The 56,491-nt window shown below is 56.9% G+C and carries 54 protein-coding genes (2 of these 54 only partly in view); 32 read left to right on the forward strand and 22 right to left on the reverse strand.

All coding sequences use genetic code 11. From position 1 onward, the window contains the following. From ACT3RQ_RS05650 to ACT3RQ_RS05665, 4 genes are all read right to left on the reverse strand, one after another. Window positions 1-414, reverse strand: partial view of a TRAP transporter large permease gene (locus ACT3RQ_RS05650; RefSeq protein WP_444680111.1) — the start only. The gene continues 903 nt to the left of window position 1, outside the view; the window shows 414 of its 1,317 coding nt (coding positions 1-414); the start codon lies at window positions 412-414; the stop codon falls past the left edge of the window. Next, window positions 414-920, reverse strand: coding sequence for a TRAP transporter small permease (locus ACT3RQ_RS05655; RefSeq protein ID WP_193056938.1), 507 nt, complete (start codon window positions 918-920; stop codon window positions 414-416). Before ACT3RQ_RS05655 ends, ACT3RQ_RS05650 begins: the two co-directional genes overlap by 1 nt. A 49-nt stretch (window positions 921-969) precedes the next feature. After that, the gene (locus tag ACT3RQ_RS05660; protein ID WP_444680112.1) at window positions 970-2,043 is read right to left on the reverse strand and encodes a TRAP transporter substrate-binding protein; all 1,074 of its coding nucleotides are present in this window, start codon (window positions 2,041-2,043) and stop codon (window positions 970-972) included. A gap of 105 nt (window positions 2,044-2,148) precedes the next feature. Next, entirely contained in the window at window positions 2,149-4,455 is a 2,307-nt protein-coding gene (locus tag ACT3RQ_RS05665; protein ID WP_444680113.1) for a cytochrome P450, read from the reverse strand. Here ACT3RQ_RS05665 and ACT3RQ_RS05670 point away from each other — a divergent pair. Beyond that, on the forward strand, window positions 4,421-4,930 hold the full coding sequence (locus tag ACT3RQ_RS05670) for a hypothetical protein (protein ID WP_444680114.1): 510 nt from the start codon (window positions 4,421-4,423) through the stop codon (window positions 4,928-4,930). The genes ACT3RQ_RS05665 and ACT3RQ_RS05670 overlap by 35 nt on opposite strands. A gap of 422 nt (window positions 4,931-5,352) precedes the next feature. Here the strand turns inward: ACT3RQ_RS05670 and ACT3RQ_RS05675 are convergent, their stop codons facing one another. Next, on the reverse strand, window positions 5,353-7,230 hold the full coding sequence (locus ACT3RQ_RS05675) for an FAD-binding monooxygenase (RefSeq protein WP_444680115.1): 1,878 nt from the start codon (window positions 7,228-7,230) through the stop codon (window positions 5,353-5,355). A 399-nt stretch (window positions 7,231-7,629) separates the two neighbouring features. Here ACT3RQ_RS05675 and ACT3RQ_RS05680 point away from each other — a divergent pair, with 399 nt between their 5' ends. From ACT3RQ_RS05680 to hpaH, 5 genes are all read left to right on the forward strand, one after another. Next, window positions 7,630-8,016: a 5-carboxymethyl-2-hydroxymuconate Delta-isomerase gene (locus tag ACT3RQ_RS05680; RefSeq protein ID WP_444680116.1), complete on the forward strand. Its 387-nt coding sequence runs from the start codon at window positions 7,630-7,632 to the stop codon at window positions 8,014-8,016. A gap of 28 nt (window positions 8,017-8,044) precedes the next feature. Further along, window positions 8,045-9,553, forward strand: a complete 1,509-nt coding sequence (gene hpaE, locus ACT3RQ_RS05685) for a 5-carboxymethyl-2-hydroxymuconate semialdehyde dehydrogenase (protein ID WP_444680117.1) — start codon at window positions 8,045-8,047, stop codon at window positions 9,551-9,553. A 56-nt stretch (window positions 9,554-9,609) separates the two neighbouring features. Next, complete coding sequence (gene hpaD / locus ACT3RQ_RS05690; protein WP_444680118.1) at window positions 9,610-10,590, forward strand: 3,4-dihydroxyphenylacetate 2,3-dioxygenase; 981 nt, start codon at window positions 9,610-9,612, stop codon at window positions 10,588-10,590. Between the two features lie 68 nt (window positions 10,591-10,658). After that, window positions 10,659-11,549, forward strand: coding sequence for a fumarylacetoacetate hydrolase family protein (locus ACT3RQ_RS05695; RefSeq protein ID WP_444680119.1), 891 nt, complete (start codon window positions 10,659-10,661; stop codon window positions 11,547-11,549). Next, on the forward strand, window positions 11,536-12,336 hold the full coding sequence (hpaH, locus tag ACT3RQ_RS05700; RefSeq protein ID WP_444680120.1) for a 2-oxo-hept-4-ene-1,7-dioate hydratase: 801 nt from the start codon (window positions 11,536-11,538) through the stop codon (window positions 12,334-12,336). Before ACT3RQ_RS05695 ends, hpaH begins: the two co-directional genes overlap by 14 nt. Window positions 12,337-12,346: 10 nt before the next feature. Here the strand turns inward: hpaH and hpaA are convergent, their stop codons facing one another. Next, a complete protein-coding gene (gene hpaA, locus ACT3RQ_RS05705; RefSeq protein WP_444680121.1) occupies window positions 12,347-13,246 on the reverse strand; it encodes a 4-hydroxyphenylacetate catabolism regulatory protein HpaA in 900 nt (299 codons plus the stop codon). Between the two features lie 139 nt (window positions 13,247-13,385). Here hpaA and hpaD (ACT3RQ_RS05710) point away from each other — a divergent pair, with 139 nt between their 5' ends. The 5 genes from hpaD (ACT3RQ_RS05710) (at window position 13,386) to ACT3RQ_RS05730 (ending at window position 17,686) form a co-directional block, all read left to right on the forward strand. Beyond that, entirely contained in the window at window positions 13,386-14,240 is an 855-nt protein-coding gene (gene hpaD, locus ACT3RQ_RS05710) for a 3,4-dihydroxyphenylacetate 2,3-dioxygenase (RefSeq protein WP_441677665.1), read from the forward strand. 30 nt (window positions 14,241-14,270) lie between these two features. After that, complete coding sequence (gene hpaI, locus ACT3RQ_RS05715; protein ID WP_193056948.1) at window positions 14,271-15,074, forward strand: 4-hydroxy-2-oxoheptanedioate aldolase; 804 nt, start codon at window positions 14,271-14,273, stop codon at window positions 15,072-15,074. A 72-nt stretch (window positions 15,075-15,146) separates the two neighbouring features. Beyond that, window positions 15,147-16,598: an NADP-dependent succinate-semialdehyde dehydrogenase gene (gene gabD, locus ACT3RQ_RS05720; protein ID WP_444680122.1), complete on the forward strand. Its 1,452-nt coding sequence runs from the start codon at window positions 15,147-15,149 to the stop codon at window positions 16,596-16,598. Between the two features lie 264 nt (window positions 16,599-16,862). Continuing rightward, window positions 16,863-17,297, forward strand: coding sequence for a homoprotocatechuate degradation operon regulator HpaR (gene hpaR, locus ACT3RQ_RS05725; protein WP_441677669.1), 435 nt, complete (start codon window positions 16,863-16,865; stop codon window positions 17,295-17,297). Between the two features lie 98 nt (window positions 17,298-17,395). Continuing rightward, a complete protein-coding gene (locus tag ACT3RQ_RS05730; RefSeq protein ID WP_441677737.1) occupies window positions 17,396-17,686 on the forward strand; it encodes a GMC oxidoreductase in 291 nt (96 codons plus the stop codon). Window positions 17,687-17,767: 81 nt separating this feature from the next. Here the strand turns inward: ACT3RQ_RS05730 and ACT3RQ_RS05735 are convergent, their stop codons facing one another. Together ACT3RQ_RS05735 and ACT3RQ_RS05740 are read right to left on the reverse strand one after the other, a co-directional pair. Then, the gene (locus tag ACT3RQ_RS05735; protein WP_441677671.1) at window positions 17,768-19,114 is read right to left on the reverse strand and encodes a pyridoxal phosphate-dependent decarboxylase family protein; all 1,347 of its coding nucleotides are present in this window, start codon (window positions 19,112-19,114) and stop codon (window positions 17,768-17,770) included. Window positions 19,115-19,160: 46 nt separating this feature from the next. Then, window positions 19,161-20,546, reverse strand: coding sequence for a sodium-dependent transporter (locus tag ACT3RQ_RS05740; protein WP_441677673.1), 1,386 nt, complete (start codon window positions 20,544-20,546; stop codon window positions 19,161-19,163). A gap of 605 nt (window positions 20,547-21,151) precedes the next feature. Here ACT3RQ_RS05740 and ACT3RQ_RS05745 point away from each other — a divergent pair. Next, entirely contained in the window at window positions 21,152-22,075 is a 924-nt protein-coding gene (locus ACT3RQ_RS05745; RefSeq protein ID WP_441677675.1) for a LysR family transcriptional regulator, read from the forward strand. A gap of 406 nt (window positions 22,076-22,481) precedes the next feature. Next, a complete protein-coding gene (locus ACT3RQ_RS05750) occupies window positions 22,482-24,107 on the forward strand; it encodes a GMC family oxidoreductase (RefSeq protein WP_441677677.1) in 1,626 nt (541 codons plus the stop codon). Between the two features lie 155 nt (window positions 24,108-24,262). Here the strand turns inward: ACT3RQ_RS05750 and ACT3RQ_RS05755 are convergent, their stop codons facing one another. Both ACT3RQ_RS05755 and ACT3RQ_RS05760 read right to left on the reverse strand, forming a co-directional pair. Further along, complete coding sequence (locus ACT3RQ_RS05755) at window positions 24,263-25,372, reverse strand: class II histone deacetylase (RefSeq protein WP_444680123.1); 1,110 nt, start codon at window positions 25,370-25,372, stop codon at window positions 24,263-24,265. A gap of 77 nt (window positions 25,373-25,449) precedes the next feature. After that, window positions 25,450-26,841, reverse strand: coding sequence for an APC family permease (locus tag ACT3RQ_RS05760; RefSeq protein WP_444680124.1), 1,392 nt, complete (start codon window positions 26,839-26,841; stop codon window positions 25,450-25,452). A gap of 250 nt (window positions 26,842-27,091) precedes the next feature. Between ACT3RQ_RS05760 and ACT3RQ_RS05765 the strand changes: the two genes are divergently transcribed. The 4 genes from ACT3RQ_RS05765 to ACT3RQ_RS05780 all read left to right on the forward strand — a co-directional run bounded on the left by ACT3RQ_RS05765 (window position 27,092) and on the right by ACT3RQ_RS05780 (window position 30,293). Further along, window positions 27,092-27,910: a MoaF C-terminal domain-containing protein gene (locus tag ACT3RQ_RS05765; RefSeq protein WP_444680125.1), complete on the forward strand. Its 819-nt coding sequence runs from the start codon at window positions 27,092-27,094 to the stop codon at window positions 27,908-27,910. Beyond that, window positions 27,900-28,688: an SDR family NAD(P)-dependent oxidoreductase gene (locus ACT3RQ_RS05770; RefSeq protein WP_444680126.1), complete on the forward strand. Its 789-nt coding sequence runs from the start codon at window positions 27,900-27,902 to the stop codon at window positions 28,686-28,688. The genes ACT3RQ_RS05765 and ACT3RQ_RS05770 overlap by 11 nt, the downstream gene beginning before the upstream one ends. A 66-nt stretch (window positions 28,689-28,754) precedes the next feature. Beyond that, the gene (locus ACT3RQ_RS05775) at window positions 28,755-29,525 is read left to right on the forward strand and encodes an SDR family oxidoreductase (RefSeq protein WP_444680127.1); all 771 of its coding nucleotides are present in this window, start codon (window positions 28,755-28,757) and stop codon (window positions 29,523-29,525) included. A gap of 93 nt (window positions 29,526-29,618) precedes the next feature. Further along, the gene (locus ACT3RQ_RS05780; protein WP_444680128.1) at window positions 29,619-30,293 is read left to right on the forward strand and encodes a response regulator transcription factor; all 675 of its coding nucleotides are present in this window, start codon (window positions 29,619-29,621) and stop codon (window positions 30,291-30,293) included. 81 nt (window positions 30,294-30,374) lie between these two features. Here ACT3RQ_RS05780 and ACT3RQ_RS05785 read toward each other — a convergent pair whose 3' ends face one another. Further along, on the reverse strand, window positions 30,375-31,400 hold the full coding sequence (locus tag ACT3RQ_RS05785; RefSeq protein ID WP_444680129.1) for a PDDEXK nuclease domain-containing protein: 1,026 nt from the start codon (window positions 31,398-31,400) through the stop codon (window positions 30,375-30,377). Window positions 31,401-31,597: 197 nt separating this feature from the next. Between ACT3RQ_RS05785 and ACT3RQ_RS05790 the strand changes: the two genes are divergently transcribed. Beyond that, window positions 31,598-32,473 carry a pirin family protein gene (locus tag ACT3RQ_RS05790; RefSeq protein WP_444680130.1) on the forward strand — a complete coding sequence of 292 codons (876 nt, stop codon included), beginning with the start codon at window positions 31,598-31,600 and terminating at the stop codon, window positions 32,471-32,473. Window positions 32,474-32,484: 11 nt separating this feature from the next. On the opposite strand, the gene ACT3RQ_RS05795 is transcribed toward ACT3RQ_RS05790, so the two are convergent. Continuing rightward, window positions 32,485-33,096 (reverse strand): DNA-3-methyladenine glycosylase family protein, encoded by a 612-nt coding sequence (locus tag ACT3RQ_RS05795; protein WP_444639578.1) that lies wholly within the window; start codon window positions 33,094-33,096, stop codon window positions 32,485-32,487. 207 nt (window positions 33,097-33,303) lie between these two features. Between ACT3RQ_RS05795 and ACT3RQ_RS05800 the strand changes: the two genes are divergently transcribed. Next, complete coding sequence (locus tag ACT3RQ_RS05800; protein ID WP_444639577.1) at window positions 33,304-34,500, forward strand: MFS transporter; 1,197 nt, start codon at window positions 33,304-33,306, stop codon at window positions 34,498-34,500. A gap of 61 nt (window positions 34,501-34,561) precedes the next feature. Then, window positions 34,562-34,819: a hypothetical protein gene (locus ACT3RQ_RS05805; protein ID WP_441677696.1), complete on the forward strand. Its 258-nt coding sequence runs from the start codon at window positions 34,562-34,564 to the stop codon at window positions 34,817-34,819. Window positions 34,820-34,906: 87 nt separating this feature from the next. Here the strand turns inward: ACT3RQ_RS05805 and ACT3RQ_RS05810 are convergent, their stop codons facing one another. Further along, window positions 34,907-35,602: an extensin-like domain-containing protein gene (locus tag ACT3RQ_RS05810; RefSeq protein WP_444627322.1), complete on the reverse strand. Its 696-nt coding sequence runs from the start codon at window positions 35,600-35,602 to the stop codon at window positions 34,907-34,909. 170 nt (window positions 35,603-35,772) lie between these two features. Here ACT3RQ_RS05810 and gmk point away from each other — a divergent pair, with 170 nt between their 5' ends. From gmk to ACT3RQ_RS05830, 4 genes are all read left to right on the forward strand, one after another. After that, entirely contained in the window at window positions 35,773-36,405 is a 633-nt protein-coding gene (gene gmk / locus ACT3RQ_RS05815; RefSeq protein WP_444621743.1) for a guanylate kinase, read from the forward strand. A gap of 89 nt (window positions 36,406-36,494) precedes the next feature. Beyond that, complete coding sequence (gene rpoZ / locus ACT3RQ_RS05820; RefSeq protein ID WP_087110274.1) at window positions 36,495-36,755, forward strand: DNA-directed RNA polymerase subunit omega; 261 nt, start codon at window positions 36,495-36,497, stop codon at window positions 36,753-36,755. A 26-nt stretch (window positions 36,756-36,781) separates the two neighbouring features. Then, on the forward strand, window positions 36,782-38,917 hold the full coding sequence (locus tag ACT3RQ_RS05825; RefSeq protein ID WP_172116787.1) for a RelA/SpoT family protein: 2,136 nt from the start codon (window positions 36,782-36,784) through the stop codon (window positions 38,915-38,917). Between the two features lie 193 nt (window positions 38,918-39,110). Continuing rightward, window positions 39,111-39,500: a RidA family protein gene (locus tag ACT3RQ_RS05830; protein ID WP_087110278.1), complete on the forward strand. Its 390-nt coding sequence runs from the start codon at window positions 39,111-39,113 to the stop codon at window positions 39,498-39,500. Window positions 39,501-39,638: 138 nt separating this feature from the next. Here ACT3RQ_RS05830 and ACT3RQ_RS05835 read toward each other — a convergent pair whose 3' ends face one another. Next, window positions 39,639-40,520, reverse strand: a complete 882-nt coding sequence (locus tag ACT3RQ_RS05835) for an SDR family oxidoreductase (protein WP_444621744.1) — start codon at window positions 40,518-40,520, stop codon at window positions 39,639-39,641. Between the two features lie 152 nt (window positions 40,521-40,672). Between ACT3RQ_RS05835 and ACT3RQ_RS05840 the strand changes: the two genes are divergently transcribed. Next, window positions 40,673-41,602, forward strand: a complete 930-nt coding sequence (locus ACT3RQ_RS05840; protein WP_444621745.1) for a LysR substrate-binding domain-containing protein — start codon at window positions 40,673-40,675, stop codon at window positions 41,600-41,602. Beyond that, window positions 41,599-43,677, forward strand: a complete 2,079-nt coding sequence (recG, locus tag ACT3RQ_RS05845; protein ID WP_444621746.1) for an ATP-dependent DNA helicase RecG — start codon at window positions 41,599-41,601, stop codon at window positions 43,675-43,677. Before ACT3RQ_RS05840 ends, recG begins: the two co-directional genes overlap by 4 nt. An 18-nt stretch (window positions 43,678-43,695) precedes the next feature. On the opposite strand, the gene yccS is transcribed toward recG, so the two are convergent. From yccS to ACT3RQ_RS05870, 5 genes are all read right to left on the reverse strand, one after another. Beyond that, on the reverse strand, window positions 43,696-45,912 hold the full coding sequence (gene yccS / locus ACT3RQ_RS05850) for a YccS family putative transporter (RefSeq protein WP_444621747.1): 2,217 nt from the start codon (window positions 45,910-45,912) through the stop codon (window positions 43,696-43,698). A 108-nt stretch (window positions 45,913-46,020) separates the two neighbouring features. Beyond that, a complete protein-coding gene (locus ACT3RQ_RS05855) occupies window positions 46,021-47,025 on the reverse strand; it encodes a zinc-binding dehydrogenase (protein WP_444621748.1) in 1,005 nt (334 codons plus the stop codon). Window positions 47,026-47,184: 159 nt separating this feature from the next. Then, window positions 47,185-47,541, reverse strand: coding sequence for a hypothetical protein (locus ACT3RQ_RS05860; RefSeq protein ID WP_444621749.1), 357 nt, complete (start codon window positions 47,539-47,541; stop codon window positions 47,185-47,187). After that, window positions 47,541-47,813, reverse strand: coding sequence for an HU family DNA-binding protein (locus ACT3RQ_RS05865; protein WP_009098191.1), 273 nt, complete (start codon window positions 47,811-47,813; stop codon window positions 47,541-47,543). Before ACT3RQ_RS05865 ends, ACT3RQ_RS05860 begins: the two co-directional genes overlap by 1 nt. 105 nt (window positions 47,814-47,918) lie before the next feature. After that, window positions 47,919-49,112 (reverse strand): NAD(P)/FAD-dependent oxidoreductase, encoded by a 1,194-nt coding sequence (locus ACT3RQ_RS05870; RefSeq protein WP_444621750.1) that lies wholly within the window; start codon window positions 49,110-49,112, stop codon window positions 47,919-47,921. Between the two features lie 85 nt (window positions 49,113-49,197). On the opposite strand from ACT3RQ_RS05870, the gene ACT3RQ_RS05875 reads away from it, so the two are divergent. The 6 genes from ACT3RQ_RS05875 to ACT3RQ_RS05900 all read left to right on the forward strand — a co-directional run bounded on the left by ACT3RQ_RS05875 (window position 49,198) and on the right by ACT3RQ_RS05900 (window position 54,496). After that, window positions 49,198-49,761 (forward strand): chorismate--pyruvate lyase family protein, encoded by a 564-nt coding sequence (locus ACT3RQ_RS05875; protein WP_192526813.1) that lies wholly within the window; start codon window positions 49,198-49,200, stop codon window positions 49,759-49,761. A 35-nt stretch (window positions 49,762-49,796) separates the two neighbouring features. After that, a complete protein-coding gene (gene ubiA, locus ACT3RQ_RS05880) occupies window positions 49,797-50,693 on the forward strand; it encodes a 4-hydroxybenzoate octaprenyltransferase (RefSeq protein WP_192526814.1) in 897 nt (298 codons plus the stop codon). A gap of 129 nt (window positions 50,694-50,822) precedes the next feature. Then, the gene (gene phoB / locus ACT3RQ_RS05885) at window positions 50,823-51,512 is read left to right on the forward strand and encodes a phosphate regulon transcriptional regulator PhoB (protein ID WP_087110299.1); all 690 of its coding nucleotides are present in this window, start codon (window positions 50,823-50,825) and stop codon (window positions 51,510-51,512) included. A 2-nt stretch (window positions 51,513-51,514) separates the two neighbouring features. Further along, entirely contained in the window at window positions 51,515-52,810 is a 1,296-nt protein-coding gene (phoR, locus tag ACT3RQ_RS05890; protein WP_192526815.1) for a phosphate regulon sensor histidine kinase PhoR, read from the forward strand. Between the two features lie 305 nt (window positions 52,811-53,115). Further along, entirely contained in the window at window positions 53,116-53,496 is a 381-nt protein-coding gene (locus ACT3RQ_RS05895; protein WP_441676529.1) for a hypothetical protein, read from the forward strand. A 667-nt stretch (window positions 53,497-54,163) separates the two neighbouring features. Further along, window positions 54,164-54,496 carry a hypothetical protein gene (locus tag ACT3RQ_RS05900; protein WP_444621751.1) on the forward strand — a complete coding sequence of 111 codons (333 nt, stop codon included), beginning with the start codon at window positions 54,164-54,166 and terminating at the stop codon, window positions 54,494-54,496. Window positions 54,497-54,578: 82 nt separating this feature from the next. Here ACT3RQ_RS05900 and cysZ read toward each other — a convergent pair whose 3' ends face one another. The 3 genes from cysZ to pstB form a co-directional block, all read right to left on the reverse strand. After that, window positions 54,579-55,319 carry a sulfate transporter CysZ gene (gene cysZ, locus ACT3RQ_RS05905; protein WP_172116799.1) on the reverse strand — a complete coding sequence of 247 codons (741 nt, stop codon included), beginning with the start codon at window positions 55,317-55,319 and terminating at the stop codon, window positions 54,579-54,581. A 76-nt stretch (window positions 55,320-55,395) separates the two neighbouring features. Continuing rightward, entirely contained in the window at window positions 55,396-56,121 is a 726-nt protein-coding gene (gene phoU, locus ACT3RQ_RS05910) for a phosphate signaling complex protein PhoU (RefSeq protein WP_442352895.1), read from the reverse strand. Window positions 56,122-56,165: 44 nt separating this feature from the next. Next, a protein-coding gene (gene pstB, locus ACT3RQ_RS05915) for a phosphate ABC transporter ATP-binding protein PstB (RefSeq protein WP_192526819.1) crosses the window boundary here: on the reverse strand, window positions 56,166-56,491 show its 3' portion. It continues 490 nt past the right edge of the window; 326 of the gene's 816 nt are visible here — the last part of the coding sequence; its start codon lies beyond the right edge, outside the window; it ends in the stop codon at window positions 56,166-56,168.

Genomic DNA, 56,491 nt, shown 5'->3' on the forward strand with positions numbered 1-56,491 from the left:
GCCGTGACGCTCCAGCTCGGGTAGCGCCACCTGACTCATGGTGGTGGCGGTGGCCAGTGAAGAGCCGCAGATGGCGCCGAAACCAGCACAGGCGCCAGCGGCCGACATAGCAAGCCCCCCTCGCCAGTGGCCGATCCACTTGGCACTAACCCGAAAGAGCGTCGCTGACAGGCCACCGTGGATCGCAAACTGCCCCATCAGCACAAAAATGGGAATCACAGCCAAGTCATAGCTCGAAAAACGGGCATACACCAGGTTGTTGAGGGTATACAGCAGCGCGTTGGTATCGCCGTCGTACACCAACCAATAGCACAGCGCGCCAGCCAGCAGCATCGCCACGCCTACATGCAGCCGACACCCCAACAGTACAAGCATTCCCCCGAGCGCTACCGCCCCCATCGTTAGTCCTTCCATCACACTCCTTCCTCCTCAATCATGGCGGGCGCTTCATCATGGGTAAGGTGATGAATGCTCTGATACAGGGCACACACGCCCATCAATGCAAGGCCCGGTAGCATCGCCGCCTGAAAGGCCCACTCGGGCAAACCAAGCTGAACGCTTTGTGCGTTATAGATGAAGCTGTCTTGGGTCATTAGCGCCGTTCGCCACAACAGCAAGGCGCTGACGCCCGCCAGCACAAAGTGTGAGATGGCTAGCAGGGCGCGATTGATGCCTGCCGGCAGAAGCGTTGCGACGATGTCCACACGGATATGTCGATCATTAATTTCACACAGCGGCATAAAGCAAGCCACCGCCACGGCCATCGTCATCTGCAGGAGTTCCATGTCACCGGTGACCGGGGTGGCCAGAAGTCGGCGTCCCAGCATCGAGGTGAGCGAGAGTGTGATGGCAGCCAGCAGCAGCAGGCCACCTACCAAGGCAAGCGCGGTGGCGAGCCGCTTGAGTAGAGGTTTGATCATGTAGGTCTCCCGGAGTAAACGCGTTCCAAACGGTGCGCGTGTCCCGCGCTTATTCGGGCGGTAAGGTGTGTGATTTGGCGATTGATTCAAGCGACCTCACCAGCGCCGCGCGGTCGATGCCACCGTCGTTTGATGCCATCCACGCCTCGGTTACGCTGCGAGAGGCGTCGCGCATGGCCTCATAGGTGTTGTCATCGAGGGCAATGACCGTCTGCTCGGGGTCGTTTTGCAAACGCGTTCTGACCGGCTCGATAGCGTCATCCCAGGCCTGGCCGAAGCGGCGCGACAGGACTTCGCCGCTGAGCTCATCCAACGCCTCGCGCGCTTTCTCGGGGAGCTGGTCATAGCTCTCCTTGTTCATCAGAAAGGCCAGCACGGTCACGGTCGGGGTGGCTTGGTGCGGCGCGGATTCGGTGTGGTTGTGGGTAACCTCAGCGAGCTTGGTCGGTGGCACGACCTCCCAGCCGGCCGACGCCCCGTCGATGACACCCTTGGCGAGCGTGTCGGTGATCTGAGCCGGTGGCATGCTCACCGCCGAGGCGCCGAGTGAGTCGATGAGCCGTGAGGCCATACGGGTCGGCGCACGCAGCTTCAGTCCTTCCATATCCTCAATACCGCGAATGGCTCGGGGCCGCGAATGAAAGACGGCACCGCCGTCGCTGTGCACAGCCAGCACGTGATAGTCGCTAAAGTCCTCGCTTGCCGGGCCTTGGGTGAACTCCCAGGCGATGCGGCTACCGGCGACGCCGCCGGCCGGCAGCATGAACGGCAGCTCCAGCGCCTCGCTTCGGGGAAAGCGCCCTGCGGAGTAGCCAAGCGCCGTCCAGACGATGTCGACTACACCATTGCGCACCATGTCGGGTAGTTGGGAAGGAATCCCCCCGAGCTGCATCGAGGGGTAGATCTGGCAACGGATCTCGTGATCGGAGCGCTCTTCCAGGTCGTCGCACCATGGGGCGAGCACGCCGCGCTGCACGCTGGCCACCGAAGGCAAAAAGTGGGTGATACGCAGCGTCGTCTCCGCCAAGACCGGAGCGCTCGAAAGCCCGCCGGCCAGGGCGACTGCGCCGGCCATCATCAGCCGTTGAAGCCGGCCGGGGGCGTGCCTTGTTGTTGTGTTCATGGTGGTCCTGCTCCTCTCGCAGTTCCTTGGGCTTGGGTCGTGCCCTCGGGCGATGAATGAAAAAACGAATGACTCAGCGAGTAGCGATCCAGCGCTGGGTGCGGCTTAGGACGGCGCCGGTTCTTCGCTCGCCACCAGGTTCAGCACGCCCTCGACCCAGTCCAGCGCGACATCCGAGGCCGAAAGCGATCCGCTGGCGTCGTGACGACCGAACTCCCCGATACGGGTCGCGCCGCAGGCCATCATCGCCTCGGTGAGCAGCTCGCCGCCGCGGGAGTAGCTGCTGTCGCCCAGCCCCAGGCTTGCAAAGCGAATGCTGGAAAGATCCGGGGCGTCGTCGCGCAGCGACTGGTAAAAGTCGTTAGCCCCACCCGGCACCTCACCGTCACCGTAGGTCGAGCAGATGATGAAGTAGAGCCGGTTAGGGTCGAGCGACTCGGGATCGATATCGCCCAAATCAGCTACATCCACCGCGCAACGTCCGTTGAGGGCCTGCTCGAGCTCTTCTGCCACCAGTTCCGCATTACCGGACTCGGTGCCGAATAGAATACTGACCGACAAATCGCCCAAGCTCTCGCCGTCACCGGCCGTGTCCTGGGGGCGCTGCTCGAGCACGATTGATTCGTTGCGCGCCGATTCGAGCAGCGCCTCGAGCGTGGTCAGCTTGGTACGCACACGATCCGGAGCGGTTTGATTGCGCTCCTGATGATCGATGCGCCGCCAGCCGTCGATATCGGTTGCATCCACAGGCGGCGTGAGCCCTTCGCGGGTGCATGTCACTGCACCGGTGGCGATGTCACCGCCGATCACGCCGGCCAGCGCCCGGGCATCGGTGCGCTGATCGGGAATCGTGCCCCGGGCGTCGCGGCGCAGCCAGCCGGCTAGATAGAGCCCCGCCTCCACGCGTCCGGTGTCGGAGGCGCTGGGAAGCTCGGCCAGCGCTTTGGAGATAGCGTCTTCCTGATCGGGCACGAAGCCGATCGCGGTAATCACCGAGTCCACCGACAGCGAGACCGTCTCGCCGCCGTAGCGCAGGGAGATTCCTTCGACCTTGTCCTGTCCGTCGATCTGCTCGGGGGTCGCCTCGAACCACCACTCGACTGTCATGGAGGGCGTACCCTCGGCCTCAACCTGACACGCGCCCGGAAGCACACGCAGTGCGTCCAGCCGCGCATCCTTGCCTTCCGGCACGCGGTCGAGATCAACGCCGTGAAGACAGTGCGTGATGCCCGAAAAACGGCCCAGTTCGCGGATCATCACCGGGTCAAAGCGGGCCTTCTCCGCGCTTGAGCGCCCGATGATATGAAGGGTGTCGATCTCGCGAGTCAGCGTACCGTGCACGGCGTCGTCGATGTCGCTGCCTTCGAGCTCTTCTGATCGAATCGACAGCAGCCGCAGCACGTCGATGGCCACGTTGCCTTGACCGGTGATCGCCACGCAGCGACCCAGCGTCGGGGTGGTGGTCTCGTGCGGGTGGCCGTTGAGTCGTCGAGTGATGCAGCCCGCGCCGAACACGCCGCTCAGGTCTTCGCCGGGAATCTCGAGCCGGCGATCCGCGCGCAGCGCCTCGAAGGAGATCTGATCGCCGACGGTGGTATTGCCGATGAAGCGCACTTTGGGTGAGTCGAACAGCCGGTCGAACTGGCCTGATACCGCCTTGGTCCCCTGGTGGTCGCCCGCTACGCCGTAGCGAAGCAGACCGTAGGGCACGGGCAGGCGATCGATCAGATCGATATGCGCGCGGGGCATACGCCGTTGGATCTCTTTCGCTGTGAAACAGCCCGCCGGGCCGGAGCCGACGATGGCGACATGGGGCGTCGCCTCTGCCTCGCAGGTAGCGGCGGAGGCGGCTGCGTCCGCGCTGTTTTCATCGAGGGAAACGACGCTATCCCAAGTGACCGGCAGCGAGAGCATGCCGCGGAACACCCAGCCGCCAACGGTGGGCTCGCGATCAGGATGCACCCGGAGCCCTTTCAAGTGGTTGAACAGTAGTGGCAGGGCCACGTCGGCGATCTGGGCCCGTGCCGCCCGCGCGCCCAGGCACACATGGGTGCCCTTGCTGAAGGCCAGGTGGGGTTTGACCTCGCGGTGGATATCGAACTCGTCCGCACGCTCCCATACCGATTCGTCGCGGTTGGCCGACAGAATACAGATCCCCAAGCGGGCACCCTTGGGCAGCTCGACGCCGGCCAGCACAGTTTTTTGGGTCGTCTGGCGCGAGTACAGGCCAATCGGCGCGATCCAGCGGATGGATTCGTCGAACACCGTCGACCAGAGGCTCGGGTCGCGCTCGGCGGCCCGGCGCTGCTCGGGGTGGGTTAGCATCGCCCAGGCCGCCACGCCCAGCGCATCGCGCGGTTCGTTGAGCCCGCCGCCAATGCTCATCTTGATGTTGGCACGAATCTTCTCCATCGGCATCTGGTCCTCGGGCGAGGAGAGCAGTGACGAGATCAGTGAGTGGTCGGTTATGTCGGTGCCACTCGAGCATTTCATCAAGCGCGATGTCCACCTCGTCGAACGAGCGCTTGCCGGCGGCCCAGACGTCCGGGTCGTCGGCGTAGTTGCCGGTGGCATCGATCAGCGTCTGCGACCAGCGCTGCATATCCTCCGACGAAGCGTTGTGGAGTCCGAGCAGCTCCTTCAAGCATTCCGCCGCGAAAGGTGCCGCGAAATCCCAGATCAGATCCGCGCCCGGCCCTTTTTCAATCAAGTGCGCCAGTTGCTCGCGGCCCTTCTCGTGGAAGGTTTGCGTCCAGACGTTTTTCACCACATTGGGTTTGAACACGCTCTGCAACTGGCGGCGCTCGCGGTAGTGCTCCGGGTCGTCGCGGCGCAGCATCGAATGCCCCATGGCACGGATCTGAAGCGAGTCCTTCTCGTTGGCTGAGAAGGTTTCCTGGTCGTGTTCGGTGGTGATCACGGCGTCGTAGCTGGTGATCAGATAGCGGTTGACGCTGGGCACCCAGTGAACGCCCCCTTCACGGCGCAGGCGTTCATAAATCGGATAGGGGGTCGTGATAGAGCGTATTGATATCAACCCAGTCCGCGACGGGGCGGGGCGAGGAGTGTTGGTGTTGTTCATACGACCTCCGAAGGGGATAGCAATAAAATGAGGCGCATCGATCGGACGGCTAGCGCGTGGTTGGTGATCACGCTATTCATTTATTAATAAGTTAACAATTAGACTTTATGTACAGAAAAAGCTTTTTTCCCAGCGCTTTCATCGACCCGCCTGCGCGGGTCGATTTCCGAGGAGTTGCATTTTTCATAAAACGGTGTGGGGCTGGCGTTGGCCCGGAAGGAGCGGGGTCATGCCTGTAGGCGCTTGAACAGCTCGCCAAGGCGGTGGGTATCGGAAAGTGCCAACACGTCGGCCACGTACTGATCCGGGCGGACCACCACGATCGCACCGTCGCGATTGATACCGCGGGCATCGAAGATGTCCTCGTCGGGGGCGATGCCAAACACGCTCTCAAGATTCACCAGTTCAAACGGGCCGACCTCTGGTTTGAACACGCTCGGCACCTGATTAATCGACACATCCTCGTGGTGCTGCTGGTAGATCACTTTGATATCGAACCAGTCGACCCAGGCGCCGCCCGGTAGTGCCACGTTGAGCGGAGAATCGCTCGAGCGCTCCAGCCATTCGGCTAGACGCTGTGTGGCAGAATCCTCGCCAGCAAGGGCGGCATCGGCAAACACATAGAGGCGCCACCGCCCATCGGCTCTGGCCTGGTGCCCCAGCTGCAGCGGATTACCGTCACATACCCGCGACACCATTGCCGACTTAAAACGCTTGCCTACCGGAAAGCCGGTGGCAAGTGTCTGATGCTTGGCATCGTTGATAATCATCGAGGGCGCGTATTCGGTCATAAAACCTGCTGGGAACTCGATGGTACGAGCGTAGAACGCCTCCAGCTCGCCCGGGTCTTCGAACTCTTCCGGGCGTTTGGCCATCATCGTCGACCACTTCTTGTCGAAATCGATCAGGTTCTTGGCCACCACCTGACGCTCGGCAGAGTAGGTCGACAGCAGCGTGGCAGGACTGCGGCCGGAGAGTACGTAGCCGAGCTTCCAGCCCAGGTTGAAACCATCCTGCATCGAGACGTTCATGCCCTGGCCCGCCTTGGCGCTGTGGGTGTGGCAGGCATCTCCGGTGATGAACACCCGCGGCAGGCGCTCGGAGCTCGGGTCCTTGACGTCGTCAAATCGGTCGGTGAGACGGTGGCCTACCTCGTAGACGCTGTGCCAGGCGACATTACGCACATCGAGAGTATAGGGCGTGAGGATGTCATTGGCCTTTTCAATGATTTGCTCAATCGGCGTGTTACGTACGTCGTTGCTGCCATCGGCTGGCACTTCGCCCAGGTCGACGTACATGCGAAACAGATGCCCTCCCTCGCGAGGGATCAGCAAAATACTGCCACCGGCATTGGACTGGATGGCGCATTTGGTGCGGATATCGGGGAAGTCGGTCTTCGCAAGCACGTCCATCACCCCCCAGGCGTGATTGGCCTGATCGCCGGCCAGTTTGCAGCCAATGGCGCTGCGCACGCCGCTTCGCGCGCCGTCGCAGCCCACCACATAGCGGGCGCGCACGGTGCGCTCACGCTCCTCGTCCGTGTCTGCATTCATGCGTAACGAGACGTTGACCGGGTAGTCATCGTCGTCATTGATCGTGAGGCCGTTGAACGCGACGCCGAAGTCAGGACGAATGCGCGCTGGGCCATTGAGGGCGGCTTCGGCCAGATAGTCGAGCACCCGAGCCTGGTTGACGATCAAGTGGGGAAACTCGCTGATGTCTTCCGGATCATCCGGGGTGCGAGCGGTGCGGATGATGTGCTCAGGCCGGTTCGGGTCGGGCTTCCAGAAGGCCATCTCGGTGATGCGGTAGGCCTCGGCGGTGATGCGATCGGCAAAGCCGAAGGCCTGGAAGGTTTCGACGCTGCGCGCCTGGATACCGTCGGCGTGCCCGATCTCGAGCCGGCCCGGGCGGCGTTCGATGATACGGGTACGGATACCTGGAAACTGGGCAAGCTGCGCGGCCATGATCATGCCAGCTGGTCCGGTACCCACGATCAAAACGTCCACTTCGTCGGGCAACTGCTCGGGCCGGTCTACACCTGTACCCGCGGCGGGCTGCCGGCGTGGATCGCCGGATACATAACCGTAATGATGAAATTGCATGATGGCTCCTCTTGATGGGTGACATCCGGGTCCTCGTCGAATCACGGGGCAAGCCCGATTGCGTTTGGATGTCGAGACCTTTTCATGCTGAACACCTCGAGGGCCAATGGGGATGTGTTTTACGTCCTCTAGATTGTACTTTTCATAAATATGCCCCCTACCTTAGTCGGCCTGCCAATCTGGTGCCTCGATTTTTCGTTAATCTATAAACGATTAGTTGGGCGCGATATCACGACTGCCCGGGCCAGCAGTGTCCGAAAAGGGCGAAACAAGGTTTTGCGTACATCTAAATGATGAGGCGTCTCTGCTTGACACGGTGCCTTCCTTTGATCATTAATATATTAACAAACTGAGCGTGGATCCGTTCATTACCCTTTTTACAGGCTTCAGGAGAACGACGTGCCCCATCTGCATATCGAGTATTCACCCAGCCTCGAGCAGCGCGTTGACGTGCGCGAGGTGTGCCGGGCCGCCCATCGGGTGATGGCGGCGTCCGAGCTCTTTCCGCTGGCCGGTATCCGCGTTCGTGCCTTTGCTGCCGATCACTGCATCGTGGCCGATGACCATCCGGACAACGATTTTCTGGCCATGACCCTGAGCGTCGGTAGCGGGCGCGCCCAAAGTGATCTCAAGGCCGCTGGCGAGCAGCTGTTTGCCGCCGTACAAGGCGTACTGGCCGAACCGCTTGCCACCCCGCATTTCGCCCTGTCACTGGAAATCCGCGAAATCGATGCCGCGCTGAGCTGGAAAGACACCCCGATCCATACCCGGCTGTCCAAACAGTAAGCCCTATGCCCCTTCTGGAGGATTCTTGATGAGCCAAGTGAACGACAACATTGCCCGCGCGCAGGACTACATGAAGCGTTTTCGCGACCAGGGCGTCTTGAACCATATCAACGGTGAGTCGGTGCCAGCGGATTCTGGCAAGACGTTCGAGACCCTTTCGCCGGTTGATCTCGCTCCGCTTGCCAACGTCGCCCACGGCGGCGCCAGTGACATCGATCGCGCCGTACAGGCCGCCGAAAAAGCGTTCAAGACCTGGAGCAAGACGCCAGGCAAGGAGCGCCGCGAGATTCTGATCAAGGTCGCCGAGGCTATCGAAGCCCGCGCCGAAGAGATCGCCTTCACCGAGTGCATGGATACCGGGCAGTCGCTGCGCTTCATGTCCAAGGCGGCCATTCGCGGCGCGGCCAACTTCCGTTACTATGCCGATCAGGCGCCTCAGGCCGAGGATGGTCAGGCGCTGCGCAATGACACCCAGATGAACGTGACCTCCAAGCGCCCGCTGGGCCCGATCGCCGTCATCACGCCGTGGAACACGCCGTTCATGCTCTCGACCTGGAAAATCGCCCCGGCCTTGGCCTCGGGCTGCACCGTGGTCCACAAGCCGGCGGAATTCTCGCCGATGACCGCTAAGCTGCTGGTCGAAATCGCCGAGGAAGCTGGCCTGCCCAAGGGCGTCTTGAACCTCGTTAACGGTATGGGCGAAGACGCGGGCAAGGCCCTGACCGAACACCCCGGCATCAAGGCGATCGCTTTCGTCGGTGAAAGCCGCACCGGCCAGCTGATCATGGCCCAGGCCGCGCCGACACTGAAGCGCTTCCACTTCGAGCTGGGCGGCAAGAACCCGGTTATCGTATTCGAGGACGCCGACCTCGAGCGCGCCGTTAACGCCGCCACCTTCATGATCTACTCGCTCAACGGCGAGCGCTGCACCTCCTCCTCGCGCCTTCTGGTGCACGAAAACATCTACGAGGAATTCACCCGCCGCGTGGCGGAAGTCGCCAACGGCGTGAAGGTCGGTCATCCGCTCGACCCGGACACCGTGGTCGGCCCGTTGATCCACCCGGAGCACGAACAGAAAGTGCTGTCGTACTTCGATAAGGCGCGTGAAGAGGGGGCCACTATCGCCGCCGGCGGCGAAAAGGTCGGTGAAGAAGGCTGCTTCGTACGCCCGACGCTGTTCACCAACGCCACCAACGACATGAAAATCGCTCAGGAAGAGATCTTTGGACCGGTGCTGACCGCCATTCCGTTCAAGGATGAAGAAGAGGCGCTGCGCCTGGCCAACGATACCCAGTACGGCTTGGCCGCTTACCTCTGGACCAGCGACCTTGACCGCGCCATGCGCCTGACCGACGAGCTGGAAGCGGGCATGATTTGGGTCAACTCCGAAAACGTGCGTCATCTGCCTTCGCCGTTCGGCGGTGTCAAGGCCTCCGGCATCGGCCGCGACGGCGGTGACTGGTCATTCGATTTCTATATGGAGACGGTCAATATCTCCTTCCCGCGCAAGCCCCATAAGGTGCCGAAACTCGGGTGACGTCATTTTTTGCAGGGCGATATATCGCCCTGCCTGTCGAACAAAGGAGACATGCCATGCCTATTCCAACGCCCAATCTCTATCCTCCGTTCAATATTATTCGACTGAGCCACGTCGTGTTCGGCGTCTCCAATCTGGAAAAGAGTCGCCACTTCTACGTCGATACTCTAGGCCTTCAGGTCACCGATGAAGATGACAAGCGCATCTATCTGCGTGCGATGGAAGAGCGCGGCCACCACTGCATCGTGCTGGAAAAAAGCGACAGCGCGACCGTGAAATCCCTGTCGCTCAAGGTGTTCGATGAACAGGAACTCGATAAGGCCCACGACTGGTTCAAGCAACAGGGACATCCGGTGGAGTGGGTCGAGCGCCCTTACCAGGGCCGCACACTGCGCACTACCGATTGCTTTGATGTGCCCATCGAGCTGTACTTCAAGATGGACCGGCTGTCCCCTATTCATCAGCAGTACGCGCTTTACAAGGGGGTCAAGCCGCTGCGCATCGACCACTTCAACCTGTTCTCGCCCAATGTGGACAAGTCCGTCGACTTTTATAACCAACTGGGCTTTCGCGTCACCGAATACACCGAGGACGAGGAGAGCGGCAAGCTGTGGGCGGCCTGGACGCATCGCAAGGGTGGCGTGCATGACATGGCCTTCACCAATGGCCGTGGTCCGCGCCTGCACCACACCGCGTTCTGGGTGCCTACACCGCTGAACATCATCGATCTGTGCGATCTGATGGCCACCACCGGCTACGTTGCCAACATCGAGCGCGGCCCGGGCCGTCACGGCATTTCCAATGCCTTCTTCCTGTACATCCTCGACCCGGACGGCCACCGCATCGAGATCTATTGCTCGGACTACCAGACCGTTGATCCGGACCTTGAGGCGATCAAGTGGGATCTGAAGGATCCGCAGCGCCAGACGCTATGGGGTGCCCCGGCACCGCGCTCCTGGTTCGAACACGGTTCCGAGTTCGAGAATCTCGATCCGGTGGATTCCCAACTCAACGCAACGCCGATCGTCGCGCCCTGAGCCGGGGCCTTACGTCGCACCATTGACTCAAAGGGCCCGGGACCGCTCGGGCCGTCAGGAGACTGTTCATGAGTAACGCCCTTCCGCCTCGCCTCGCTTCCTTCCGTGCCAATGGTGCCGACCGCTACGGTGTCGTCACCGACAGCGGCATCGTCGACCTGACACCGGAGTTCAGTGCCCGCTTCAAGGGACTCAAGGAAGTGATCGAGGCCGGCGCCATCGACGAGCTGTTGCATGCTGCCGACGGCCGCAGCCCGAGCTACCGCGAAGAAGACGTCACCTACCTGATTCCGATCGTCAACCCAGAGAAGCTGATTTGCGTCGGCGTTAACTTCCCCTCGCGCAACGAGGAGTACAAGGACGGCCAGGCCGCGCCGAGCAAGCCGTCGCTGTTCATCCGCTTCCCGCGCAGCTTTGTTGGCCACAACGAAAATCTCGTGCGTCCGCCGGAGAGCGAGCAGCTCGACTACGAAGGCGAAGTCACCATCGTGATCGGCAAGGGCGGTCGCCGTATTTCCCGCGAAAAGGCCTATGAGCATATCGCCGCACTGACGCTGTGCAACGAAGGCACCATTCGCGACTGGGTGCGCCACGCCAAGTTCAACGTCACCCAGGGCAAGAACTTCGACGCCACCGGCGCCATTGGCCCGTGGCTTGTACCGTTCCGCGATGCCTCGCAGCTCGATGACATCGAACTGACCACCCGGGTCAACGGCGAAGTTCGCCAGAACGATCGCACCTCGCGCATGATGTTTGATTTCCGCTACATCGTGAACTACGTCTCGACCTTCACCACCCTGGTACCGGGCGATGTCATCGTCTGTGGCACGCCCACCGGCGCCGGCGCCCGTTTCGAGCCGCCGATCTGGCTCAAGCCCGGCGACGTTGTCGAGGTGGAAGCCGAGGGTATCGGCAAATTGATCAACGGCGTGGAGGATGAACGTCATGGCGCTCACTGAGACGCAAATCAACGACGCGGCAAAGGCGCTGCTCGAGGCGGAGAAAAGTCGCGAGCAGATCGGGCTGCTGTCAAAAGCCTATCCGGACATGACGCTGGATGATGCCTACGCGATCCAGACCGCCCAGATGGAGCGAAAGAAGGGTGAGCACGACATCATCGGCTGGAAAATCGGCCTGACGTCCAAGGTGATGCAGGATGCGCTCGGTATCGACACGCCGGACAGCGGCGTGCTCTATGACTACATGCGCTTCGACAGCGGCGCCGTGATTCCGAAGGGCCACTTCATCCAACCGCGCATCGAGGCCGAGATTGCCTTTGTCATGAAGGCATCGCTGGAAGGTGAGGTCACGCGCGAGGACGTGCTGGCCGCCACCGACTACGTGACACCGGCCATCGAAATTCTCGATACCCGCATCGTCAGAAAGGACGCAGAGACCGGCCAAGCGCGGGTGATCTTTGACACCGTCTCCGATAATGCCGCCAACGCTGGCATCGTGCTGGGTGCCGAACGCCACGACCCACGGGCGCTGGATTTACGCTGGGTCGGCTCGATTGTTAAGCATAACAACGACGTGGTGGCCACCGGCCTCGGCGCCGGCGTGCTGGACGATCCGGTCACCGGGCTCGTCTGGCTGGCACGGCGCATGGCGACTTACGGTCAGCGCATCGAGGCCGGCCAGGTCATCCTGTCGGGCTCGTTCATCGGCCCGGTCGAATGCCCGTCCGGCAGCCGGATCGAAGCCGACTACGGCCCGTTCGGGTTCGTGTCATTGACATTCGACTAGACGACACCCGCTATTCACGAACGGGCGGATCGCAACGGTAACCCGAGGGGGTAGTACCCGAATGACGCGCAAAGAATCGACAGAAGTAGGCGGGGTCCTTGAACCCGAGCTGGTAGGCGATCTCGTTGACGCTCATGCGGGTGAAGATCAGAAGGCGCCGGGCCTCCTGCATCACGCGGTCGTGAATCACCTGTTTGCTGGGCACCCCGGCGATGCGTCGACAGACGCTGTTGAGGCGCGCCTCGGTAACGTTGAGAACGCGGGCATAGTTCGCCAGCGTCCAGTGCGCTCGATAGCGGGCCTCGATCTCCAGATTGAAGCGGTGAAACAGCGACAGCTCGTCGTGACGCACGTTCTGGGCTTTGAGCGAGTTGGCCGACAGGCGAAACAGGCCGATGAAGATCAGCCGCGTCAGGGTGATCAGCGCTGCCTCCCGGCCCGGCCGGTCGGCCTCGAACTCGAGGCGCAGTTCGTCAAAAAGCCGTTCGACGCGACGCACTTCCGGTCTCGTCTCGTCGCTGACCCGGCCGGTCGCCACGCACACCGGTGTCACGGTCGAGGCGTCGCCCAGCTCGGGAATCTCTTCGAGCAGCGACCACACCAGCTGCTGGCGCACCGTCAGCACATGGCCGTCGCTGCCGTCTTCGGTGGTAAAGGAGTGGGGCACGGTCGGCGGCGTCAGAAAAAACATCGGCCCCTGCTGGTGAAATTGCCGCTCGTCCAGATAGACCCGTACCATGCCGCTTTTGACGTAGTGCACCTGAAAGAACCGGTCATGATGATGGACCGGCATGTTGCGCCCGTAGAAATCCGCCATGCGACCCAGCGCATCGTAATGCACCGTCGCATCGGCATAGCGCTGGTCGTACTCCTGACCAATCGTGATATTGGGAATGAGATCCAGCGCCATGATTGTTCTCCTGAGCTTGCGCGGTGTTACCGTCCGACAGGCCTCTATATTAACCACCGACGGGTGCTTCGCTCCATAACGTTGCCTGCCTGCCGTGCAGGCCGCCTTGACCAGCCCGTCCGTTTCAAGGAATTTTCTCATGGGTGAAATCGTACTTGCTGCCAAGATCACGCACGTCCCCTCGATGTACCTCTCCGAGCAGCCCGGACCGCATCATGGCTGTCGCGCCGAAGCGATCGCCGGTCACAAGGAGATCGCTCGTCGCGCCCGTGAACTCGGCGCCGACGTCGCCGTGGTCTTTGACACGCACTGGTTGGTCAACAGCGGCTATCACATCAACTGCGGCGATCATTTTGAAGGTATCTATACCAGCAACGAGCTGCCGCACTTCATTCAGAACATGGCCTACAAGTACGACGGCTGCCCCGACCTGGGCCGGGCGATCGCCGAGTACGCCAACGACTCCGATATTCGCACCATGGCGCACAATATCGAGAGCCTCAAGCTCGAATACGGCACCTTGGTGCCCATGCGCTACATGCACATGGATGTGCCGGAAGAGCAGCCCTTCAAGGTGATCTCCATCGCCGCCTGGGATGCCTGGCACGACCTGAACGACAGTATTCGCTTCGGCGCCGCCGTGCGTCAGGCGATCGAGGCAAGCGATCACAAGGTGATGGTGCTGGCCTCCGGGTCGCTTTCCCACCGCTTCAGCGACAACGTCAATGCGCTCGAGAACCTGCACCGCTGGACCCGCGAATTCGACCGCCAGATGGATATGCGCGTGGTCGAGCTATGGCGCGAAGGTAAGTTTGACGAGTTTCGCAAGATGCTGCCGGAGTACGCCCAGCACTGCTACGGCGAGGGCGGCATGCACGACACCGCGATGCTGATGGGCGTGCTCGGCGAGGGCTATGACCGTCCGGCCGAAATCCTGACCGCGCCGTTCGGCAGCTCCGGTACCGGTCAAATAAACGCCGTTTTCCCGATGTAAAGCGATACGCCAACTTTCAAGGAGTGCCTTATGGACATGCCCAGCAATACCTTCAAGCAGGCCATTGGCAACCAGCAAGCCCAGATCGGTCTCTGGCTGGGGCTTGCCAACGGCTACTGTGCCGAGCTTGCCGCCAACGCCGGTTTCGACTGGCTTTTGATTGACGGCGAACACGCCCCAAACGATCTGCGCACCATTCTAGAGCAGCTTCAGGCCGTGGCGCCTTATCCGGTCCAGCCGGTAGCGCGCCCGCCGGTGGGTGACGCGGCGACGATCAAGCAATACTTGGATCTTGGCGTTCAGACGCTGCTGGTGCCGATGGTCGATACCGCCGAGCAGGCCCGCGAACTGGTGCGCGCCACTCGCTATCCGCCGGTCGGCATCCGCGGGGTGGGCAGTGCGCTGGCGCGCGCCTCGCGCTGGAACTCGATTCCGGGCTATCTCGATCACGCCGATGAAGAGGTCTGCCTGCTGGTACAGATCGAAACCAAAGAGGGGCTGGAAAATCTGGATGAAATTGCCGCTGTCGAGGGCGTCGACGGCGTTTTCATCGGGCCGGCTGATCTAAGCGCTTCGCTCGGCCACCGCGGTGATCCGGGGCACGACAACGTGCAGCGTGCCATCGAAGACGGTATTGGCCGCATTCAGCAGGCTGGCAAGGCCGCGGGCATTCTCTCGGCCAACAAGACGTTGGCCAAGCGCTACCTCGAACTGGGTGCCACCTTCGTGGCCGTGGGTGTGGATACCAGCCTGTTGATGGGCTCGCTGAAAACACTGGCTGGCGAGTTCAAGGACGGTGATGTTCCGACCACGCCCGCCTCATCGGTGTACTGATTACGCGACGGCTCCCCGTTTTTGTTTTCACCTGGGCCTGTGCATGTCAGGCCCTCAATTTCGGAATGACTCATGAATCTCAACGACACTCGTCTGCTACGCCAACAGGCCTACATTAACGGCCAATGGCTCGATGCTGACAACGGCGACACTTTTGATGTGACCAATCCGGCCAACGGCGATACCGTTGCCACCGTAGCCCGTGTGGGCACGGCCGAAACCCAGCGTGCCATTGATGCTGCCCAAAAGGCGCTTCCGGCATGGCGTGACATGACCGCCAAGGCCCGCTCGCTCATTCTCAAGCGCTGGTTCGCGCTGATGCAGGAGCACAAGGAAGACCTGGCCCGCATTCTAAGCGCGGAGCAGGGCAAGCCGCTGGCCGAGAGCCGCGGTGAGGCCGACTATGGCGCCAGCTTCATCGAGTGGTTCGCCGAGGAAGGTAAGCGCGTCTACGGCGATGTGATCCCCAACGACAAGCCCGACCGTCGGCTGGTGGTGATCAAGCAGCCAGTGGGCGTGGTCGCGGCGATCACGCCGTGGAACTTCCCCATCGCCATGATTACCCGAAAGGCTGGCCCTGCACTGGCCGCTGGCTGCACGATGGTTCTGAAGCCTGCCTCCGAGACTCCGCTTTCCGCGCTGGCGCTGGCCGAGCTTGCCGAGCGCGCAGGCGTACCTGCCGGGGTGTTCAACGTGGTGGCCGGACGCGCCGGCGAGATTGGTACCGAGCTCACCCACAGCGAAACCATCCGCAAGCTCTCCTTTACCGGCTCCACCGAGATCGGCCGTCAACTGATGGAAGAGTGCGCTGGCACGATCAAGAAGGTGAGCATGGAGCTGGGTGGCAATGCGCCCTTTATCGTGTTCGATGACGCCGACTTGGACGCGGCGGTCGAAGGCGCGATTGCCTCGAAATTCCGTAACAGCGGCCAGACCTGCGTTTGCACCAACCGGTTTCTGGTTCACGATGCGGTCTACGATGCCTTCAGCGAAAAACTGGTCGCCGCCGTCAAGGCGCTCAAGGTCGCCGCTGCCGAAGAAGAGGGCGCCCAGCAGGGGCCGTTGATCAATCAAAAAGCCGTCGATAAGATACGCGCCCACATCGACAACGCCGTCGGCCACGGCGCGAAGGTGCTCTGCGGCGGCGAGTCTCACGCGCTGGGCGGCAACTTCTTCGAGCCGACGGTCCTGGGTGAGGTGACGAAGGCGATGGACGTAGCCGGTGAGGAGACTTTCGGCCCGCTCGCACCGCTGTTTCGTTTCAGCACCGAGCAGGAGGCCATCGCCATGGCCAACGACACGCCTTTCGGCTTAGCCGCCTACGTCTACACGCAGAACCTGGGACGCGGCTGGCGCATGGGCGAGGCACTGGAGTACGGCATGGTCGGCATCAACGAGGGCCTCATCTCGACAGAAGTTGCTCCGTTTGGCGGCATCAAGGCCTCGGGCGTTGGTCGTGAAGGCTCCCACTACGGCATCGAGGATTATCTCGAAATCAAGTATCTGTGCATGGGAATCAAGTAGACAGTCATTACATTATAGTTGATATGATCTGAATGGTCGGCCCCGGCTCGCGCATGAGGGCCGGTCACTTCTGGTTCGTTGCATCACTTCTGGTCGCTGAAAAAGCGCCATTTTGGATATCCAGATGCCATGCGTCAGGTCATGTAGCAAGCGAGTGAGTGTGGTATTGTCCGCTCCTTGATAAGACTCCGCTTTACACCTATCTTCGGCGATTCTATGACAAGAGCCGCTATCGTCTCGGAATTTTTTAGAAAAAGGCAGCACATGTCGCGTCCGACTCCTTCAATGACTCTGGCACTGCTTCAAGCCCGTGAATCCGCCATGGATTTTTTCCGGCCACACCTTAACCACAACAACATTACCGAGCAGCAGTGGCGCGTTATTCGCATCCTGTGGCAAGCCGAAGAGCAGACGCTGGAGAGCTACCAGTTGGCCGAGCTTGCCTGCATTCTACGCCCGAGCCTGACCGGGGTGCTGGTGCGTCTTGAGCAGAATGGGCTGGTCAGTCGCTGGAAGCCCGAAAACGACCAGAGACGGCTTTGCGTCACTCTGACCCCCCAGGGGAATGAGCTGTTCGACAGCATGAAAGGGGAAATGATGCGCCAATACCAGAAAATCCAGAAGCGGCTTGGCCCGGAGAAATACCGCACCTTGATGAGCCTGCTGGATGAAGTGCAGAAGCTGGAACCAGATGATTGATGATTCTATAAACGTAAATCCGAGCCTTATTGATGGGTACGCGCTACGGACTGAAATGATACTGCTCGACACGCCATCGTTTTCCAGTTTGATCAAGAATATCTTTTCCCTGGCCACCTGATGGAGCAGATCGCTCTGATAACCAGCAGGCGCTTAAGGCCTTTGTCCGCCTGTACTGCAGAACGACCTATTACCCGGTGGGCACCTGCCGCATGAGGCTGGACGCCGAGCGCTCGGTGGTGCGCCCCCTTAAGCTGAACGTTCACAGCGTGGAAGGACTTCGCGTTATCCATTGCCCCATCTTCCCTAATCTGCCCGGCGGCAATACCAATGTTCCGACCATTGCGGTGGCAGATACAGCCGCCGACATCATGATCAATGCTGCATGAAAAGCGCTGTCTAAATCAAAAAGGGCACTCCAATGGAGCGCCCCGGTATTGATGACAGACTATATTGGCTTGGGTCACGCGTTATTTCAGACCCTGCTGAACATCCATCAGCGTTTTCCAGAGGGTGTCGAGCCAGTCGAGATGCTCGGGCTTCATCAGTGCCGAGCGCAGGCACACCGTGTACTCGCTATCCACGACGATCTCCGGGCAGGCCTTCTGGATCAGATGCGACGGATAATTGAACGCGGCGAGATAAAGATCTTGCGCCTCGGCCTGTTCAAACATCTGCTGGGATAGGCGCGATACCTCGCTGGTTGAGCCGGCTTTGGGCGCCCAGATGACAATATCCAGATCCGGCGCCAGCGGCACGATGAACTCGTCGCTGTCCACCAGCTTCTGATACAGCCCGACGGCGGCGCCGCGGCACTGATCCAGCCCGCGGGCGAACTCACCCTCCCTGACGATGGGCAGCATCTGCATGGTGGCCCACAAGGCGACGGCAGAAGCGCCGGCACGCGAGCACTCCAAGCTGATTTCACCAAGGTGTAGCTCATCGGAGCTGAAATAGGTATAGGGCGAATCGTGTTTGTAGAAGGCACCGACGGCAGGATCCCTGAACACAATGCAGCCGCAGCCGTAGGGCTGTAACCCGTGCTTGTGCGGATCAATGACGATGGAGTCCGCCTGATCGATGCAGGCAAACGCTTCACGCGCGTGATCCGGAAGCGAGTCGATCAGCTTGTAGTAGCCGCCATACGCCGCATCGACATGAACCCGAAAGCCATAGCGTGGCTGCAGCCGGAGGATTTCCGGCAGGGGGTCGACGGCGCCCACACCGGTCGTTCCCAGAGTCACGACAACGGTGCCGACATCTCCTTTCTTCAGCATGTCTTCCAGGGCCGCCGTATCCATTCTGGCCCTGTCGTCCACAGCCACCGAGTCGAAAGGCACCTTCAAAACGCCACAGATTCGATGATGGGTGTAGTGGGCCTGCTGGGAGGCCACCACCTTCTTGTCGGGATGAATTTGGCTGGCCACCCACAGCGCTTCAAGGTTGGCCATCGTGCCGCCACTAGTGAGATGGCCAAGATGGCTTGTCCAGCCGAACATTTTGGCAATGTCCTGAACCACCTCTTTTTCCATGGCGGAGCTTGCCTTGCCGCCATCGAGGGCATGATTGTTCGGGTTGATCCACATCGCCATCATGTAGGCCATGCGAGCGATGGGGTGAGGCGGCTTGAGCATCTGGCCGGCGTATTGAGGATGCGGATAGGGGTAATTATCCCACATCTTCTCGGCAACCTGCGCCATGACCTCACTGGCCTTTTGCCGGTCATATTGCGTCTCGAACGCCGGCAGATGCTCATATCCCCTGGCAAGGGTGGTCAGGGACTCTTTCAGTATGTCGATGCTGCGTTCTTCAAACATGTCGTTCTCCTTGATTCAGGGGCCGAAGTGGGCCATGCATACGTGGTTAAAGGGAGGCAATGATCATGATCACGATGAAGCACGGGACAATGCACCGCACCGAGATCCGGAAGGGCTTGATGATCGGGCTGTCACCGAACATGTCACGCAACTGAGTGCCTTTCAGACAGAACCCGCAAAACAGCGCCGTGGCCAGCCCGCCCAGCGGCATCATGATGTTGGCGGTCAGGCCATCGAGGGCATCAAAGAGCGTTCTGTCGGCGAAGACGGGAGCATTCCAGAGGTTGAAGGACAGGGCCGCGGCCGTACTTAATAGCCACAGCAGCGCAACGATCACGGTAGCGGCTTGGGTCCGCGACAGACGACTCTTTTGCTCCAGCCAGGCCACGGAGGGCTCCATCAACGAAATGGATGTCGTCAGGGCGGCGATGAACAGCATAAAGAAGAACGCGGCGCCGAAGATTTGTCCAAAGGGAATATGGCCAAAGACCAACGGCAATGACATGAAGATCAGACCGGGCCCGGCGTTTGGCGCAAGACCGTACTCCATGACCAGCGGAAAGATGGCAAGACCTGCCGCCAGCGCGACCAGCGTATCGATCACGGCCACCATGATGGCGGTTTTGGGAATCGAGGCGTGGGAAGGCATATACGCGCCATAGGTCACCATCGACCCCGACGCCAGGCTCAGCGTAAAGAAGGCATGACCGATGGCCACCAGAATGGCGTTCAGGCTCAACTTGCTGAAATCAGGAAAGAACAGAAATTTGGCGGCTTCGGAGAAACTCCCATGGCTGATCGAATAGCCTACCAGAATCAGTAACACCACCAGCAGCATGGGCATCAGCCAATTGATTGCTTTTTCGATCCCCCCCTGAATGCCTGCACGAACGATCATGTGAGTCGCTAATAGAAACAGGGAGCCAAAAATGATGAGAAGGGTCGGAGCGCTTAGAAGATGATCAAAGGTCTGACTGGTAAACGATTGAGTGATCCGATCCGCCGCCGAGAATTCACCCGTGACCGTCAGCCAGAAATAGTAGAGACACCAGCCGGCCACGACCGTATAAAAGGAAAGAACCAGGAAGCTGGTCAGGATAGCTACACCGCCGGTCCAGCGCCACGCCGAATGCCTTCCCGCCCTCTGGCTCAGGTCGCCATAGGCATCCAGCGCATTCTTCCGCGTTGCCCTGCCAATACCTATTTCGGCCATTAGCAGTGGTATACCAAAGCCCACCACGCAAAAGAGATAGACCAGGAAGAATGCACCGCCGCCGTTTTCACCCGTGACATAGGGAAACTTCCAGATATTTCCTAGCCCGACCGCCGACCCCGAGGCGGCCATGATAAACGTCAATCGGCCTTTCCAGATAGGCGTTGCCATACTCCCTTCGGCACCTGACATTACCCTCGATGAAACATCGTGACTCATTTTCAACCTCCGACATTATTATTCTTACGGTTACGAACGTATCGCCGTTTATCGGATGGGTGAAATGACTATTGAGCATTTACGGCTAGCGCTAAACTCATACCCTCTTGAGCCTCTAGTCCCAAAATAAATAATGGGGCCGGAAGCGTAATGCCGGTCAATTTAGTTTTTCATTCACTGGCTGACGTTATAATAGTCCGGCATCAGCGACTTACTGATACCGAATTTTTTATATATTTCAGTCAGGCTAGGGATGACATTGCCCATATAAGCTTCGATCACTTTTTTATTATTAATGGGTTATCGATACTACCTGTGGTGCCGTCCGGCCGTGTGCGTATGGTAGTGAAAGCTATGACGGAGATGGCGCTATCGTTTATACTTCGGGAGCGGCTTTACTCTCGGGCTGCTTGGGTACGACATCAAAAATATCCAGTCAGAAATAAGCCAGTCAGCACTAACTAACTGGCATTAGTGTCGGAAGTGTGGTTGTTAATGCAAACTTTTTAACATTTCCTTTATCCCTATGCTATGACGACAGGCAGTTCATCTTTAATAATAAGTTGGCCCGTGATGGCACAGGCTTTCTGGTACGGGAAGGTCGTGTGGTAAAACTGAACCTTAATCTACTGCATACCCTAAAGGTCATTCTTGAGCAGAGAAACCTGACGCGCTCTGCTCAGGAACTGCGTCTGACACAGTCAGCCATCAGCCGCCAGCTTTCCCAGCTTCGGGGTTATTTTGATGACCCCCTTCTGGTTCGGGAAGGCAATGACTATTTTCTGACGGCACTGGCGCAGCAGCTCAAGCCCAGAGTGCTTGAGATACTGGAAAGCATCAACGATCTTCGTCAAAAGGAGCAGTTCGACCCACAGCTGTGTCAGCGGCGCTTTTCCTTTGCCTGCACCGATTATGTGGCCAACTTTATCTTTCCTGAACTGCTGTCAGTGTTGGAGGGTTATCGAGCCGGCATCGATCTGAATTATCAGATATGGCAGCCGGAATGGCTGGTCAATCTTGGCGCAAGGCCGCTGGATTTTGCCGCTACGATGACCAACGATGTGCCGGCCAATATTTACGGCGTGCACTTGGGTAACGATATCCCCGTCGTTTTGATGAACAAGGAACATCCTCTCATAAATAAGGCACTATCCATCGACAGCATGCTGAAGCATGCGTTTGTGAGGATTACTGCCGGTGGGGAAAAGGACGGGTTCTTCGACATTGAAATGAACCGTCTTCACAGGAAAAGACGTATCGCCTTTGAGGTGCCCTTTTTTTCTGCAGCCTTCAATGTCGTCAGCGAAACCTCAATGCTTCTGATCGTACCCAGACATATTGCCAGAAAGGCTTCGGAAATCTATCCCATCACCTGGAAATCCCTGCCTCTGAGCCAGGTGCCCGAACACGATTATTACCTGATCTGGCACTGCATTCATCACAATGATGCGGCGCACCGCTGGATGAGAACCATTATTGCCGATCATCTGCAGAACTCGATGTTTTCGCTGCGTCATTCGACAGACTGAGCGACTCGACGTTGAGACATGTCGCCTTCGTCAGCCATACTCGGCTATTTGAGGCTATGAGGGACCTTGCCCTCCAAGGGCAACGAGCTGTTCGACAGCATGAAAGGGGAAATGATGCGGCAATACCAGTAAATCCAGAAGCGGCTTGGCCCCGAGGAATACCGCACCCTGATGAGGCTGCTGGATGAAGTGCAGCGAATGGAACCACATAATTGATGCTTCGCTGCGCCCATATGTAACGGTACTCTACTAAAGTATTTTTATTTAAATTACTGATATAAAAAGAATAAATTCGATGAGGCAGGCACAGTCAACAACCTGGCACATTTAGTCAATTGATAACCTAATCCGGCTCTTACGCTCTCCTTGATGCGCCGCGGGCGCTTTCGTTCGCCAAGGAGACAAAATGCGACACCACCACTACGACTACATCATCGTCGGCGCTGGCTCGGCTGGCTGCGTTATCGCGCATCGCTTGATTCAGGCGCTGGATGTTTCTGTGCTGCTCATTGAGGCTGGTGGGTCGGACACAAGCCTTCTTATTCGTATGCCTGCCGCAGTCGGCAAGGTGATTCCGACCCGGACTTGGCCCTACATGACCACCCCGCACGGCGCGACCAATAACCGCGCCATGTCCATCGCCCAAGGGCGACTGATCGGCGGCAGCAGCTCGGTCAATGGCATGATCTATATTCGCGGGCATCGTACCGACTATGATGGCTGGGCAAACGACCACGGCTGCACCGGCTGGGGCTATGACAATTTGTTGGCATACTTCATTCGAAGTGAGGGCAACGAGTCGCTGGCCGGGCCCCTGCACGGCAATGATGGACCGTTGAGAGTGAGCGAAAACCGCTATCGCCATCCGTTATCGCAAGCGTTCGTGCGCGCCGGACAGGAGTTCGGGCTGCCCTACGTCAATGACTTCAACGACAATACCCGCGAGGGAGTGGGCTACTACCAGACCACCACTTTCAATGGCGAACGCTACAGTACCTCGAAGGCCTATCTGAGCGAGGTGCGCCACGATTCGCGCCTGACCATTTTATCTGATACCGATGTCGAGAGAGTGATCATCGAAAAGGGCAGGGCCATCGGCGTCAAGGCCCATCATTCCAAAAAAGGCGAAATGACCCTTCATGCACGACGCGAAGTCATCCTTAGCGCTGGCGCAATCGGCAGTCCGAAGATTCTGATGGCCTCCGGCATCGGTCCTCGCGATCACCTGAGCGAGCAGGGCATTGAGTGCCTCCGTGACTTGCCGGTAGGCGATAACCTGCAGGACCATCTGCACTTATCAATCAACGCCACGCTCAAGGACCCGACCTCCCTGTACGGTGAAGATGTTGGCTTGAAGGCGTTGCGCCACGGGGTCGAATGGCTACTGCATCGTCGCGGCCTCATGACCTCCAACGTGCTGGAGGGCGGCGCCTTTCTGGATACTGCCAATGAAGGCCGCCCAGACACTCAGATTCACTTTATGCCGGTGCTCGACACTTGGGACGATCCCAACGGCATCGGTCGAGGGCGGACGCATGGTATTACGCTCAAGGTTGGCCACCTGCGGCCGGTCTCGCGCGGTACGGTACGCCTGATTGGTTCAGGCAAAGAGCAGCGCATGGCCATCAACGCCAACTTCCTTGACGCACCTGAGGATCTCGAACATCAGGTGCGTTCGCTGCGCGCCGGAATGGCGTTACTTGATACGCCGGCGCTTTCAAACGTGATCGATGAGGTTTTTTCGCCGCCCGAGGCGCGCCATCTGATGGCGCAGAGCATGGAGGACAACCAGCGGGCGCTTGAGACCTTCGTCCGCCAATACTGTAAAACGACCTATCACCCCGTGGGTACCTGTCGCATGGGCCCTGATGCCGAGCATTCGGTGGTTGATCTTGAACTAAAGGTTCATGGAGTAGAAGGACTGCGCGTCATCGACTGCTCAGTCTTCCCCACCTTGCCCGGTGGCAATACTAATGCCCCGACCATTGCGGTCGCGGAAAAGGCTGTCGACCATGTGATCAACGCGACCTAACAAGACAGGGCGGTTCATCTTGAAGCGCCCTGATGTTCCTGTTGAATGGGTGACGTGGTCGGATCAGGCTGATGACCTTGAGCACCACGCCCGGCAGCTTGTAGAGCGTGACGGGTGAGGGCGCCGCCTGACCCATGGGAAGGCCGCTACTGCCATCAGCTTATCTGTTCTGCCATGCCGCTAATCGCACTCTCGAGAAAAGTGGCCGTGGCACCACGCGGCTGCTGTAGGGCAATAAAATCCTGCATCGGATCGACAACGTTAGTGATGACGTCTGATAGCGCCTCAATAACCGCATGCCCGCAGAACGGCACATAGGCCTCCGAATACCCCCCTTCGTGTACCATCACCAATCGCCCTTCACATAGTCTCTCCGCAGCCTCGCGTACCTGTCGGGTCATATCGCGGAAGGCCTCGCTGGAAAGTAACATCCGCGCTAGGGGATCGACCGCATTGGCATCATAGCCGCAGGCCACCAGGATGAGCTGTGGTTGATAGCGCTCTAGTGCGGGAATGACTATCTCGACCATGGCCTGTCTATAAGCATCGGCCCCCGAACCGGGAGGCAGGGGAATGTTTAGGTTATAGCCTTCGCCAGCACCATGGCCGCGATCATGTAGACCGCCATACCCCGGTGGAAAGCAGCCATCCTGATGCATAGAAATGGTCAGGACATCGTCGCGTTCGTAGAAGATCTCTTGGGTGCCGTTACCGTGATGCACATCCCAGTCCAGCACCGCTACTCGCTCAACGCCAAACCGTACCTTGCTCTCTTCAACGGCGATGGCAATATTGGCCAGGAAGCAGAACCCCATCGCCTGATCCGGCAGGCAGTGATGGCCCGGCGGGCGTGACAAAGCATAGGCATTATCGACCTCCCCATTCATCACGGCTGCCACTGCTCCAATAGCAAGGCCCGCAGAAAGGCGGGCAATGTCGTAACTGCCGGGGCCGATCGGCGCGTGGTCGCCTAACTCACCGCCACCGGCGTCGCTCATTGCCCTGAAACGATCAAGATAGGACTGTGGATGGACCCGCAGTAGTTGTTCATTGGTGGCTGGGGAAGCACTGCGCACTTTGAGTGCGTCGGTCAGGCCAGATACATCCATGAGGTTTTTGAGACGCCGCTTGGTCTCGGGGGATTCGGCAAGCCCACCAGCTGCCGGCGGTTGTACCCAGCCACCGACCGGTAAGGTCAGCGCATACTGTCCGGCGCTATGCCAAAGGCAGTGTTCATCGAAGAAAAAGGCAGTCCTGCGAGACATCGTTTAACTCCTCAAGGCTAATCATCGTCGCTGAAAAAAGCGTTCGTCGTGAAGCGCCCCACGGGCTGTTGCAGGCCTTATTCGCTAAGATCCGGCTCGAATAGGCCCTTTTTCATCTTGAACTTAACCCAGACGATCGCGATCAAGCTGACGACGCCCAGTACTACGCCCAGTAGCGTATAGATCAAGGTGGTCATCTCGGGCGATGGGGAGGCGTTGGCTGCGACGTAGGCCATGCCGATGATGCCGAGAATCTGCGGTAGCGGATAAAAGGGCGTGCGGTACGGGCGGCGGTGGTCGGGGCGGCGGCGACGTAGCACCATCACATTGATGTGCGCGACGATGTAGGCCAGCAACCAACTGGTGGCTGCAGCGATGACCAGCGTGATGATCTGATCGGGCCCGATCAGCAAAAAGGGCACGACCACACCTATCGCCAGAAAGACAATGCCGACCCAGGGCGTGTTATAGCGCGGGTGCATTTTACCCATGATGGAAAACGCCTGACCATTATCGGCCATGCCTGAAAGCATACGTGGTACGGCGGCCAGCACTGTATTGACCGTACTGCAGGTCGCGGTCACCCCCATCACGGTGGCAATGATCAGCCCTGCTTGACCAAACACGCTATTGACCAGATCGAGATACGGCAGGGGCGAAGTAGTTAGAGTCTCAGCGGAGAGGTAGCGGCCAGCTCCTAGGCAGAACAGTGAGAACAACACAAATATGATGCCAAGCGATAAGAACATGGCGCGAGGAATTCGTTTTTCCGGCTGACGAATGTCATTGATCATCGGACACACGAACTCATAGCCGACAAACATCCACATCGCCAGCGCGACCAGGCCGATAAAGCTGCCATCGATAATGTTGCTGACGCCCCAGTCGATGCCTGCTGCGACCTGGGCGGTTTCCGTGGAGGGCGGCTGAATCAGCGCTGTGGCACCGACGAGAAAAATGGCGACGATCATGGAAAAGGTGAATACGTTTTGAAGCTTGGCAAAGACGTCGGTGCCCATGATGTTGAGAACGGCCAGCGCCGATAGGATTAAAATCGGCACTATATGCGACGGCAGCCCGGGGAACAGCATCTGCAGCAGGGCATCCACCAGCAGAAACTCGGCAGGAATCGCGAATATAGCGACCACTACGTAGCCTGCAAAGACCGAGACGATGGCTGGAAAATGGCCGATGGCCTTTTTCGTGTAGGTGGCAAGCGTGCCCGCCTGCGGATACATCAGCGAGAGTTCCGAAAAGGACATGGCGTTACACACGGCAAGCAAGGTGGCCACCAGCATGGCGGCCAAAAAGCTCAGGCCGCCGATGCCAAAGCCAACCAACGCGGATACCATGGCGCCTTGGACCACCACGGTACCCACACAGATCGCAATCATGGTCTTGAAGCCGATTTGCTGTCGCCTAGGGGCACTTGCATGGGGCACTGGGCCCGCCTTCGAAGTATCGAGCATGATGAGTCATCTCCTGCCGGTTTAATTGTTGTGTGGCTGAGGTGTACAGCCTGACACTCAATCTGCTCCTTAACCGGTCTTCATTCTTGTTCGGTGCTGCCAGACATTTTCCTCTGCCTGCCGCTCTTGCCACGTGATGCTGGGCCTCCCCCATTTGGGGGATTTTCTGCCAATGGCTATACGCCGACGATAAAAAGCGTTCACCGCCATTGGTGGACATGACCCTCGGACAGATAAAGGAGATAATAATATGACAACCACACCTTCCCATTCCGACTGGATCTCGGTTAGCGGCCTTGAAAAGGGCTTTGAAACGGACTCCTACGCGTTGGATAACTCGGCAGACCTCAGCGGCAAGCGCATCGAGCTGCACGACGCCAACGGTAACGTTCGTCGCCTCGACATCGACCAGGAGCAACTGCGCGTCGACGACGGCGAGGCGGTCCAGGTACGCATCACCTCGGTACGTGAACGCATCTACCTGCTCGACTGGCTGGATGAAAGCACACGGCCGAGCACCTCCTATACGGTGGTGCTGGATACGCTGACCGATAGCTATACGCAGGTGATTGGCACCATGCCCACGTTCGATGTCATCAAAACAGGGCTTTACGAGCGTGCGCTGGGCGGCCGTTCCTTGACCGATGTGAAGGTCGACATCAGCCACGGTACTGTGAACAAGCCTTACCACGACGGCGCCTGCCCACACGCTACAACCGACGAATTGGTCGGCGTGCGTAACCTCTACCGTTACAGCCCGACCGAGGTCTATGAGCACACCTATCTGAACGAGAACTTCTACACCTGGCAATGCTTGAAAGGGGTGGAGCAAGGGCTTTGCGACACCGATGCTTGCCACTACTACAAGATTACCGATGCGCTTTATCTGTTCATCTGGCGTGAGAAGATCGTGCCGACGCTCGGCATCGTCATGGTGGATGAGCAGAACCATCGCAGCGACGGCAAGATTTTTGGTGTGGGCGACAGTGAAGATGCGCCGCTGGCCAACTTCCCCATGGCCTCCTACTGCCAGCGTCTGAGCGATACGGAGTATCCCGATGACCTCTGAGTCCCGCACCGTTGTTATTACCGGCGCCGGTACCGGTGTGGGGGAGGCCTGTGTGCGTCAACAGGCCGCACTCGGGCATAACGTGGTGCTGATCGGTCGTCGCCGTGAGCCGCTCCAGGCGCTGGCAGACGAGATCGGTGGGCTGGTGCTGTCAGGTGACGCCGCCAGCTCCACGGAGTGGAAGGCGTTCTGCGAGCGCATCCTTGAGACGTATGGCCGACTCGACAGCCTGATTTGCAGCGCGGGCGGCCATGACCTGGGTGCGGCCACCGATATGTCCGAAGACGACTGGCAGCAAGCAATGCGCCTCAACCTGGATACAGCGTTCTACAGCGCTCGCGCTTGTTTGCCGCACCTGATCAAGCAGCAGGGCAGCATTGTCATGCTTGGATCGCTGGCCTCGTTCCAGGCCGGTGGTGATATCTGCGGTTATACCACCGCCAAGCATGCGATCGTCGGGCTGACGCGCTCGCTGGCGCGCGATTACGGCCCCAAGGGGGTGCGTGTCAATTGCGTCTGCCCTGGCTGGATTCGAACGCCGATGGCCGACGAGGAGATGCAGCCGTTGATGTCGCATTACAACGAGTCTCTTGATGACGCTTATGCCCGTGTGACCCAGCACGTGCCACTACGACGGGCGGCCAGTGCCGAAGAAATCGCTGACGTGTGCGCTTTTTTGATCAGTCCCACCTCTGCCATCATTACCGGCAGCATGATCATGGCTGATGGTGGTTCCCACATCGTCGACATGCCCACCCTCGCTTTCGAGGGCCTTTAAAAGATAACAAGGCGGTCGGGCTGAGTATTGCCCGGTCGCCCTGCTTTTGACGAATGGAGTCCGTTCATGAGTATCAGTATCGATTACAGCGGCCAGCACGTCCTAGTCACCGGCGGTGCCCAGGGCATCGGTGAAGCCATCGTGACCCGCTTTGCCCAAGCCGGAGCCCGCGTCACGCTAGCCGATATCAACGAAGAGCAGGCCAAACGCGTGGCCGAAAAGCTGACGGCAGAGGGGCTTCAGATTCAGGCTCACGGTGTGGATCTTTCCGACGAGGCCGCCACCCGCGCCATGATAGAGGGCAGCGATCCGGTCGATGTGCTAGTGCACAACGCAGGTTACTTCCCGCTGACACCCTTGGAAGAACTCACCCGGGAGAAGGTCGAGCGTACGTTTGCCGTTAACGTGCATTCGCTTTTCTGGATGGCTCAGGCGCTGCTACCGCATTTCAAGCAAAAGGGCCAGGGCGTGATTCTGTGTACGTCGTCGGTTACCGGCAATCGGGTCGCCTATCCGGGCCTGACCCATTACGCCGCCTCTAAAGCGGCGGTCAACGGCTTCATCCGCAACACGGCGCTTGAAATGGGCGGCTCCAACATTCGCATCAACGGCGTCGAGCCGGGCATGATCCGCACGCCAGCGATGGATAACCTTGGCGATGACGAGCACAGTCAGAGCCTTGAGCGCGGTATTCCGCTAGGCCACTTGGGCGCACCGGAAGATATCGCCAACGCTATGCTGTTTCTCGGCTCCGATCTGGCCAAATACATTACAGGGCAGACCATTATCGTTGATGGTGGCGCCCTGCTGCCGGAGAGCGTGACGGCCCTCAACTGAGGCGCGACGGGGTGACGGGCAGCAGATTCTCGTTGCCCGCACGCGGCCGACTCGTTATGTTGAAGACATCGACCAACATGGAGTCGGCCTGCCATGCACACTCCTCAGGAACTGGGTGCCTACTGTCTGAATGCCTTCACCCGGGCCGTGCCCGCCTCGCTTGCGGCGTTCTATCGCATCAATGATCGCTTAAGCGCGTTTGACTTCCAGCTTCACGGCGACCCTACCCAGATGCACGACAGCTACCTGCGTCGCTACCGTCACCTCGACCCGCTTCAGCCCGGCTACTGCCAGCGTATCGGAGGTGGGGTGGTTTCCCTGCGTGATGCCCAGGCGCTGCAATCGAAACAACACAACGCGGGCTATCAGACGTTTCTGAGTCAGCACGACGTTGTGGACGTGACCGAAGTGCTGTTTTATATCCAGAGCCGCCCAGCCATAGGCATGTCACTGCTGCGCAAGTCACACTACGGACGATTTACCCCGCAGGAGTTTGATACGCTGCAATCACTTCAGGAAATACTCCAGCTGGCTGTTTCGACCAGCGCCTTTGAACCCGCTCCGGCGCTGCCCGAGCACGCCCGAGTGGCGTTAACCGAGCGCGAAGAGCAGCTACTGCCGCTGTTGCGCCAAGGGCTCAGCAACAAGGCCATGGCGCGTGAGCTTGGTATCGCCCCCTCTACGGTCAAGACCCATCTCGATCACCTGTATCGTAAATTCGACGTTACCAATCGCACCGAGCTGGTTGGTCGGCTTTATCTAGACTGACTTGAAGTGGCGTGAGAAGGCAACTGCTCTCTGGCATCGGAAAAGTACTTTTACTACTAATTCACTCGTTCTCGATGTCTGTTACTGAAGCTGTTCAATGGCGCGCGCTCGTTCGCGTTCCAGCTCACGTTTGAGCTCCTCCTCGGAGGGAAGATACGGCAGATACTTCGCCGCAAACAGCTGCTTCTGGTCAGCGAGTACTGAGTACTTCACCACGGCTTCGCTTTTCTCACTGCATAGCACCAAGCCGATGGTGGGGTTGTCATCGCTGCCTTTGCGCTGTTCATCATATAGGCGCACGTAGGTATCCATCTGGCCGATATCCTGATGCTTTAGCTTGCCGAGCTTCAGGTCTACCAGTAAAAAGCACTTCAGTTTGAAGTTGTAGAACACCAGGTCGATGTAGAAATCTTCATTGTCAAAGCGGATGCGCTGCTGGCGCTCTACGAAGGCAAAGCCTTTGCCTAATTCAAGTAGAAACTGCTGCAGGTTGCTGATAATCGCTTGCTCTAGCTGGCTTTCCTGGTAGGTTTTATCTTGTAGGTTGAGGAAGTCCAGAATGTAAGGGTCGCGCAGGTAGTCCTTGGCGGTTTCCGCCAGCGGCTGGGTGTTTTCTTTCGCTTCACGCTCAACCAGGGGTTTATCTTGGCTGGCCAGCAGGCGTTCGTAGTAGAGGGTGTTGATCTGGCGCTCTAAAGCTCTCGCGCTCCAGCTTTGGTTGATGGTCTCTTGCAAATACCAGTCGCGGGCTTGAGCATTTTCCACCCGTAACAGGGTGCGGTAGTGGGTCCAGCTCAATTCGAGACGCACTGCGTCGCGAATTGGAAAGCCCAAGTAAAACTGACGCATATTACGCAAATTTGTGACGTCGAATCCCTTACCCAGCCGTTCGGCAAGCTGTTGCGAAAGCTGCTGTAGCTGCTGCTTACCGTATTCCGCACGGCTGTTGCCTTGCTGCTCATGCTCGATAATCAAGCGGCCTATTTCCCAGTAGCTTTGCACCATGGTTGTGTTGACGGCTTGGCGCACCTGTCCGCGTGCTTGTTCTATCTGCTGGGTAATTGCGCTAATAAGGTCGCTAAAGGCTGCTGGGTTCTGCTCAGTCATAGGCTTAACCTCAGGCGTAATAAAAGATGGCAACTAGGCCAGCCTCAACAATAGCAATTTTACCTGTGAAAATATAAGCGTAAGCCGATATGTAGATAAGCACCCATCAATTTCCTTGAACAATCCAAAGAAAACTATTCGCTCCTCATTCTTTAGCTTAGGTTTTAAGCTAAAGGTAATTTGTTAAGGAGTATTTTATGTCGGACTCATCCGTTAACTCAGTTCGCCGCGTTACCGCCCAGCACCCGGCACACCGCGATGATATTGGTGATCTGGTCACTCGGCGGCCGCTGCCTGGGCCGGGTCTTGATCAGTTGGATCCTTTTCTGTTTTTGAATCATCACGGCCCGCAGGTTTATCCGGCCAATAATCAAGGCTTGCCGTTTGGCCCGCACCCGCATCGTGGCTTTGAAACGGTGACGTTTATCCTGGAAGGCTCGCTTGCTCATGCCGATAGCGCCAAGCACCAGAGCGTGATTCATAAAGGCGGCGTGCAGTGGATGACGGCGGGCAGCGGTATTGTGCATGCGGAAATCTCGCCCGCTGAGTTTTTGCGTGAGGGTGGTCCGCTGGAAATTTTGCAGCTGTGGATCAACTTGCCTGCGCGCCTGAAAATGAGCGAACCGCGCTATGTGGGCCTTCAACAGGATTCAATCCCGGCAATTGCGCTACCAGGTGGCGGCGAAATGAACTTGATCGCCGGGGAGTGGGGCGATACGAGCGGCCCTATCGAGACGTTAACCAAGGTGTTTATGTCGACGCTTAAGCTGCCTGCCGGTGTGCGCGAGCAGTTGCCCGTTGCCGCTGGGCGGCAGGTGTTTCTGTATGTGGTGAGTGGCGACGTGACGGTGAGTGGTGAATCCACCAAACCCCATCAACTGGTTGAACTGGACCGGGAGGGCGATAGCATTGTGATTGAAGCCGCAAGCGACGCTCAGCTGCTGTTTGGCCATGGCGATGTCATTGATGAGCCGGTTTACTCGCACGGGCCGTTTGTGATGAATACTCGGGAAGAAATTGTGCAGGCGGTCGAGGATTATCAGGCCGGTAAATTTGGCGGACTGAACGCCTAAATGCTTTATTCTTAAACCGGCTCGCCGCGATAGTAGTGCCACAGAAATAGCGACCCCACGCTGCGCCAGGGCGCCCAGTGTTCCGTAAGCTTTCGTGCCTGCTTGGGCGTGGGTTTGTCGTCTAAACCTTTTAAGCGGCCTAATGCCACGCGTAGGGCGAGGTCGTCGGCGGGGAAGATGTCGGGGCGTTTGAGTGAGAACATCAGGTAGATTTCCGCACTCCAGCGCCCAAAACCGCGCAGTTGAGTAATCGTGGCAATCACGTCTTCATCGCTTAGATGCTCAAGCCCGTCGGCACTGAAGGTGCCGGCAAGCTCTGCTTCGGCAAGCCCCTTGGCGTACTCGATTTTGCGCCACGAGAGCCCGGCATCACGCAGTGCCTGGCCCTGTGTGTCGAGGACGGCTTGGGCATGAAGCTCTGGTAGCAGGGTATTCACGCGACTCATAATCGCACGAGCCGCTTCCGTGGAAAGCTGCTGGCTGACGATGGTGGAGAAGAACGTCGCAAAGCCTTTATCACGCACACGTGGCGAGGGCGCCCCTACCAATGGAAGGGCACGGGCGATATCCGTGTCGGCCCTGGCGAGCGTTTTTAGGGCCTGTTCAATGGTGTCAGGGGTCATATACGCCTTACGGATGCAGAGTGTTAAAGGTGCTTTGTGGATTAAGCCTTTTAACGCAGGCCTGCTTCAAAGCGTAGTCTGTTAAAGTGAAACACTCGCCTGCTAATATTTCATTGAGCATATTTATACTTTCGTCTAATCCTGCGATCATCGCCCCACTATATGGCCGTTTGTTAAGCAGGCGTTTGGCGCGTCTGAGGAGAAAAAATGCAAGAGTCGCCCCAAGGGCTGGCGCGTAACCCGCGTTTGGCCGAATTCGCCTTGGCGCTAGGTGGGTTTGGTATTGGCACCAGTGAATTCGTCATAATGGGCCTGATGAACCGTGTCGCGAGCGACCTGGCGGTTAGCGTGCCGCAAGTTGGCTACGCGATCAGCAGCTACGCGTTAGGCGTTGTGGTCGGGGCTCCGTTGATTTCCGCATTGGCCGCGCGCGTGCCCAAGCGGGGGTTATTAATTGCGTTGATGCTGGTGTTTGCCATCGGCAATATTGCCAGTGCCATGGCGCCTGGGTTCTGGTCGTTCGTGGGGCTGCGCTTTGTGGCAGGTTTGCCGCATGGCGCCTACTTCGGCGTTGCGGCATTAGTCGCCGCGGGGGCGGTGCCGGTTGATCAACGTGCCCGGGCCATTTCCCGTGTCATGCTGGGCTTAACCACGGCCATTTTAATCGGCGCGCCGCTCGGTACCTGGGCGGGTAACCAGTTTGGCTGGCAAATCGCGTTTTCCGGGGTAGGCGTTATAGCGTTACTGACCGCGCTATTAATTCGCGGGTGGGTGCCGGTGCAGCCGTTTGATGCACTCGCAAGCCCGCTGCGTGAGCTGTCGGCACTGGCCAAGTCTCGCGTTCTGGTGACGATTGCCATTGCCTGTATCGGCTGTGGCGGTATGTTCTCTATTTTTAGTTATGTGATGCCCACTCTGACGCAACAGGCGGGCATGAGCGAGGCCTTGGGGCCGCTGGTACTAGTGATTTTCGGTGTGGGGTCGATTATTGGCAATCTGGTCGGCGGTCGCATGGCGGATAAGAACCTGATGAGGGCCATTCCAAAAATTCTGGTTTGGTGTGCCTTGATTCAAGGGCTTTATTACTTTGCTGCCAATAATGTATGGACAGGACTTCTGTGCGTTGGGCTTGTGGGTACCTGTATGGCCCTTGCCCCTTCGTTACAAACTCGCTTAATGGATGTGGCCGGGGATGCTCAAACCATGGCGGCCTCGCTTAACCATGCTGCGTTTAATGGCGCTAATGCATTAGGTGCCTGGCTTGCCGGGTTGGCAATTAGTGCGGGTTTGAACTGGTCGAGTACGGGGCTGGTGGGCACGGGCCTGGCGCTATGCGGGCTAGCGATTTTTGTGTGGGGGCGCTGGCTTGAGAAACGCACCGACAGCGTGGCTGTGGGGTTATAAAAGTGGCATAAATAGCCATTCATTCCTAGGGTATAAGGGTGCAACCCATAAGGAGGTGACTATGCATACTCAATTGATCAAGACATCGCGTGTTTTAACGTTGAGCGCTATTACCGCACTAACAATTGGTTTAGCTGGCTGCGGTACAACAACGGGTGAACGCTCCGCGAGTGGCGCTGGGGTAGGTGCCGCTGTGGGTGCGGGCGCTGCCGCTGCCACGGGTGGCAGTGTCACGGGCGGTGCCGCGCTAGGCGCAGGCGTTGGTGCCGCAACGGGCGCCCTGACCGATGAAGACGATATCAATCTAGACCGCGATTAAGCGTGAAAGCCCACTGCTCGTTCGTCATCGCTTATTTTTCTTAAGGGCCTGTTTCTCTTAAAGGATGATGTTCTTAAAGCACGGGTTTTAACGGCATAATCGGAAACCGCGCATGCCCATGTGAAAGTGATCGGCATGCGCGGCATTGTAATCAGGCCCCAATACGTTGCCAAATGTACGGCAAGCGCCATCCCGCGCTGCTCGCAAGAACTCTCCTGTTTCCCCTTCATCATCCCAGTGGTTGATCAGCGTTATACGTTGGCCGTTCTCAAACTGAAACCCGATAACATCCAGTGCTTCCGCCGTGGCATGCTCACTGCGCCGGTCGCTCTCACGATGGTAAATATTGCGGCAGGCAAAGCTGCCCACGTGATTTACCTGAGCCACGCGGCTTCCCATGATTGCTTGCGCCGCCGGCTGCAGTTCGTGACGCTCGTACATCACCCAGGCAAGCGCTAGCGGGCAGTAAGCCACAAAGCTTTGGTTAAAGCGCACGCTGCTGGCCTGCATACGTACAATATTGGTCAGTGGACAGTTTGCGGTGGGGGAGTAATCGGCAAGGGGGGTATAGCTCAGCTCGCTGTCTGGCACGGTATTCAGCGCGGCTAAACAGGCGTCTCTATTGTTGCTTAAGCGTTTGATTTTTAGCTGAGTAACGGGCGTTATCGGATCATCGATATGAAGAGGAGCCCACGGTGCCCAGTGACGAGGAGTGTCAATAATACCTTTTTGCACGGCCACACCAAGTGCAATAAGAGCCAATATAACCAGCGTGCTGCGCATCCAACCTCCTTGGGTACTTACGCAAACTCTACAGTCCGCGCAGAGGGTGTGCGATACTGCGCACCTTAAATAAGCGTGTTGCTTTGCTTGCTCCGCTAATGATCTTTTTGCTAGCTGTTTTCACTAACTATTTTTACTAACCGTTTTTTCGCTAACAAGGGAAGCGCTGTATGTCCCAAGGTACGCTTTTTATTGTTTCCGCCCCGTCGGGTGCAGGCAAAACCAGTCTGGTTCGCGAGTTGATTGAAAGCCTTGATGGCATTCAGGTCTCGGTATCGCATACTACCCGCGTTAAGCGTGACGGTGAGGTGGATAGCGTTAATTACCATTTCACCACGGTGGCTGACTTTGAAGCGATGATTAAGCGTGGCGACTTTTTTGAGTATGCCAAAGTCTTCGATAATTACTATGGTACGTCGCGCGAGGCGGTTCAAACGCTGTTGAAAGCGGGCCAGGATGTTATTCTGGAAATCGACTGGCAGGGCGCGCAGCAGGTACGCGAACAAATGCCTGAGGCGGTATCCATCTTTATTCTGCCCCCATCGCTTGGCGAACTGGAACACCGCTTGGCGAATCGCGGTACGGATGAACATGCAGTGATTGCACGGCGCATGCGTGATGCGGTTAGCGAGATGTCACACTTTAATGAGTACGACTACCTGGTCATTAACGATGACTTCACCACGGCGTTTCGGGAACTGCAGTCGCTGGTGATCAGTCGCCGCTTAACGCTTACCAAGGTGAGCGAGCGCCATGCGCCACTACTGGATGCGCTCTTGTCACAGGCGCCCAGCGTCGAGTAATCTATCAGGTTCTATCACTATTCTTTTTCGCTGGGCCGGTGGCGTTATCCAACAACATCGGCCCAGCGTCGTCATTACAGGAAGGCCCCATGGCTCGCGTAACCGTTGAAGATTGTCTGGAAAATGTCGAAAACCGCTTCAAGCTGGTGATGATTTCCACCCAGCGCGCCCGCCAATTGGCACGTGGCTCGCGTGATGCCCAGCTGGCTTGGGAAAACGATAAGCCTACCGTGATGGCATTGCGTGAAATTGCGGCAGGCCTCGTGGATCACACCGTACTCGACGAACCTGTTGAAGCGCCTGTTCGCGTGCGTCCCGCCATGGCGCCCAGCGCCCAAATCGACGACTAAGGCTGAAACGAGCAGGGGCGCGGTAAATGTTCACCATTGATGACCTGGCCGATCGACTCGGCGGCTATTTACCCTCAGATGAGATCCAGCAGGTCAAGCGCGCCTTTTATTACGCCGAGCAGGCCCATGATGGCCAGCGTCGGCGCTCGGGTGAGCCCTACGTTACCCATCCGCTTGCTGTGGCCAATATTCTGGCCAATATGCACATGGACCATCAAAGCCTGATGGCCGCCATGCTGCATGATGTCATTGAAGATACCGGTGTTTCCAAAAAGGCGTTGGCTGCCCAGTTCGGCGATCCGGTGGCGGAGCTTGTCGATGGCGTTTCCAAGCTGACCCAGATCACCTTTGAAGATAAAGCCGTTGCTCAGGCGGAAAACTTCCAGAAGATGGTATTGGCGATGTCGCGGGATATTCGCGTCATTATCGTCAAGCTAGCTGACCGCCTGCATAACATGCGTACGCTTGGTGCGCTCAGGCCGGATAAAAAGCGCCGTATTGCCCGAGAAACGCTGGAAATTTACGCCCGTATTGCCGGGCGGCTAGGCATCAATACGATCCGTATTGAGCTTGAAGATCTTTCGTTTCAAGCCATCCACCCCATGCGTTCAGAGCGTATCAAGCGAGCGGTCGCCAGCGCCCGGGGGAATCGGCGTAGCGCCATGCGTGAAATCCAGTCGTCACTGCAGCAAAGCCTGGATGAAGAGGTGTTGCAGGGCACGGTTATGGGGCGGCAAAAGCACCTGCTCTCGATCTATAAAAAGATGCGCGACCAGCGTAAACCGTTTGCTGAAATCATGGACGTATTCGGGTTTCGGATCATTACCGAGGATGTCGCCAACTGCTATCGTATCCTGGGCGTGGTGCATAACCTGTATAAGCCGGTGCCGGGGCGCTTTAAAGACTATATCGCCATCCCCAAGGCCAACGGCTATCAAAGTCTTCACACTACGCTGTTTGGGCCGCGCGGCATGCCGATTGAAGTGCAGATCCGCACCCGCGAAATGGAGGCCATGGCCAATAACGGTATTGCGGCTCACTGGCTCTATAAAGCGGGGCAGACCACGCATCCGATTGCTGAAGGCAGCCATGCGCGCGCCCGGGCATGGGTGAAAGGCCTATTGGAGATGCAGCGCCACGCCGGGAACTCATTGGAGTTTATCGAACACGTCAAAAACGATCTGTTCCCCGACGATATTTACGTGTTTACCCCAAAAGGCGACATCATGGAGCTGCCCCAAGGCGCCACGGTGATCGACTTTGCGTATAGCGTGCATACCGATATCGGCAATAACTGTATTGCTTGCCGAATTGATCGCCATTTGGCGCCGCTTTCAACACGCCTGGAAAGTGGCCAGACGCTGGAAATTATCACCGCGCCCGGCGCACGCCCCAACCTTGCCTGGCTTAGCTTTGTCTCGACGGCCAAGGCGCGCTCGGCTATTCGCCACGCGCTGAAGCATCAGCAGCAAACCGAAGCGATTACGCTTGGTCGGCGGCTCCTTAACAAGGCGCTGGCGCCGTTTGAAACCAGCCTGGAAGAGCTTGACGACAGCGTGCTTCAGCAAGCGTTAAAAGAGCTGGAAATAGCCTCACAGGATAGCCTTCTGGAGTCGCTGGGCCTGGGCAACCGTATGGCGCATGTGGTCGCCAGGCGCTTGATGGACGTCGCTCATGGTGATCATCCCGATTCCCGTTCAGGTACCTTTGATGGTGGCAAAGCCGTGCTGATAAGCGGCAGCGAGGGCATGGTGATTAACTTTGCTCGCTGTTGCCATCCGCTTCCTGGCGACCCGGTGCTGGGCCATCTTTCTATGGGTAAAGGACTGGTGGTGCATCGCGCCGAGTGCAGAAACCTGATAGAGCATAAAAACGATCCTGATAAGCTGTTTACGCTTGAGTGGTCTGACGCGATTGATGAAGACTTCCCGGTAGCATTGCGGATTGAAATTGAAAGCCGTCGAGGCCTCGTCGCGGAGCTTGCAGGGCTGGTGACCGATGCTGATGCCAATATCGAGCGAATTGGCATTGAAGAGCGTGATGCGCGCCTCTCTACGGTGAATCTCACGCTGTCGGTCAAAGGCCGCGTTCACCTTGCACGTATTATCAAACGCATTCGTAATTTGCCGAACGTCGGAAAAATTACCCGTATGACCAACTAAACCTATTAAAGCGGCCTGGCCGAATTGCCATCCGGCACCGGCCACGTATCGCTATTGCAGTCATTACCTATTTTTGAAAAAAACAGACCCCCTTTTAAACTTTATACAAACACGCTGGTTGGATAATTAACGCTTAATAATGACTGGTACTGAAGAACGACGAGTACTGAATAACTGAGGAGCGAAACACCGCATGAGCAATAAAGCCGTTATTAATACTGACAAAGCCCCCGCCGCGATTGGCCCTTACTCGCAGGCGATCAAAGCGGGTAATACGGTCTATCTCTCTGGTCAGATTCCGCTAGACCCAGCGACCATGGAGCTGGTGTCCGAGGACTTCGAAGCACAGGCGCGCCAGGTATTTACCAACCTGAAAGCCGTTTGCGAAGAAGCCGCAGGCTCGCTTGGCGATGTGGTGAAACTGAATTTGTACCTGGTCGACCTGGATAACTTCGCCATCGTTAACAAAGTAATGGAAGAGTTTTTCTCTACACCGTTTCCTGCCCGCGCCGCGGTGGGTGTTAAAGCGCTGCCTAAAGGCAGCCAGGTAGAAGCCGAAGCCGTAATGGTCATCGGTGACTAAACCGTTCACGACGTTTTTGCTATAAAAAAACACCGGCTGAGCGTTTAGCGCCCAGTCGGTGTTTGCGTATTGATTATCTCGTCTGCTATCGACTGCTTCGCTATCTGAAGTAACGCTTTTTTACCCGGAAGTTTTCAATCAGGCTTTCTGAGTCTCTAAAAAGCCGCCCTCTTTGAGTATCTGAGCGTAGCCTTCACGGTAGCTTGGGTAGCGAAACTGATAGCCGGTTCCAAGGATACGTTGGTTATTACAGCGCTTACTGGCCCGGCGGCGCAGCGGCGACTGCATGGTATCGGTTGATTCCACCTTCAGTTGCTTGCCTATCCAGGCCATCACGTTATGCATGGTGACCGGCTCGCAGTCGCTACCCAGGTAAAGTTCCGCCAGCGGTTGACCGCTTTCCTGGCTGCGAATTAAATGCGCCAGAATACCGGTGCAATCATCCCGGTGAATACGGTTGGAGTAGATAACCGGCGTAACCGCAGCGATGCGGCCTTCTGCTACCTGGTGAATCAAGCGGTCACGGCCAGGCCCGTAAATGCCTGAAAAACGTACCACAGTGCCGGGTAGCGAATGGTTAAGCAGTAGTTGCTCCGCTTCATACATCAGCATGCCAGAGAAGCTGGTGGGGCCGGTTGGGCTATCTTCGGTCACCTCCTCGCCTTCCTGCTGACCATATACGCTGGTAGAGGAGACAAAAAAGACCCGACGCGGTGGTTTTTTGTGCTGTTCCATCACGCTCAGTACGCGCTTTAGACCGTCCGGATAGGCGCTTTGGTAAGCGCTCTCTTCAAAGCGGTCAGCGCTTACGCTATAAATGATGTAGTCCGCTTGGGGGAGTGCAGATGCATTGGCCTCATCAAGATCATTAAGGTCAAGCGCCAGGGGTTCAATGCCGGTGTCTTCTAAAGCCGCTGTTTTACGACGTGCGCCAATGACGTGGTGCCCCTCATCAATCAACTGGCGTCCTAAGGTAATGCCGAGATCACCACAACCGATAATCAGTATCGTTAGCTTCACCTTGTCCACTCCTTTTGATAAATATTCCCTATTGGATACAAACTCGCTGCGAGATGTGACATCGTCATCAGGATTTCCTGTCCCTTTTCGTCCCGCTGACTGCCATGATATTCGTCATGAGCTGCTACGAGAGGATGCCCACTGGCGCCGTTATGACTTTAACAGAACTTCGCTACATCGTAACCCTTGCCCAGGAGCGCCACTTTGGTCGCGCGGCTGAACGCTGTCATGTGTCGCAGCCCACGCTTTCTGTGGCGGTGAAAAAACTGGAGGAGGAGCTTGATATACCGCTGTTTGAGCGCTCCAAATCCACGATTCAAGTAACCCCCCTTGGCGAGAAGATCATTGCTCAGGCTCAGCGCGTGCTGGAGCAAAGCCGGCTGATTTATGAAATGGCCAGCGCGGGTAAGGATCAGCTATCCAATCCACTACGCATTGGGGCTATTTACACGATTGGTCCCTACTTGTTTCCGCACCTGATTCCTGCGCTTGCCAATATTGCGCCGCAAATGCCGCTGTATATTGAAGAAGGTATGACCGGAACGTTACGTTCCAAGTTAAAAAATGGTGAGCTGGATGTCATTATTGTGGCACTACCGTTCACGGACACCGATATTGTGACCAAGCCCATTTACGAAGAGCAGTTTGAAGTCTTGATACCGGCAAATCACCGCTGGGTAGAGCGCGAGGCTATTCGTAAAGAGGAGCTGCTGGAAGAGCGCTTGCTGCTGTTGGGTGAAGGCCACTGCTTTAGAGACCAGATTCTTGAGGCGTGCCCGGCGATTAGCCAAAAGCTTAACAACCCGAATAACACCTTGATTGCCGAGGGTGGCTCGCTGGAAACCATTCGGCATATGGTGGCGTCACGGCTAGGCATTACCGTATTGCCGCAGTCAGCGTTAGGTACCGACCAGTATGAAAACGCGATGCTTGAGAGCCGACCCTTTGTGGATCCCGCCCCTTCACGGACGGTAGCGATCGCCTGGCGAGCCAGCTTTCCGCGCCCTAAAGCGATCGACGCCCTGGTGGATGCCATCAGCCAGTGCCAACAGCCCGCCCAAAAGGGTAAAGCGCGCTCATGAGCGATCTTAATGGCCCCGTCACTGCGCTTAAAGGCGTCGGTGAAGCGTTGGCGCTCAAGCTTTCGCGGTTGGGCATTGAACACGTAAGCGATCTGCTTTTTCACTTGCCGCTACGCTATCAGGATCGCACCCGCTTAACGCCAATCGGCCTGCTACGCGCCGGGCAGGAAGCGGTGGTAGAGGGTGAAGTGACCGCCTCTGATGTCGTAAAAGGGCGGCGGAGAAGCCTATTGGTACGCCTGCGCGATGGTAGCGGTATTCTAAGCCTGCGTTTTTTTCACTTTTCGCCTGCCCAACAGCAGCAGTTGCGCCCGGGCGTTTCGGTACGTGCGTTTGGTGAAGCGCGGGCTGGGGCCACCGGGCTTGAAATTTACCATCCCGAATATCGCTTGAATGCAGCGGGCGAAACGCCGGTCGATGAGTATTTCACCCCCATCTACCCCACCACCGAAGGCTTGAATCAAGCCCGCTTGCGCGCATTGACGCAGCAGGCGCTTGGCGTACTGGATAGCGCGCCCGAAGCGCTGCCGGATGTCATTCCTGACGTGCTGCGTCAGCGTTTTCACCTGCCGGGGCTGCACGCCTGCCTACATTTGCTGCATCAACCCCCGCCTGATGTGGACATCGAAAAGTTGACCAGCGGCCAGCATGCCGCCACGCGCCGTCTGGCGGTGGAAGAGCTTTTAGCGCATCAACTAAGTCTGCGTGAAGTGCGCCTGCGTATTCAGGCCGACGGCGCTCCTCAACTGTCTTCCGGGCGCAGCCTTCAGGCACGCTTTTTAGCCCAGTTGCCGTTTGCCTTAACGGGGGCCCAAAGGCGAGTGCTTGAGGAGATTGCGCTGGATTTAAGCCGCCCTGCCCCCATGCTGCGCCTGGTGCAAGGCGATGTGGGGTCGGGGAAAACCGTGGTGGCCGCCATGGCAGCGCTAGCGGCCCTGGCAGGCAATTGCCAAGCGGCGATAATGGCACCTACCGAAATCCTTGCTGAGCAGCACTACCGGGCGTTTAAGGCGTGGTTTGAGCCACTGGGTATTGAAGTCGCCTGGCTTGCGGGCAAGTTAAAGGGCAAAACCCGCCTGGATGCCAAGGCAGCCATCGCCGATGGTCGCGCACGTATGGTGGTCGGCACCCACGCGCTGTTCCAGGACGACGTTCATTTTCAGTGCCTGGGGCTGGCCATCATCGACGAGCAGCACCGCTTTGGGGTCCACCAACGCTTGGCTCTGCGTGAAAAAGGCGAAGCGGGTGGGTTAACGCCGCACCAACTGATCATGACCGCGACACCTATTCCCCGCACGCTGGCCATGAGCGCCTATGCGGACCTGGATGTCTCGGTGATTGACGAGCTACCGCCGGGGCGTACGCCGGTTAAAACGGTAGTGGTGTCTGACGAGCGCCGCCCGGAGGTTGTTGAGCGGATTCGCCGTGCCTGCAGCGATGGTCGCCAGGCCTATTGGGTGTGCACGCTGATTGATGAGTCCGAAGTGCTGCAGTGCCAGGCGGCGGAAGTCACCTGCCAGGAATTAACCGACGCGTTACCGGAGCTTGCCATTGGCTTGATCCACGGGCGAATGAAGGCCAGCGAGAAGGCCGACGTGATGGCTGCTTTTAAAGAGGGTGAACTGGATCTGTTGGTCGCCACCACGGTGATTGAAGTGGGGGTAGATGTACCGAATGCCAGCTTGATGATTATTGAAAACCCGGAACGCCTGGGGCTTTCTCAGCTTCACCAATTGCGTGGTCGCGTGGGCCGAGGGAGCACGGAAAGCTTTTGTGTACTGCTTTATCACCCGCCGCTCTCCAAAAGTTCTCGCCAGCGCCTAAGCGTCATGCGTGAGACCACTGATGGTTTCCGTATCGCTGAAAAAGATCTGGAAATCCGCGGCCCGGGCGAGGTGTTAGGCACCCGACAAACGGGCCTGGCACAGATGAAAATAGCCGACCTGGAACGCGATGCTGACCTGTTAGAGCGCGTCACCGCGTTAGCGTGCGAGCTGCAAAGCGAGCCGCAAATAACCGCCGTGCTGGTACGGCGGTGGTTGGGCGAGGCCGCAGGCCGCTACGGGCAGGTATAGCGGTCAGTAACGGTGCGTTTAAACGCTAGCGTTAGGGCGGGTAGCTTCCTCGATGAAGGCTGATGTGCGGGTCAAGCGATTCGCCGCCTCACCCAAAGGCGCTAGCTGTTCGGTGATGAGGCGTAGCTGGCTTTGAATAGGGCGATACATCACCACGGCTTGTTCGTCAGAGCTTGTCTTGCCGGACTCATCCAGCTGTGTGAGTAGCTCGCTGACGGGCTCATTGAGCGGGGCAACCAGCTGACGCTTGTCCAACTGCTCGGCAAGCTGGCCCAGAAGTTCGCTGATCCGTTTAGCGGATGGCATCAAGGCGGCGTCATCCTCGCCTTCCAGCAAGCGGTGCCGGTGGGCGCCCAGGGCCGAGAGGTGGCTAAGCAGCGTATTGGAGAGCACCAAAAAGCGTAGGCCATTATCGGCATCCTGTTTGCGGTAGTGGCCCGGCTCGTGAAGCATATTGGTGAGCAGGGTAGAAAGCGCGGCATCGGCATTGTGGGCATTGCGCCGTGCCAAGCGGTACGCAAGGTCGTCCTGCTTGCCCTCTTCGTATTGATGAATAATTTCATCCAGATAGCGGCGGTGGTTGGTAACCGTCTTCGCCGCTTCCCGATACAGCCGGCGGCCCTGCCAATCGGGCAGAATAAAAAACACCGCGAGTCCTGCAATCAGCGAGCCAATTAAGGTGTCAAACAAGCGCGGCCAGATAAGGTCGAAGCCGTCGCCTACCTGGTTAAAGCTGCACAGCACCAGCAACGTGATGGCCGCTGTCGCCACGACATAGCGTTTTTCCCGGTTGGCAAAAAAGGTGACGCCAGCGGCCACCGCAATCACGCTCTGCACGCTTGGCTGGGGAAACAGGCTGATCGACACCCAGCCTGCCGTAAGGCCAAGTACCGTGCCCAAAATGCGTTGGGAAAGAAAGCGTCGCGTCGTGGCGAAGTTAGGCCGACATACAAACAGGGTAGTCAGCAAAATCCAGAAGCCTTGTTCGGGGTCCAGCCACTGAAGCAGGCCGTAGCCCGCCATGAGCGCGGTTGTCAGGCGTACCGCGTGGCGAAAGGTGGGCGAGCCAAGGGTAAAGTTAAGCTGTACTCGCTTCCACGCTTCCAGCAGGCTGGAGGGCGAGCGATCATAGAGCGCGCTATCTTCGCGGTCGTTGGTGGTATCCGGGTTATGAGCACTGGCGATCTGTGCTTCGAGCGTTGCGAGGTTGTCCGCCAGCGCATTAAGCGGGTGCATCAGTTTGCGCCATTCGGGTTTGCCGCGTTCGCTCAAATTATCGATAGAGGCCCTAAGGTCGGCCAAGGCTTGTTCACTCTGCTTATGGTCAAAAGCGCGCTTCAGCAGTAACGATTTGGCTAGCTGACGGCAGGCGCGGCCCTGCTGATCCAAAAGTCGCTGGCAGCGAAACAGCACGTCATGGTGAAAAAATGCTTCGGTGAGGGCGCTGTAGGGGTAATGGGTCGAGCTTGCCCGTTCATGAATATCCTGAGCAATAAAGTATATCTGCAGGTAACGGTTAAGCTTTTGACTTCCTCGCTGGCCTTCCAGACGACGAAAAATCATCTCTTTTGCCTGGTTGAGGGCATCCACCACTTTGCCGTTCTGGCGTGCCAGCGCCACGCGACGGGCTTCTACATCGACCCCGCGTACGGGTTCAAACAGCGCTGATTTAAGAATCAGAAACTCGCCCAGCGTCTTGTACACGCGCGCCATGCTCTGCTTGACGGGTTGACGAGAAAAAAGAACACACCAGACAACGGAAATAACCCCGTACCAGGCCGCACCCGCCAACAGCAGCAACTGGCGTGAGGCCACATCGGCATCCACACCGCCGTGCTGCTCAATATTGATCATTGAGTAGATCGATAAAATCAGCGTGCCTGAGGCAATCGTGGCGTATCGCTGGCCGATAGCGCCCAACATGATGAGGGTGAACGTGGATATTCCCAGCCCCAGCGCAAACAGCCATGGCCAAGGAAACAGCCACTGCACGATAAATGAGGCTGAGGTAAAACATACCAGGGTTACCAGCAGCGCCTGTAAGCGGCCTTGCCAGCTGTCATCGGTTTCGGAGAGCGCGCAGGCGATAATGCCCAGAAACAGCGGTATTACCAGGGCGATGTCGCCAAGATAAAGGCTAAATAGCAGGGCTGCGCTGAATGCGATAAAAACGCGCAGGCTATAGGCAAACTTATCAAGTGTCCAAAGACGCCGAAGCGGCAGTGAAATAGGCATAGACGCTCTTATTGTCAGTCGTTGTTAGACTTTAGTGTAAGCCATGGGGCTGGTTCGTTGCTATGGTTTTGGGGTTATCACGTTATGCGTTTTGGAGCAGATAAGCTCCTACCATTCGACCACACGCTTGCCTATATTATCGCCATTGAGCAACCCAATGAGCGCTGGAGCCACGCTGTCGAGTCCACCGCTTACTCTATCGAGCCGCCATGCGATACTTTTTTGATCAACCAGAGGCGCCATAAAACGCTGAAAGTCGTTCCAATGCGTTAGATAATCGGGCACGACAAAGTGATGGATTGCGACCCTTTTTTGCCTCAGCTGGGCAAAATTATCCGGACTTTTACGCGGGCTGCGGGTTTGGTATTGGCTTACTAACCCGCAAAGCACGAGGCGTCCATTCGGTCTCATTGCGTCAATCGCAGCAATAAAAGCGCTGCCCCCGATATTTTCAAAATTGAGCGTAATACCGGAAGGCGCCGCGTTATTAAGTTGCCTGGCGTAATCAGGATGGCGGTGATTAAGTACGGTCTTGAACCCCAAACGGTGTAGCCAATCACGCTTGTCGGTACGTCCGGCTGTCACGATCACGTTTGCCCCTTGGCGCTGTGCAAGCTGTGCGGCAATAGAGCCAACCGCACCGGCAGCGGCACTTACCAGTACGGTATCTTCAGCGGTGGGCTGCCCCAGTAACTGCATGCCTACCCAGGCAGTAAACCCCGTCATTCCTAATGGATGCAAGTAGGCGTCGGGGTCACTGCCCGCCGGTACGCGCATCAGGTGCTGTCCGTCAGTGGCAATGAGCTCCTGCATGGGGAGGTGGCCCACGACGAGATCGCCCCGCTTAAACCCCGGCTCACTGCTGGTGACTACCTCGGCCATGGTCCAGCCTGATAGGGTGCTGCCAGCCTTCCAGCGCTCAATATAGTCATACCCGCTGGGCTGCATCCGCGTGCGCATGTAGGGGTCAACACTGATCGCGAGAGGTTTTAGCAGTAATCGTGTTATGTCTGGCAGGCTAATCTCTGTCTTTTCGATGTGCTCGCAACGCAACTCCCCCTCAGGTAAGTGAGCAATCGTTAAGCCTGTCGTTTTTTTCCTGGATACGGTCATAGCGGTCCGTTCATGACATTAATAGCGCTAACGCTACCGGGAATAAACGCAAAAGGCCTGTTTAAAATCGCTGTGCAAACGTTATGGAGGGAGAAAGGCAGGTGAAACGCGTAGGAACCCGCCACCAACGGGTGGCGGGTAGAACCGCTGGAAGAAGCGTTACAAATACTTCAGCAGTTTTTGCAGCTTGTTCATATCGGTGGAGTCACCGACAAGGCGTACCTCGCCGTTGAGCATTCCATCGAGGAAAGCTTGCTGCGTTGGCTTTCTAAGGATACGTAATGCGGCTTCCTGATCGCGAAAGCGCAATTCAAGATCCAAATCGACTGGCAGGCCTTTACCTGAAGAGACCCCTTTGGGGGTCATCCGGTAGTAGCGAGCAATGCTCAAGTCTTCCGTCGCAATGCCCCAGTCCAGGTGACGCATCCTTTCAAGCTGTTCACGAAAGCGTGGCTTGCGGCGCAGGGCATGTTTGAGCATTAGGCTCAATAGCCACAGCGTCAGCTTGAGTTTCATTAGGAAACGGCGTCCTTAAGCGCTTTACCCGGCTTAAAGGCAACATTTTTGCTGGCCGGAATTTGTAAAGGTGCGCCCGTTTGCGGGTTTTTGCCGGTACGTGCTGCACGCTCACGTACGGTAAAGGTACCAAAACCAATCAATGCCACATCTTCGCCTTTCGCAACGCTGTTGGTGATTTCATCCAGAATAACATTCAGGACTTGGCCTGCTTTGTCTTTGGATAGGTCGGCACCCTCAGCGATGGCAGCGGCGAGTTCAGGTTTGCGCATAGGAAATTCCCCTCATTAAAAGTAAGCGTAAAGCATCGTGGTGTTGTTAAAAGCACTCACTAGGCCAAGCTAGCTTATCCAGCCTAGACGTGAACGCGATAAAAATCAGCCCAGCAGTGTGGGAGCTGCTCGGGAAAGCTCCACTTTCCGTCTCACGCAGCCGCCTGTCAACGCAAAACCGACTAAATTCCCGTCTTTATCTTCGGCAAGCGCCGTCATATCACCCCCTTCGCCCTCAATTCGCCAGTGTTCGGGTATCGCCGAAGGCGGATAGGCCACTACGGGCAATAGCGGCGTTTTCACAATGATGGGCCAGGCGCCAAAGCTGACCTGCGTTGGTGAGCCGGCAAGCGTTGCCGAGAGTGCTTTGGCACTGGCTTGTAATGGCTGGACGTACATGGCATTGAGGCCTTCTATGCAAGCAACATCGCCCAAGGCATAAATATGCGGGTGCGAAGTGCGCAAATATCGGTCTACCTGAATACCTTGTGGTGAAACGGCAAGCCCGGCAGCCTTTGCCAGCGCGGTTCTTGGCGTAAGGCCGGTTGCCAGTAAAACAATATCGGCGTTGACGGTGTCATCGTTGCTAAGCGTTAGCCGAACCGTGCTGTCATTATGCGGGGCTAACTCTTTAATCGTGCGGTGAAGCGCAAGCTTTATACCGGCTTCCTGAAAGGCATCACTCAGCGCAAACCCCAGCGGTTCTGGTAATAGCCTGGGTAACGGCGTGGCCTCTGGAGCAATCAGAGTGACTTGATGGCCACCTGCCTGCAGGTCGTTGGCAAATTCACAGCCAACTAATCCTGCGCCGATAACGGCAATGCGCGCAGGGCGATCGTTCAGCGCGTGATGGAACCGGCGATAGTCGTCGAGATCATTAATGGTAAAGCAGTAGCGAGCAACGCTTTCTGGAATGGCAAACGGCACCCGGGGTTCAGCTCCGGTCGCCAGCACCAGCGTATCGTAGGCAAGTGTTTGCCCGTCACTAAGCTGTACGGTGTGCGTGTCTGGTGTCACGTGTTCTACTGACGTATGGGTAAGCACATGGGCATCCAACTCATCGGCCAGTACTGCGGCTGAATGCCTGGCCAGTTGGTGGGGCGAGAGGCGTTTTGCAAAGCCGGTAGATAACAGCGGCTTGCTGTAGTCCTCGCCGCTGTCTGCGCTCACCAAAATAATCGAGCGCTTATCGCCTTGGCGACGTAGCGCACGGGCAAGCCCAATGCCTGCCATGCCGGTACCAATGATGATCAACTCAGCGTGGCCAGTCGGGTTGCTAACCGGATGTGATGCAGGCATGCCATCCCCAAATAATCGGTGTCGTAAAAGCTTTTAAGACCACCATGTTACACTAGCTTCTCTGTTTTTTGCCCAGGAGTATCTGGTGGTGACGTTCTCTTTTCGGCAAGCGTATGCCTTTCCTGTTTGGCAGCCCGTGGCTGCGTTACGCCCCGCCATGAGCGCTGCCTGGTGGAAGTGGGTTGCGTCTACGGATTCGCTAACGGCTCGCTTACAAGCGGCAGGCGCAGGGCAACCATTCCGTGTTCGCCTGCTGCGCCAAGGCGCCGGCGTGCCTCTGCATGATGAAGCGCAGGCGTTGGGGATTGAGCTTCGTCGCTATGCCTGGTTAAGGGAGGTCGCCCTGTGCGTGGGTGATAACCCTTGGGTGGTCGCACGTTCGGTTGCCCCCTTAACACAGCTAAAAGGCCAGCGATTGGAGCAACTTGGTGAGCGCTCGCTGGGCAGTTGGCTGTTTCGCCAGCCAGATTTAGTACGCGGCCCTCTTGAAGCTACGAGCGGTGCGCCACGCTTTGCCTTCCCTCAGGTTGCTGGCGTGAAAAGTCGTTGGGGGCGGCGCTCAGTGTTTCAACATGGTGGGTTATCGCTACTTGTACAAGAGTACTTTTTATCCACCATGGCAGATGACCTTCGTTTGTCTTCGCGGTAGGCTTGCTCGGCATCTCTTCTTTACGTGAGGTAGGCATGGATCGTTCTTTGTTGCGGCCAGTCGGATGGGCGCGAGTCGCTGATTTTTTACACTTAATGCGCCTGGACCGCCCCATTGGTACCTGGCTATTGATGTGGCCTACCTTATGGGCGCTTTGGGTGGCTACAAACGGGGTGCCTGGTCGCAACGTGCTGCTTATTTTTGTGGCAGGTGTTTATGTTATGCGCGCTGCTGGCTGCGTTGTGAATGATTACGCTGACCGCCATGTTGATGGCCACGTTAAGCGCACGAAACATCGTCCACTGGCGACGGGGCGAATCAGTGAAACCGAAGCCAAACTGCTGTTTATTGGGCTGGTCACTGTTGCGTTTGTGTTAGTGCTGCTGACCAACTGGTTTACGGTGCTGCTGTCGATTGGTGGCGTGGTCCTGGCGTTTATCTACCCCTTTATGAAGCGTTACACCCATCTTCCTCAGGTGGTGCTGGGGGCGGCTTTTTCGTGGGCAATCCCCATGGCGTTTGGGGCGGTGCTGGGATATGTACCTGTGGAAGCCTGGTTGCTGTTTTTTGCGAACGTACTGTGGACGGTTGCTTACGATACCCAATACGCCATGGTCGACCGCGACGATGACCTAAAAATTGGTATTAAATCAACGGCGGTGCTGTTTGGCAGTGCAGACCGCTTGATGATTGGATTACTGCAACTGGCGACGTTGGTGCTGTTAGCCTTTGTGGGTGTTCGTGTGGGGCTGGGTGGTTTTTTCTGGCTGGGCCTTGCCGGTATGGCGGCCACCTTTATTCATCAACAGCGCCTGATTCGGCATCGTGAACGCGACCCGTGTTTTCAGGCTTTTTTGAATAACTACTGGTCAGGGCTGCTGGTTTTTGCCGGCATTGCGCTAAGTTGGTGGCCAGTGGCCGGGCCGCTCTAGCAAAGCGTGATTAGGCCTGTCATTCGTTCTTGTTATTGGCTATTGTCATATAAGTGTCATCAAGTCATGGTGTTATTGTCACTGAGATGTCATTGAATTACCTTTCATTGAGCACCGTGAGGCCCTGGAATGACCGCCAAGACCGTTTTGATTGTCGATGATGAAGCGCCTATTCGCGAAATGATCGCAGTGGCGCTGGAAATGGCTGACTATCGCGTGCTTGAAGCGGATAACGCCCAGGATGCCCACGCGTTAGTCGTTGACCATCAGCCTGACTTACTGCTTCTGGATTGGATGATGCCAGGCACCAGTGGTATTGAGTTGGCGCGACGCCTTAAGCGTGAAGAAGCAACCGCCGAAATGCCGATTATTATGCTCACCGCCAAGGGTGAGGAAGACAATAAGATTCAAGGCCTTGAGGCGGGCGCGGACGACTATATCACCAAACCCTTCTCGCCCCGTGAGTTGGTCGCGCGCTTGAAAGCCGTATTGCGACGCACCACCCCACGTGGCGTAGAAGACCCCATCGAAATTAACGGCCTTCTACTCGACCCCGTCAGCCACCGTGTTAGTGCGCATGGCAAGGCGCTGGAAATGGGGCCCACTGAATATCGCCTGCTGCAGTTCTTTATGACCCACCAGGAGCGAGCCTATACACGCAGCCAACTGCTGGACCAGGTATGGGGCGGCAATGTGTATGTTGAAGAACGCACAGTGGATGTACATATTCGGCGCTTGCGTAAGGCGTTAGGCGATGTGCACCAAAACCTGATTCAGACGGTACGGGGTACCGGTTATCGTTTCTCAGCCCGGGTGTAACTGTGCGCCTATGGAGCCGTGAGCTTTGGCGTATTGCCTGGTTAGCGACCATAGGTGTTTGCCTGGGGTGGCTATTAGGTTCAGCGGGCCTTGGTTTGGCAACCGGGTTGGCCGTTTGCCTTTTTTACCATTTACGCCAACTGCGCGTCCTCTTTCAATGGTTAACCCTTAATCCTCATAACGAGCCCCCGGCTGCGGGTGGCATGTGGGGGGATTTGCTTGATCGTCTTTACCGCTACCAAAAAAGCCAGCGCATTACACAAGGTCGATTGCGGTCTACGCTTGCGCGTATCCAGGAATCCTCAGAGGCCATGCGCGACAGCGTGGTAATGCTCGACCGCCACGGTGATTTGGAGTGGTGGAACAGTGCAGCGACGGATATGCTGGGCCTACAAACCGCGCACGATCGTGGCCAGCACATTACCAATTTGTTGCGTGACCCACGCTTTATCAGCTACTTCAACGCCCGCGATTACAGCGAACCGCTTACGCTGACCTCACCCATTGATGAGCGCAGCATTCTGCAATACCAAATTACCTTGTATGGCGACGATGAGCGCCTGGTGATGGCGCGGGATATCACTCGTTTGCACCGCCTTGAGCAGATGCGCAGAGACTTCGTGGCCAACGTCTCCCATGAGCTGCGTACGCCGCTTACTGTTCTTTCTGGCTACCTCGAAACCTATGGTGACTTGGCTGAGCAGCTTCCGCCTCGCTTGGGCAGGGGGATCGAGCAAATGCAGGACCAGACGCAGCGCATGCAAAATCTGGTTAACGACCTGCTGCTTTTGTCACGCTTGGAAATTGATCAAGGCGGGCAAGACCATCAGGCGCTGTCGGTTGAGCAATTGCTTAATAGCGTCTGCCAGGATGCATTGGCGCTATCGCACCGTAAGCATGTTGTCCGTGTTGCTATTGAAAGTGACGCCCAGCTCATAGGGAGCGAGCAGGAAATACGTAGCGCCATTTCTAACCTGGCTTTCAATGCGGTGCGATATACCCCAGAGGGTAGCCAAATTATACTGCGCTGGGCGCCCATGGAAGATGGAAGCGGATGTATAGAAGTAGAAGATGATGGAGAGGGCATCGATCCTGTCCACCTCCCCAGGCTAACGGAGCGCTTTTATCGGGTTGATAAAGGCCGGAGTACCGCGACAGGCGGTACTGGGCTTGGTCTTGCCATCGTTAAGCATATCCTGCTGCGCCATGATGCTCAGCTTCAGGTTGAATCGCACCCTGGCGAAGGTTCGCTATTTCGCTGTACTTTCCCCGCCACTCGGCTGGCTGCTACCTCCTAGCCTCCTTCCTGGTCTTCTGTATAACCTTTATCCAAGCGTGCCATATGGACAAGCCATCTATGGTTCAAGTCTGCTCATGTGTCATTTTTAGTCAGTTATGGTGGTCCCTTATACACGATCAGCGAGCATGATTGGCACGCGGTATTTGTTTTAAGTTGTTTATTAATAAGAAATATTTTTTTATTTTTGTTTTTTGGCATCACATCTGCATTAATCTGGGCAAGGAAGATTACCGCAGGAAATGGTACGCCAGGAAGGCACTTCCTTAAGGTAAGCGGTATCAACAGCGATCGAGGAGAAGGAACATGATGTCCAAGGAACTACTCAAGAAAGCTGGGATTTTAGGTGTAACATTCGGTTTACTGGCAAGCCCCTTCGCTTTTGCCCAAGAACCAGTAGACCCGAGCCACGATATTACTGCTGATGAAGAACCCGTGCAGCCGCAATCATCTGGTACAGGTGCAGGTGGTGATGCATCTACCTATGATGCAGACGAGCTCTCAGATATGAACGGTGAAAGCGCAGGCGATACTACTCGCCCCGGTGCAGGTTCTTCTCAACATAAAACTCATAATGAGTCGATGGATGGCGGTCCAACGGGCGTAACAGGTGGCGGCGATACGTCATTTGAGCCGAGCGACCTGCCTGAGCAAAATAGCTCTGTGACCACTGGTCAAGATCAGTGACCAGCGGTTTAAACACTCAGCGCTAAAAATTTGTACTACAGTTTAGGAACGAGCACGGGATAAGGATGTCCCATCGCATGGATGCTCACCGATTCATGGATTGAATCAAGCGACAATCAGAGCGTTAGTCAGGGTAAATTCCAAGGTTGGAGTCCCGCAAAAGGAGTGGAAGCTAGCGCTAGTTATTGTCCATAGATGCGAGGTTAGGGCCCTGCCATGGCAGGGCCTAATCTTGTTATGTAGCCTTTGATGAGCAGTCGTGTTTGGCTGGTTTTAAAACTGAACCCCCCCTATCTACGTTTTTTTAACATTACACCCGCTCATAATAGTTTTTTTCACGATTCTCTTGTCCCACGGCGTGATGACCCCTTTCATGCTTTTTAAACGCAAAGGTTGATAACGAGCTTTTTAGCTTGTTCACCATGGTGCTGTGCCAACACTAAAAAAATGTTAGCTTGTTATTTACTTGGATAGCTTTATTTGTGTGGTCGTGTTTAAAAATATTTTTAATCATTCAGCATTTCACGAATTTGGGACGTTTGGGCACTTGGACCATAATCTTGCAGTCAAAGACACTGATCGCTTCTCACCCTTCAGTGCAATGGTATTTACGTTAGTGTGATAATAGCCAAGACAGGTGAGCGGCACCCCACATCAGGAGAGCGTTATGTCATTTAAAGCAGTTTTAAAAACGGCAGGTGTTTTAGGTATTTCTATCGGTTTGATTGCAAGCCCGCTAGCTTTTGCCCAAAGCTCTATTGAGCGTACTAAAGATCGTGCAGTCGGCAGCGATGTCATCGACATGCCGCAATCCACTAGCACGTCTAGTCCTCACTACTCACCCAGTGAGCTTAACCATAGTCAGCGTGATCATATGAACGGCAACTATGCACCGTCAAGCCAGCTGCAGCGGGATCAGGATGGCACCCAGCGTCGTAACACCCATTCGTTCGAATCGACCGAGTTAAATCACAAAGAAGGCGATAGCCTGGACTGGTAAACCACTACTGAAAGCATTAAAAAACCCGTTAAAGCGGGGTTTCGCGTCTAAAAGCGTAGAAAAAAGCATGGCTTTTCAGGTGTTATGAGGGCCGCTGGATCGTAAGCTCATTTGCCGTACGATAATATTGGTCCCACATGAGTACGGCTCCCGCTACGGCCCCCGGAATCAGAAAAAGATTGGCAAGCGGTATCCAGGTAACCAGAGTCACGAGCCCGCCGTAGCTGAGGCTTTGCCACCAGCGCCTGGAAAGCCGTTGACGCATATCCTTGAACGAGACTTTATTATTATCCATAGGATAGTCCAGATAGGTAATGGCCATTACCCATGCGGAGAACAGCCCCCATAGAATCGGCGCAAAGAGGTTGAGCCCTGGAATCCAGCTGATGATAAAGAGGGCAATGGCGCGTGGGGCGATATACGCGAGTTTGACCAGCTCTCGGCCTAGCGCATCAAGCGCCGTTTTGGTCAGCCCGCGATCATCCAGCGGTATACGGCCTGTTTCTTGAATTTCCACTTTAGCCGCTAAAAAGCCGTAAAACGGCGCCGCAATAAAGCTTGTTATCAGGGTAAAGGTGAAAAATACAATGACAATAAGGCTAACCACAAACAGCGGCCAGATCAGCCAGGAGAGCCAATCCAGCCAAGCAGGCACTAATGTCATCCAGTGATCAATCCAGCCCGAAAAGCGCGTAATCACAAAGCTGAACATGGCGGCATAAACAATAATATTGACGAGGATAGGAAGAAAAATATAACGCCGCAGGCCTTTTTGATAGACCAGCCGCGTACCTCGGCTAAGCGCTGTTATTGCATCCAACATTCAAGCAGTCCTCATCAATACAAACGTCCAGGCGGGTGTCCGCCCAGACGTATTGCAAGAGGAAATGCCTCATGGGTCAAGGCTTTTTCGTTACCCTCTGGTCGACGGTATCCAGGTCGCTATGTCGAATATCGAGCCCCTTCACGAGATACACAACGTACTCCGCCAGGTTGTCGGCATGGTCGCCGACGCGTTCCAACGCGCGCAGCACCCACATAATGCTGAGTATTGAACTAATTGAGCGCGAATCCTCCATCATGAAGGTCATCAATGAGCGCATGGCACTGCCGTACTCATCATCGACCGACTCATCTTCACGCACTACCTTCATCGCCAAGTCGGTATCGAAACGGGCAAAGGCTGTCAGCGCATCGCGCAGCATTTTACGTACATGCTCACTGATATGGCGAACTTCAATTAAGCCACGAACCGTGCTGGTGTTTTCGCTGAGCAGGATTGCATTACGCGCAATCTTGCTGGCTTCATCGCCGATACGCTCAAGATCTGAAGTGGCACGAATAACGGCAAGCACCAGGCGTAAGTCTGATGCTGCAGGCTGGCGGCGTGCCAATACACGGGTGCACTCTTCATCAATTTGCAGCTGAAGATCGTTCACTTGCCGGTCGTTATCGCGCACTTTTTCAGCCAAGCGGGTATCGTTTTCCAGCAGGGCGAATACTGCATCCTGAACCTGTTTTTCCACCAGGCCGCCCATGGCCATCAGGTGGGTTTTTAGCTCTTCCAGCTCCTGGTTGAACTGGCGCGAGATATGCTGGCTGTGGGTATCGCTCGTAATATCCATTGAGCACTCCTGATGTTGGGTGAGTTAGGCCTGATGATTGACGACTACGTCATGCGGCCGGTGATGTAGTTCTCGGTGCGCTGTAAACGCGGATTAGTGAAGACCTGGTCGGTAGGGCCGTACTCAACCAGCTCTCCGTTGTGTAGAAAGGCCGTATAATCGGAGACCCGTGCGGCTTGCTGCATATTGTGGGTGACAAGGATAAGGGTTAGCTGTGATTTAAGGTTACGAATCAGCTCCTCAATCTTCAGCGTTGAAATTGGATCAAGCGCTGATGCCGGCTCATCCAGTAGTAGCACATCCGGTTGAACGGCTAGCGTTCGAGCGATGACCAAGCGCTGCTGCTGACCACCTGATAGCTGCCACGCCG

Origin of the sequence: Halomonas sp. AOP43-D1-4, assembly GCF_052446175.1 — a bacterium.
GTDB classification, from domain to species: domain Bacteria; phylum Pseudomonadota; class Gammaproteobacteria; order Pseudomonadales; family Halomonadaceae; genus Vreelandella; species Vreelandella citrativorans.

Bases quoted from the DNA above. Each gene is read 5' to 3' on its own strand.
- ACT3RQ_RS05900 (WP_444621751.1), top strand. From the start codon at position 54,164: ATGTCATTTAAAGCAGTTTTAAAAACGGCAGGTGTTTTAGGTATTTCT.
- hpaH (WP_444680120.1), top strand. From the start codon at position 11,536: ATGGCGCTCACTGAGACGCAAATCAACGACGCGGCAAAGGCGCTGCTC.
- gabD (WP_444680122.1), top strand. From the start codon at position 15,147: ATGAATCTCAACGACACTCGTCTGCTACGCCAACAGGCCTACATTAAC.
- ACT3RQ_RS05755 (WP_444680123.1), bottom strand. From the start codon at position 25,372: ATGTCTCGCAGGACTGCCTTTTTCTTCGATGAACACTGCCTTTGGCAT.
- hpaI (WP_193056948.1), top strand. From the start codon at position 14,271: ATGGACATGCCCAGCAATACCTTCAAGCAGGCCATTGGCAACCAGCAA.
- hpaE (WP_444680117.1), top strand. From the start codon at position 8,045: ATGAGCCAAGTGAACGACAACATTGCCCGCGCGCAGGACTACATGAAG.
- cysZ (WP_172116799.1), bottom strand. From the start codon at position 55,319: ATGTTGGATGCAATAACAGCGCTTAGCCGAGGTACGCGGCTGGTCTAT.
- ACT3RQ_RS05895 (WP_441676529.1), top strand. From the start codon at position 53,116: ATGATGTCCAAGGAACTACTCAAGAAAGCTGGGATTTTAGGTGTAACA.
- phoB (WP_087110299.1), top strand. From the start codon at position 50,823: ATGACCGCCAAGACCGTTTTGATTGTCGATGATGAAGCGCCTATTCGC.
- ACT3RQ_RS05865 (WP_009098191.1), bottom strand. From the start codon at position 47,813: ATGCGCAAACCTGAACTCGCCGCTGCCATCGCTGAGGGTGCCGACCTA.
- hpaD (WP_441677665.1), top strand. From the start codon at position 13,386: ATGGGTGAAATCGTACTTGCTGCCAAGATCACGCACGTCCCCTCGATG.
- hpaR (WP_441677669.1), top strand. From the start codon at position 16,863: ATGTCGCGTCCGACTCCTTCAATGACTCTGGCACTGCTTCAAGCCCGT.
- ACT3RQ_RS05675 (WP_444680115.1), bottom strand. From the start codon at position 7,230: ATGCAATTTCATCATTACGGTTATGTATCCGGCGATCCACGCCGGCAG.
- ACT3RQ_RS05765 (WP_444680125.1), top strand. From the start codon at position 27,092: ATGACAACCACACCTTCCCATTCCGACTGGATCTCGGTTAGCGGCCTT.
- ACT3RQ_RS05855 (WP_444621748.1), bottom strand. From the start codon at position 47,025: ATGACCGTATCCAGGAAAAAAACGACAGGCTTAACGATTGCTCACTTA.
- ACT3RQ_RS05695 (WP_444680119.1), top strand. From the start codon at position 10,659: ATGAGTAACGCCCTTCCGCCTCGCCTCGCTTCCTTCCGTGCCAATGGT.
- ACT3RQ_RS05735 (WP_441677671.1), bottom strand. From the start codon at position 19,114: ATGTTTGAAGAACGCAGCATCGACATACTGAAAGAGTCCCTGACCACC.
- ACT3RQ_RS05790 (WP_444680130.1), top strand. From the start codon at position 31,598: ATGTCGGACTCATCCGTTAACTCAGTTCGCCGCGTTACCGCCCAGCAC.
- ACT3RQ_RS05655 (WP_193056938.1), bottom strand. From the start codon at position 920: ATGATCAAACCTCTACTCAAGCGGCTCGCCACCGCGCTTGCCTTGGTA.
- ACT3RQ_RS05795 (WP_444639578.1), bottom strand. From the start codon at position 33,096: ATGACCCCTGACACCATTGAACAGGCCCTAAAAACGCTCGCCAGGGCC.
- ACT3RQ_RS05785 (WP_444680129.1), bottom strand. From the start codon at position 31,400: ATGACTGAGCAGAACCCAGCAGCCTTTAGCGACCTTATTAGCGCAATT.
- ACT3RQ_RS05670 (WP_444680114.1), top strand. From the start codon at position 4,421: ATGCTCATCTTGATGTTGGCACGAATCTTCTCCATCGGCATCTGGTCC.
- ACT3RQ_RS05840 (WP_444621745.1), top strand. From the start codon at position 40,673: ATGACTTTAACAGAACTTCGCTACATCGTAACCCTTGCCCAGGAGCGC.
- ACT3RQ_RS05770 (WP_444680126.1), top strand. From the start codon at position 27,900: ATGACCTCTGAGTCCCGCACCGTTGTTATTACCGGCGCCGGTACCGGT.
- ACT3RQ_RS05750 (WP_441677677.1), top strand. From the start codon at position 22,482: ATGCGACACCACCACTACGACTACATCATCGTCGGCGCTGGCTCGGCT.
- ACT3RQ_RS05800 (WP_444639577.1), top strand. From the start codon at position 33,304: ATGCAAGAGTCGCCCCAAGGGCTGGCGCGTAACCCGCGTTTGGCCGAA.
- recG (WP_444621746.1), top strand. From the start codon at position 41,599: ATGAGCGATCTTAATGGCCCCGTCACTGCGCTTAAAGGCGTCGGTGAA.
- ubiA (WP_192526814.1), top strand. From the start codon at position 49,797: ATGGATCGTTCTTTGTTGCGGCCAGTCGGATGGGCGCGAGTCGCTGAT.
- hpaA (WP_444680121.1), bottom strand. From the start codon at position 13,246: ATGGCGCTGGATCTCATTCCCAATATCACGATTGGTCAGGAGTACGAC.
- ACT3RQ_RS05870 (WP_444621750.1), bottom strand. From the start codon at position 49,112: ATGCCTGCATCACATCCGGTTAGCAACCCGACTGGCCACGCTGAGTTG.
- ACT3RQ_RS05660 (WP_444680112.1), bottom strand. From the start codon at position 2,043: ATGAACACAACAACAAGGCACGCCCCCGGCCGGCTTCAACGGCTGATG.
- yccS (WP_444621747.1), bottom strand. From the start codon at position 45,912: ATGCCTATTTCACTGCCGCTTCGGCGTCTTTGGACACTTGATAAGTTT.
- ACT3RQ_RS05825 (WP_172116787.1), top strand. From the start codon at position 36,782: ATGTTCACCATTGATGACCTGGCCGATCGACTCGGCGGCTATTTACCC.
- ACT3RQ_RS05810 (WP_444627322.1), bottom strand. From the start codon at position 35,602: ATGCGCAGCACGCTGGTTATATTGGCTCTTATTGCACTTGGTGTGGCC.
- gmk (WP_444621743.1), top strand. From the start codon at position 35,773: ATGTCCCAAGGTACGCTTTTTATTGTTTCCGCCCCGTCGGGTGCAGGC.
- rpoZ (WP_087110274.1), top strand. From the start codon at position 36,495: ATGGCTCGCGTAACCGTTGAAGATTGTCTGGAAAATGTCGAAAACCGC.
- ACT3RQ_RS05665 (WP_444680113.1), bottom strand. From the start codon at position 4,455: ATGGAGAAGATTCGTGCCAACATCAAGATGAGCATTGGCGGCGGGCTC.
- ACT3RQ_RS05760 (WP_444680124.1), bottom strand. From the start codon at position 26,841: ATGCTCGATACTTCGAAGGCGGGCCCAGTGCCCCATGCAAGTGCCCCT.
- ACT3RQ_RS05775 (WP_444680127.1), top strand. From the start codon at position 28,755: ATGAGTATCAGTATCGATTACAGCGGCCAGCACGTCCTAGTCACCGGC.
- phoU (WP_442352895.1), bottom strand. From the start codon at position 56,121: ATGGATATTACGAGCGATACCCACAGCCAGCATATCTCGCGCCAGTTC.
- ACT3RQ_RS05740 (WP_441677673.1), bottom strand. From the start codon at position 20,546: ATGAGTCACGATGTTTCATCGAGGGTAATGTCAGGTGCCGAAGGGAGT.
- ACT3RQ_RS05780 (WP_444680128.1), top strand. From the start codon at position 29,619: ATGCACACTCCTCAGGAACTGGGTGCCTACTGTCTGAATGCCTTCACC.
- hpaD (WP_444680118.1), top strand. From the start codon at position 9,610: ATGCCTATTCCAACGCCCAATCTCTATCCTCCGTTCAATATTATTCGA.
- ACT3RQ_RS05860 (WP_444621749.1), bottom strand. From the start codon at position 47,541: ATGAAACTCAAGCTGACGCTGTGGCTATTGAGCCTAATGCTCAAACAT.
- ACT3RQ_RS05805 (WP_441677696.1), top strand. From the start codon at position 34,562: ATGCATACTCAATTGATCAAGACATCGCGTGTTTTAACGTTGAGCGCT.
- ACT3RQ_RS05830 (WP_087110278.1), top strand. From the start codon at position 39,111: ATGAGCAATAAAGCCGTTATTAATACTGACAAAGCCCCCGCCGCGATT.